Below are 57,671 nucleotides of genomic sequence, written 5' to 3' on the forward strand. Positions count from 1 at the left end.
AGCTCCTGTCCCCCTTGTCGCTTGGCAGCCGGCCAACTGGCCTCGCTATTCCGCGCAGACCTCCTGTCGGACAGGTTTGGAACAAGTCGGCCGGGAGGGGGCCTCATGGACGTTGGGGGTCCTGGCATCCGGCTTCAGGAGCGCAAGATGAACATCGGAGAACTCGCCCGGCGCACGGGCAGCAGCGCGCGGTCGATCCGCCATTACGACAAGGCGGGACTTCTCGCTTCCCACCGCAGAGACAACGGATACCGCGACTTCGACGAGGTCGCTGTCCCCCAGGTCATACAGGTCGCTCGGATGATCCGCCTGGGCTTCTCCCTGGAGGAGATCGCCACCTTTCCGCCCTGCATGCTCCGGCAGGTCACGGACGCCATCTGCCCGGACGCGCTCGCCGCCCACCGGGAGCGGCTGGCGGAGGTGGAGCGGCAGCTCTTCGACCTCGCCCGCCTGCGCGAGCGGCTCATGGCCCTGCTTCCCTCCAACGAACGAGACGTCAATGAACCGTCGTGACGTGATGAAGACCGCCCTGCTGGGCTCGGCGGTACTGCCTGTCCTGAGCCGTGCGGCGACGCCCACGAAGACGCCGCGCAAACCGAAGACGTTCCTCCTGGTTCATGGTGCGTGGCACAACGCACTGCACTGGACGCGCGTCTCCGAAGCGCTCTCCGCGAAGGGGCACCAGGTGGTGGCCATCGACCTGCCCGGCCACGGCCTCAACGCGCGCTTCCCCGCGTCCTACCTCACGGGCGACGCGGAGTGCTTCAAGGAGGAGCGCTCGCCTCTGGCCGACGTCACGCTGGACGACTGCGCGGACGCGGTGATCGCGGCACTGGAGAAGCTCCAGGGCGGTCCAAAGCCCGTGCTCGTGGGTCACAGCGCGGGCGGCACCGTCATCACCCGCGCAGCGGAGAAGGCCCCGCACCTCATTGGCCGGCTGGTGTACCTGAGCGCCTACGTCCCGCTGCGCCTCCAGAGCGCCAGCGGCTACGGCGCCCTGCCCGAGGCCCACACGCCCTACAGCGCAGCGCTCTTCATCGGCGACGCCGCGAAGTTGGGTGCGGTGCGGATCAATCCTCGCGGCGACGCGGCGTACCGGGAGGCCCTGCGCGCGGGCTTCTACCATGACGTGGACGAAGCAGCCTTCCTGCCCTTCGCGCTCACGCTCACGCCCGACATCCCGGTGTCCCTGTGGGTTGGCAAGGCCGGCGCCACGAAGGAGCGTTGGGGTCGCATCCCACGCAGCTACGTGCGCTGCGCCCAGGACCGCGCCCTGGTCCCCGCGCTCCAGGACCTGATGATCCGCGAAGCAGACGCCTTCACACCCGGCAACACCTTCACCGTGGACACGCTGGACTCGTCGCACTCGCCCTTCGCGTCCCAGCCCCAGAAGCTGGCCACGCTGCTGGACGGCCTGCGCTGAAGCCTGACTCTAGAAGATGGACAGGCCGGTCAGCGTCGTGAACCGGTCCAGCGCCTCCACTCCCGCCACCGAGTTGCCCCGGGCGTCCAACCCGGGGCTCCACACGCACAGGCCGCAGCGGTTGGGGATGACGGCGATGATGCCTCCGCCCACGCCGCTCTTGCCCGGCAGTCCCACGCGGTAGGCGAACTCCCCCGCCGCGTCGTACGTGCCGCAGGTGAGCATCACCGCGTTGACCTGCTTGGCCTGGCTGCGCGTGAGCAGCCTCGACCCGTCCGCGCGCTGCCCGTGGCGGGCGAGGAAGCCACAGGCCCGCGCCAGGTCCGCGCAGCTCATCGCCAGCGAGCACTGCCAGAAGTAGTGCTCCAGCACCTCCGGGACGGCGCTCTCCATGTTGCCGTAGCTCGCCATGAAGTGGGCCAGCGCGCGGTTGCGGTGGCCGTGATCCGCCTCCGACGCGGCGATGATCGGATCGAAGTCCACGGACGGGTTGCCGCTCTCCGCGCGCAAGAAGTCCCGCAGCGTGCCGCGCGCATCGCCGGTGAGCCGCTGCAACCGGTCCGTGATGACCAGCGCCCCCGCGTTGATGAACGGGTTGCGCGGGATGCCCTGCTCGTACTCCAACTGCACCAGCGAGTTGAACGGGTTGCCCGACGGCTCCTTGCCCACGCGCTTCCACAGCGCGTCCCCGTCCCGCGACAACGCGAGCGCCAGCGTGAACACCTTGGAGATGCTCTGGATGGAGAACGGCTCGCGCCAATCCCCCACGCCGTACACGTCCCCCTCCACCGTCGCGAGCGCCATGCCGAAACGGCGCGGGTCCACCGCCGCCAGCGCCGGGATGTACGTCGCCACGCGGCCCTGCCCCAGCACCGGCCGCACCGCATCCCAGACCTCCGCCAACACCGCCTGGTAGTCCATGCGCCACCATCCTCGTCCGGAATGGACGGGGACGCTTTCAGAAATTCCGCGCCGCGGTGTCTGCTGGGGCATGCGCTTGCTCCCGACCACGCTCCTGGCCCTCTCCCTCCTGGGCACCCTCCCCACCGCGTGCTGCAGCAACCCCAGTCCGTCCACCAACGCCTGTCAGCTCCCGGAAGAAACGCCGGCGGAGCCGAGCTCGGTCCAGGTGACGCAGCTCGGCGCAGGGGAGTACAGCGCCGCGGGCCAGACCTGGCCCTACCAGTTGCTCAAGCTGGAGGTCCCCGGCCGCGCCGCCACCTACGCGCAGTGGTTCCCGCCCCGGAAGGCGGGCGTGTCCCCCACCGTGGTGCTCACCAAGCCCTATGACGGCATCGCCTGGACCGGTGAGGCCGTGGACGCGAAGTGGGCCGCGCGCGGCGCCGGCATCCACCCGGACGACAGCGAGCCGCACTACGGGCCCGGCTCGTCGCCCATCGCGTTCACGCCCACCACTCCCGAAATCATCGCGGGTGAGGCCTTCATCCACCTGGCCCATGACTTCGGCGTGCTCGCCGTCTTCGGCCGCTTCTACGCGGGCGGAGACCTGCGGAACGACCGCGACGACATGAACGCGGGCATGCGCTTCCTGGCCCAGGCCCCCAACGTGGACACCCGCCGCATCGGCATCTTCGGCGGCTCCTGGGGCGGCTACGAGGCGCTCTACGCGGCGGCGGATGCCCCCTCCACCGTGGTGCCCGCCGTGGGCGTCGCCCTGTCCCCGCTGTCCGACTTCGCCGCGGAGGTGGACTACGTGAGCCGGTGGGTGCCCGCGCGCGTGAGCGACCCGGCGATGCGCTCGCGCTACCAGCAGTTCTTCGAGCCCTACTTCCGCCGCATCTACGCCACCACCGGTGGAGACCCGGTTACCCCTGGCACGGACTACACGCGCTGGACCGCCGCCCACCTGGCCAGCACCCTCCAGACGCCGTTCCTCATCCTCCACGACGACTGGGACACGCTCATCCCGGTGGAGCACACGCGCGCGCTCGTCGCCCAGGACCCGCGGCGCTTCACGCCCCTGTACCTCCAGAACCTCCCGGCCGTGGACTGGAACACCCTGCCGCCGGACCACGGGCCGCTGCTCACCCGGCACGGCAGCGTCGTCATCACGCTGAGCCTGGGGCACCTCTACGTGACGCTGGGCGCGGCGGAGCAGCCTCTCTACGTCCCCCATGCCCAGGGCACCGTGCGCACGTGGCTGCAAGGCGTGCGCGCCGCCCAGGAGCAGGGCCGCGACGTGAGCGACGTGGTCCCCCGCCTGCAGGAGCTCACCGACCCGCGCGTGCTGATGTTCGAGCCCTCGCAGGGCACGTTCCAGCCGGGTGCCGCCTTCATCGCCCAGGAGCTCAACGCCGTCTGGGGCACGAGCTTCACCGACGCCAACGTCCGCTCGGCGCTGGCACCCGGACTGCCCACGCCCTGAGCCAGCGCACGCCTTTCCCAAGGGTGGCACCGGTCTGAACGGGCATGTCGATCCACGCCCGGGCCATTCGTCGCCAAGATGGACGGGCGAATGAATCGCCCGGAAGGGATGGATGCGACGATGGAGCTGACGGTGACGGAGTTCGTGACGCTGGACGGAGTGGTTCAGTCCCCGGGAGGCCCGGGCGAGGACACGAGCGGCGGCTTCGCCCATGGCGGCTGGGTGCAGCCCCATTCCAGCGAGGAGCTCGGCGCGCACGTCGTCGACATCTTCAGCCGGGCGGACGCGTTCCTGCTCGGGCGTGGCACGTACGACATCTTCGCCAGCTACTGGCCGCGCGTGACGGCCCCGGACAACCCCATCGCCCGGTCGCTCAACACGCTGCCCAAGCACGTGGCGTCCACCACGCTGCGCCGCGTGGACTGGACGAACTCGACGCTGCTGGAGGGCGACACGGTGGAGGCGGTGCGCCGCATCAAGGCCTCGCCCGGCCGCGAACTTCAGGTCCATGGCAGTGGTGGCCTGCTGCAGACCCTGCTGGCGCATGACCTGGTGGACGTGCTGAACCTGCACGTCATCCCCGTGACGATTGGCAGCGGCCGGCGCCTCTTCGGAGCGGGGACGCAGCCTCACATGATGCGGCTGGAAGCGTCCCGGATCACGCCCAGGGGAGTGGCGCTGCTCACCTACCGGCTCGCCGGCCCCCTGCGGACGGGGTCCATCGGACAAGCGGACTGAGGCATCTCGCGCGTCAGCTCAGCCCCGCGAGCTTCGCCAGCTCGCGGGCCATGGCGCGCAGCTCCTCCGCGCCCGCCGCGTTCGGGCTCACGTCGAACACCACCTCGTAGCCCAGCCCCGCCTGGTTGATGGCCTCCGAACGCGGGACGCGCGCCTTCAGCACCGGCACCGTCACGTCCTTCAGCGCCTCCTCCATCGCCACGTTGGTCGCGGGCGTGCGCCGGTCCCACAGGTTCACCGCGGCCACCAACTGGCCGCCCTCCTCGCGCACGTCGCGCCACGCCGTCTCAATCTCGCCCAGCCCCTGCAACGCGAACGCGCCCGTGGGCACCGGCGCCACCACCACGTCCGCGAAGCACAGCACGGCCTCCGTGAACGCCCCGATGCTCGGCGGCGTGTCCACGACGATGACGTCCGGCGTCCACGACAGCGTCTTCATCGCGCGCGGGATCGCCTGGAGCCGGTGGCCCCAGCCGAACAGCTCGCGCTCCAGCGCCGCCATGCGCGGCGCCCCCGGCGCGATGAACAACCCCGGCCGCTTCGGCGACGCCACCACGATCTCATCCAGCTTGTGCTTCGGCCGGGGCCCGAACGCGTCCGCCACGCACGGGCCCTCCCGCGTCTCCAGGCCCAGCACCAGCGACGCGTGCGCCTGCGGATCCAGATCCAACAGCAGCACCCGGTGGCCCGCGTCCGCCAGCGCCGCCGCCACATGCGAACACAGGGTCGTCTTCCCCACGCCCCCCTTGATGGTGCAGAACGCAATCGTCGGCATGGCCCCGGGGTCTACCAGGAATCCCCCACGGCGCGGGGCCGCGCCGGTTTGGACCGCCCGCCCCATCCGGGGCGCCCCAGAATGGAGCGGCCCGCCCCGCCCTCCCCCCAAGACTCCAATGATTCCAGCCCCTTGGCGCTGGCACCGGACGTGCTCTGTCCCCTCCACGTCAGGGCGCCCCCAGCGGGTGTCGGAGCATCAGGAGACTCACCATGGAAATCCGCTTCTTTGGCGTTCGGGGCAGCATCGCGGTGTCGGGCTCGCGCATCGGCGGCAACACGGCGTGCGTGGAGGTGACGAGCCAGGGCGAGCGGCTGATCCTCGACGCGGGCACGGGCATCCGGACGCTGGGCGAGGTCATGATGCGCGAGGGCGCGCCGCAGAAGGCGACGATGTTCTTCTCCCACCTGCACTGGGATCACGTGCAGGGCTTCCCCTTCTTCACGCCCGCGTACCTGCCCACCACGTCACTGACGATGTACGGCCCCGGCGCGAACGGTGCCCAGGCGCTGGAGTCCACGCTGTCGCAGCAGATGCGCCCGCCGCAGTTCCCGGTGCCGCTGTCCACCATGCGCTCGAGGATGGCCTTCGGCGCCGCGCTGCACGGCCGCACCGTGGAGGTGGGCCCCTTCAAGGTGACGCCCATCGACGTGCCGCACCCGGACGGGTGCATGGCCTACCGCGTGGAGGCGGACGGCCACTCCTTCGTGTACGCCACGGACGTGGAGCTGCCGGAGCGCCTCACGTCCGACGTGGCCCGCCACTTCGAGGGCGCGGACGCGCTGTGCCTGGACGCGCAGTACACGCCCGACGAGTACGAGGGCAGGAAGGGCATGTCCAAGAAGGGCTGGGGCCACTCGACGATGATGGACGCGGCCAAGGTGGCCAAGGACCTGCACGCCGGGCGCCTCTTCCTCTTCCACCACGACCCGTCCCACGCGGACGAGCTGCTGGAGGACATGGCGCAGGAGGCCCGCGGCCTGTTCCCCTTCACCGAGCCCGCGCGCGAAGGCCAGCGCATGCTCCTGGGCCGCGCGGCGGGCGCATGAGCGCCGCGAGCCCGGAGCCGTGCGATAGACTGTCTCCAGCGCCCTTCTCACTTCCGCCGCTGCCCGCCGCCATGCCCTCGTCCCCGCCGGATGTGTCCCAGGTCCTGCTCCCCCTTGGCGGCCTCGTCGGGCGCGAGGTGGACCTGGACGCCTTCCTCCAGACGCTCGTGGACCGCATCGCCATCACGCTCCAGGCGGACCGGGGCACGCTGTGGCTGTTGGACCCCGTGCGCCGCGAGCTGTTCAGCCGCGCGGCCCACCTGCCGGAGGTCGCGCAGATCCGCGTGAAGCTGGGCCAGGGCGTGGCGGGCTACGTGGCGGAGGCCGGCGAGCCCGTGCACGTGCCGGATCCGCGCGGCGAGCGCCGCTTCTTCGCGGACATCGACCGGATGACGGGCTACCGCACCATCAGCCTGGCCGCGGTGCCGCTGCGCGACGCGGCGGGCGCCGTGTACGGCGTGCTCCAGGTGCTCAACCGCCTGGGCGGAGGCCCCTTCACGGAGGAGGACACCCGGAAGCTCACCGACATCGCGGCCCAGGTGAGCACCGCGCTTCAAAGCACCAGCCTCTACCAGGAGCTCCAGCGCGCGAAGGACCAGCCGCAGGCCCCGGTGGGCTACTTCTTCAACCGCATCATCGGTGAAGCCCCGCCGCTCAAGGCGCTCTACCGCCTGGTGCAGAAGGCCGCGCCCACGGACGCCACCGTGCTGCTGCGCGGAGAGAGCGGCTGCGGCAAGGAGCTCTTCGCGCGCGCCATCCACGTCAATGGCCCCCGGCGAGACAAGCCCTTCGTGAAGGTGGACTGCGCGGCCCTGCCCGCCGCCCTCATCGAGAACGAGCTCTTCGGCCACGAGAAGGGCGCCTTCACCGGCGCCGACCACCGCGTGCCCGGAAAGTTCGAGGCGGCCGACGGCGGCACCGTCTTCATCGACGAGCTGGGCGAGCTGCCCCAGGCTGTCCAGGGCAAGCTGCTGCGCGTGCTGCAGGACCGCGAGTTCGAGCGCGTGGGCGGCACACAGGCCGTCAAGGTGGACGTGCGCATCGTCGCGGCCACCCACCGCGACCTGCCGCGCATGGTGGCGGAGGGGCGGTTCCGCGAGGACCTCTACTACCGCATCAAGGTCGTGGAGCTGCTCCTGCCCCCGCTGCGCGAGCGCGGCGCGGAGGACATCGAGCGGCTCGCCCGCCACTTCGTCGCCACCGCGGCGAAGCGCCACCGCCTGCCCGTGCCCCGGCTCAGCACCGCCGCGCTCGCGCGGCTCAAGCGCTACCGCTGGCCCGGCAACGTGCGCGAGCTGGAGAACTGCATCGAGAGCGCCGTGGTGCTCTCCGAGGGCGAAATCCAGGAGGAGCACCTGCCCCTGCCCTCCCTGGACCGGGCGCTCGCTCCCGCCGGGCCCACCACCGAGCCCACCACCGAGCCCGGCACCGGGCCCACCGGGCCCCGCGCGCCGGACGCGCCGCTCCTGCTTCCGCTGGCGGAGGTGGAGCGCCGCCACATCCTGCGCGTGCTGGAGGCCGTGAAGGGCAACCGCACCGCCGCGGCGCGCACGCTGGAGATCGGCCGCAACACGCTCGCCCGCAAGCTCAAGGAGTACGGCCTGGCGGACGAGGGCTGAGCTTCGAACCGCGCTCGGAAGGCCGAACCCTGCCCCCCAGCGAGCGGCCAGCGGGGCGGCGGCCTGCCCGGGGGTGCCTTTCGGCGCCCACCAGGGGCACCTCTCCTCAGGGCCGTGGTGCGAACCGCGAGGGCCGGACACGTGCCCGTCCCAGGGGGAGGAGCACGTCATGGCGGATGTCCTGGATATCCCGGCGCGCCGGCAGCCCACCGCACGGCCAGAGACCCACACCGGCAGAATCATCGTCATCTCCGTGGTGGCCGCGCTCGGAGGCTTCCTCTTCGGCTTCGACACCTCCGTCATCAACGGCACCGTGAGCGCCCTGCGGACGGAGTTCGCCGCCAGCGAGCTCGCCCTGGGCCTCTCCGTGTCCTCCGCGCTCATCGGCTCCGCGGCGGGCGCCTTCGGCGCGGGCCACATCGCGGACCGCTACGGCCGCCGCCGCACCATGATGATCGCGGCGGCCCTGTTCACCATCAGCGCCCTGGGCTCCGGCTTCGCGTTCTCCCTGTGGGACCTGAGCTTCTGGCGGCTGGTGGGCGGCCTGGGCGTGGGCGCCGCCAGCGTGGTGGCCCCCGCGTACATCGCGGAGATCGCCCCGGCGCACCTGCGCGGCCGGCTGGCGTCCCTGCAACAGTTGGCCATCGTCGTCGGCATCTTCATGGCGCTGTTGGGGGACTTCGCCATCGCGCGCGCCGCGGGCTCGGCCTCCAACCCCGGCTGGCTGGACCTCACCGCGTGGCGGTGGATGTTCTTCAGCGGCCTGCCGCCCGCGCTCCTCTACGGCATGGGCGCGATCTTCATCCCGGAGTCCCCCCGCTTCCTCGTGGCCAGGGGCCGCGAGCAGGAGGCCCTGGGCGTGCTGCGCGACATCGAAGGGGACACCGCGCCGTCCAAGGTCGCGGAGATCCGCCGCTCGCTGCGCACCCACTACACGCCGCACCTGGCGGACCTGAAGGGCGGCCGCTTCGGGTTCCTGCCCATCGTGTGGATCGGCATCGTGCTCGCGATGCTCCAGCAGTTCGTGGGCATCAACGTCATCTTCTACTACTCCAGCGTCCTCTGGCAGGCGGTGGGCTTCTCCGAGCAGAACTCGCTGGCCATCACCGTCATCACCAGCGTCACCAACATCCTCACCACGCTCGTGGCCATCGCGTTCGTGGACAGGATTGGACGCAAGCCCCTGCTGATCATCGGCTCCGTGGGCATGGCGCTCACCCTGGGCCTGATGGCGTACCTCTTCGGCACCGCGCCGCTGGATGCCGCGGGCAAGCCGGTGCTCCAGGGCGCCGCCGGCACCACCGCGCTCATCGCCGCCAACCTCTACGTCGTCTTCTTCGGCTTCTCGTGGGGGCCCGTCGTCTGGGTGCTGCTGGGGGAGATGTTCCCCAACCACATCCGCGCGCTCGCGCTGTCCATCGCGGCCATGGCGCAATGGCTGGCCAACTTCCTGGTGTCCGCCACCTTCCCGTCGCTCCAGGCCCTCGGGCTGGGCTGGGCGTACGGCCTCTATGCCGCGGCCGCCGTGTTCTCCCTCTTCTTCGCCGCCCGGTTCATCCGCGAGACGAAGGGTCGGGAGCTGGAACAGATGTAGCCCCGCCAGACAGGGAACGCCGCAGGGAAGCCCGTCCACCCGTACGGGCTTTCTGCATTTTTACGCACCGGCTGGGTGAGAAAACACCTGATCCATTTGACACGTGGGGTCACCGGCTCTCAGCATCCCCTTCATGCTGAAACATTCCCCCCCGCTCCCCCGGCTCGCGAGCCTCGTGCTCGCTTCCCTCCTCCTCGCACTGACAGCCTGTCCCGGCAACGACGACCCGGACGAAGACGGCGGCACGAACATCACGGACGGTGGCACCGGCGACGGCGGCTCCACGGACGCCGGCAACACGCTGCCGGACGGGGGTTCGTACGATCCGGGCCCGCAGGTCTGTGGCGACGGCAAGGTCCAGAAGGGCGAGGTGTGTGACGACGCCAACACGGTGAGCGGCGACGGCTGCACGTTCGACTGCAAGGAGGTGGAGGTCGGCTTCGAGTGCCCCCAGTGGGGCCGTCCCTGCGTCATCGCGACGGCGTGCGGCAACGGCATCGTCGAGGCCGGCGAGGTGTGCGACGACCGCAACAACGAGTCCAACGACGGCTGCAAGGCGGACTGCTCCGCCGTGGAGACCGGCTGGAGCTGCCCCTTCCAGGGCCAGCGCTGCCGCGCGTCCGAGTGCGGTGACAAGATCATCGCCGGCGAGGAGGAGTGCGAGGACGGCAACACCGCCAACGGCGATGGCTGCAGCAACACCTGCCGCCTGGAGCAGGGCTACAAGTGCGACACCGTGGGCCAGCCGTGCACGAAGACGACCTGCGGCGACAACAAGAAGGAAGGCACCGAGCAGTGCGACGACGGCAACCACGACATGGGCGACGGCTGCTCGCCGCTGTGCGTGCTGGAGCCCAAGTGCGTGAACGGCACCTGCGAGGCCCGCTGCGGCGACGGCGTCATCCTCCCCGGTGACACCACCGAGCAGTGCGACGACGGCAACACCCGCTCCAACGACGGCTGCTCGTCCACGTGCCAGTTGGAGGCGGGCTTCGCCTGCGTCCGCGTCACGGAGTCCCCGCCCAACTCGGTGGAGATCCCCGTCGTCTACCGCGACTTCTGCGGCGTGAACTCGGGCTGCAAGGCCCCCGCCATCCTGCACCCGGACTTCAATGACGCGAACGGCGCGGAGCAGGGCATCGTCGGCGCGAAGTTCGCCGCGCTCGGCGCGGACGGCAAGCCCGTCTACGCGAAGGAGGGCGTGTCCTCCGGCACCACCCACGGCAAGACGGCCTTCGACCAGTGGTACCGCGACACGCCCAACGTCAACATCACCGAGGTCGGCACGCTGAAGCTCAACAAGCAGGGCAACGGCTCCTACCTGTTCGATGATCAGACCTTCTTCCCGCTCGACGCCAGCGGCTGGGTGGGCCTGGGCAAGGAGAACAAGCTCAACGACAACACCGGCACCGCGCGCAACTTCAGCTTCACCAGCGAGACGCGCTACTGGTTCGAGTTCAAGGGCAACGAGGTGCTGACGTTCCTGGGTGACGACGACGTCTGGGTGTTCATCAACCGCAAGCTCGCCCTGGACCTGGGCGGCGTGCACGGCGCCACCTCCGGCACGGTGTCCCTGGCGGACGGGCCCACCGTGGCCGGCCTGGGCCTGGTGAAGGGCAAGATCTACGAGGTCGTCGTGTTCCAGGCGGAGCGCCACACGTCCGCGTCCTCGTACAAGCTGACCCTGAACAACTTCGAGACCCAGCGCACCGAGTGCAAGTCCACCTGCGGCAACGGCACGGTCGACCCGGGCGAGACGTGCGACAACGGCAACGACAACGGCCCGGGCTACGGCAAGTGCAGCCTCACCTGCATCTGGAACGCCCGCTGCGGCGACGGCATCACCCAGTACAACTTCGGTGAGACGTGCGACGACGGCAACAACAACGATCGCGATAGCTGCCCGAACAACTGCCAGATCGACCCGGGGTAGTCGTCCCGCGGTCACCGGCCCGCCCGGACCTCACAGGGTCCGGGCGAGCATGAACACGGCGGCCAGGGACAGCGCCCCGGCCGCCGCGAAGTGCCTCCAGGCCCGGCGGGACAACACCCCGCCGGTGCCCGTGGCCTCCTCCCCCAGCACCAGCAGCGCCGGACGCCCGCCGCGCCCGCGCAGCGCGTAGGTGCCGTCGCGGGACCCGCGCTGAAGCTCCCCCACCACCAGGCACGCCTCCCCGGGGACGCCCACGCGCTCCCAGGACAGCGCCTGCGCGGGCGCCCCCAGCAGCTCCTCCCGGGTGAGCGCGGGCGGCGCCGCACACCGCCGCACCTCCACCGGCGCCAGCAGCGCGGACGGCGCGAAGCCCACCGCCGCCCGCGTGCGCTCGCCCTTCAGCAGCAGCACCGGCGAATACGCGCGCTCCCGCGACAGCAGCGGCCCCTTGCGGCCATGCGGCCCCACCGCGTGCACCGCCGCGTCGTAGAAGGCGCACGGCACTCCGCCCGGCGACGTCAGCAGATCCACCGAATCCAGTTGGCCCCGGTACACGCCGAAGCCCGGGGGCCGCCCCGCGCGCAGGGCCTCCACCGCCTCATCCAGCGGCAGGGGCGCGGCGCCGCGCAGCGCATCCGCCCGCAGGCGCACCCGGGCGCCCCGGGCGGACACCCCCGCGGCCAGCACCAGCAGCACGCCGCCCAGCGCCTTCACCAGCACGTCCGGCGACACGGGCACCAGCGGCGTCCCGCGCATCCACGGGACGAAGAGCACCAGCCCCAGGGCCAGCGCCCCGAAGCCCACGAGCATCCCGCGGGGCCTCGCGCCCGGGGGCGTCCGCCCCAGGGTGAAGGTCGCCCAGAGCAGCAGGGCCAGGCCCACGCCACAGAGCGGCAGCAGGAGCACGCGCCCCAGGTCCACGTCCACGGCCATGCCCCACCCCCGCCCGCGTGCCACCAACGGCCCCGCGCGACGCGGAAGCCCGGCGGGCGCAAGGTGGGGACGGGCGGACGGGGCGGCAAGCCCCATCCCCCGGCGGAGGGGCTCGGCGGACTACTCGCCGGCGGCCACGCGGCGCACGGGGCGCTCCTGCAGCGGCCCCACGACCTTCAGGTCATCGAAGGTGCACTCCAGGTTGCGGCAGCCCAGGGCCAGCTTGCCCACGCGGCCCTCGAAGCCCGGCAGCACCTTGGAGGCGAAGAGCTTCTTGTTGAGGAAGGCGTCCACCCGCACGCCGCTCTTCTGCCGCTTGAGCTGGAGCTTCACCAGGAAGGGGCCCTGCTTGGGCACCGGCATCTCGTCCTGGACCAGGTTCTTGGTGTCCTCCGCGCTGTTGCCCACCACCTCATGCCCGTCGTCCGGAGAGAAGTAGCGCCACGACAGGCGCATGCCGGCGTCGGGGATGGCGAAGACGGACACCTGCACGTCGCGGATGCGGAACGCCAGCTCGCCGAAGTGCTGCCCGTCCTCCTCCACCGACCACTGCTTGCCCAGCGGGTTCACGTCCATGAGCACCTCGGCCGTGAAGTCGTCGCTCGTGAAGTAGCGGTGCGCCAGGTACGCGCGCGGCACCAGCTTGCCGTCCGCCTCGCGTCCGGCCTGCACGGCGCGCAGCTCTCCCTGGTCCATGGTCCACGTGCCGCTGTGGACGTTGATCTCCTCCTCGCCCGGCTCGAAGCCCAGCTCCAGGGTGGCGTCGTCCGACCCGGGCGCGGGCGGCGTGAGCTTCAGGCCGGAGAACACCTCCCCTTCCGTGTTGGCCGGGAAGTGCATGACGGGAGGCGTCGGGTCCGAGGCGAGCGGCGTGCCGGTCAGGCTCCCGAAGCCCACGAAGGCGCGCACCGTGAAGCCCAGCACGGCCAGCCCGCCCACCACGGACAGGCCGGTGCGCACCCGGCCCCAGCCCGCGTGGAGCGCCTCCAGCACCGCGGCCTCGGGGGCCGAGATGGCCTTCGCCGACGCCACGTGCGAGGGCTGCGCGCGCGCCAGCGCCGACGCGGGCGCCACCACGTGCGGCGACGACGAGGCCGTCACCAGCGCCTCCAGGGCCTCGCACACCTCCGTGGCGGTGGCGTAGCGGGCCTCGCGGTCCGTCTCCAGCAGGCGCTCCACCACCGGGTCCAGGCGCGGGTCCAGGCCGCGCACGCGCTCGGACGGCAGCTTGAAGCGGCCCACGGGCAGCTCGCCCGTGAGCGCCTCGTACATCATTACGCCCAGGGAGAAGAGGTCCGCCCTCCCGTCCACGTTCTTCGCGTCCCGGCGCTGCTCCGGGGCCATGTAGTTGAGCGTGCCCATGGCCACCGCGGTCGCGGTGAGCTGCTTCTCCGAATCCGGCTCGCGGATGCCCGCCAGGCCGAAGTCCGCCACCTTCGCGTGCAGCCGCCCGTCCAGCAGGATGTTCTCCGGCTTCAGGTCGCGGTGGATGATGTTCTTCGCGTGCGCGCACTCCACGGCGCGCGCCACCTGGAGCAGCACCTTCAGCGACTGCGCGGGCGTGAGCGGCTCCCGGCCGCTCAGCGCGTGGCGCAGCGACTGGCCCTCCACGTACTCCATGACGAAGTAGTAGTGCTCGCCCTGCACGCCCCGGTCGATGATCTGCACGATGTTCGGGTGGCTCAGGGCCGCGAGCGCGGTCGCCTCCTTGTCGAAGCGCGACACGAACTCCTCGTCCTTCGCCAGCCGGGGCGGCAGCATCTTCACCGCCACCGTGCGGCCCAACGAACGCTGGCGCGCGAGCCACACCTCGCCCATGCCGCCGCGGCCCAGCACCTCCAGCAGCTCCAGGCCCGGCAACTGGGGCTTCTGGCCCGTCAGCACCGTCTCCGCGGTCTCGATGTCGCGGAACCCCGTGTTCACCGGCGCGCGAGGCACCTTCACCCCCAGCGACTCCGGGCGCACCAGCGTGGCCCCCACGGCCTCCGCCGCCACCCCGCCCGGCGAGGGCAAGGCCACCCCGGAGGGTGCGTCACGGCCTTCGGCGGCACCGGGCAGCCCCCCCGCGGGGAGCTCGCCCTCGTCCGCCTTCCCCACGCCATTGGCTCGCGGGATGCTCATCTCGTTTCCCCCTGGGACGGAGCCGGCCCTCATCTCCTGTCCCACCGAGTCCTCCCCGCCCGCTCCAACACCGGGAGCAGCGGGAGGTGACATCGATTCTGGCGGTCTCTCCGCCGTGCGCGGCGTGAACGTCACCGCGCTTCCTGCCTCGTCCGGGTCCCTGCCGGCCGGACGGATGCCCGACAGCTCGGCCGGGCGGTGGATGCCGGACACGTCCGCGCGCCGCACCTCGAAGCGGATGCCGCAGCGGCACGTGGCCTTCTGGCCGCTCACGTACACCCGGGTGTCGTGCACCGTGCCGCAGTTGGGGCACGACTGGGTGGTCGTCATGGCCGGGGGGCGCACCGTCAGCGCACCTTGCGGGAGGTGGAGGTGGTCAGCTCCGCGCCGTGGACGCGGAAGGTCTGCACGCCCTTCTCCTTGCCCTTCACCTGCAGCACCGGCAGCTCCTCCACGTCGAAGCCCGGCCCGGACTTGCGCACCGTGGCCTCGGACGCCAGCACCTCGCCGCTCTTGGCGATGCCGCACAGCCGCGACGCGGTGTTCACGGTGTCGCCAATGGCGGTGAACTCGTGCCGCTCCGCGCTGCCCATGTAGCCCACGACGGCCTGGCCCGTGTTCACGCCGATGCCCACTTCAATGGGCTTCTTGCCGTCCAGCACGCGCTGCCGGTTGAGCTCCGTGACGGCGTCCTGCATCTCCAGCGCGGCCCTCAGGGCCCGGGCCGGATCATCCGGGTGCGACGACGGCGGTCCCCACACCGCCATCACGCAGTCCCCGATGAACTTGTCCAGGTTGCCCTCGTAGCGGAACACCACGTCCGCCATGGCGCTGAAGAAGCTGTTGAGCATGGACACCACCTCCTGCGGCGAGTCGCTCTCCGCCAGGGTGGTGAAGCCGCGGATGTCCGCGAACAGGCAGCTCACCTCCGCGAGCCGGCTCTGGCGCAGGTCCTCCGTGCCGCCGTTGATCACCGCGTCCGCCACCGCCTTGGACAGGAAGCGCGACAGCTCCGCGCGCGTCACCGCCTCGTTGCGGATCTGCTCCGCCAGGGCCGCGTTCTCCAGCGCGATGCCCGCCTGCGCGGCGATGCCGGAGAGGATGGTCAGGTCCTTCTCCGAGAAGGCGTTGATCTGCTGGCGGCTGTCCAGGAACAGCACCGCCATGATGTCGCCGTTGACGAGCAGCGGCACCGCCATGGCGGAGCGGATGCCCTGCGCCACGATGCTCTCCGCGGCGGAGAAGCGCTCGTCGATGATGGCGTCCGCCGTGAGCACCGCCTTGCCCGTCTCCACCACGCGCTTGAGCACGGTGTCCGACAGCATGACGTTCACCTGCTTGCCCTGCCGGTGGTGCACCGCGGCCGGGATGAACTCCCCCTCCGGGCCCACCTTCAGGATGACGCCGTGGTCGGCCGCGAGCAGCTCGAAGGCGACCTTCAAAATCTGTTCGAACAGGTCGTCCTGGGTGCCCTTGAGGCTCACCTGCCGGTGGAACTCGTGGACGATGCGCAGCTTCTCGTAATCCCGGCGCAGCGCGGCCACGTCCGTCACCTGGTCGGCGGGCCGGAAGTTCTGCGGCACCTGGTCCATCTGCGCCAGGAAGGCCGGCATGGAGACGGCGTTGGCCACCACCGTCACGCCCGGCAGCGTGGGCGGGTTGGCCGCGCCGGGCACGGCCTCGCCGCTGTGGAAGACGAGCCGCGAGGAGCCCAGGGCGATCTCATCCCCGTCCTTCAGCCGCATCTCCCCCGTCACCCGGCGCCCGTTGACGAAGGTGCCGTTGGACGAGTTCAGGTCGCGCAGCACGAAGTCGCGCCCCACCTTCTCGATGGTGGCGTGCTCCTTGGAGACCTCGCGGTCCACCAGCCGCAGCGTGTTGGACGGGTGGCGGCCGAGCGACGTGGTGGGGCCCAGGGGAAACTCCCCCAACGTCCCGTCCGCGAACCGCCCCGTCAGGTGCGGCCCGCGCGGGTGCGACCCGGACCTGGGCGGGAATGGGGCGGGTGCCTGGTTCACGCGCGAATCCTCACCGGCCCGGACACTACCAGAGCCTTCCGCCCCAAAGGAACGCTCGCGAAGCCCCCCGGGTTCCGGGCCGCCAACGCCCTGCACGGCCGGTCAGTCCCCGCCCCCGCCCCATCGCTCACGTGGAGGGCGGGGCCACCGTCCCCGGGGTGGCGGGGTTCACGGACGCGGCCGGGCGGCGCTCGGGGGCGCGGAAGCCCAGGCCAATGGACGGCAGGAAGGTCATCCCGCCCAGGTCCCGCTTCTGCCCGAAGATGTGGGGGTTGCAGAAGACGTAGCCGCCGGTGAGCTCCGCGTAGAAGTGCACGTACCGGTAGCCCACCGCGAAGCCCACCGTGGAGCCCACGAAGTGGCTGTTCACCGTGGACGGCAGGCTCGCGTCGAAGCCCGTCACCGGCTTGCCCTGCTGGGAGAAGTCCACCAGTTGGGCGTCCAGCCGGGTGTGGCTGAAGACGTACTTGGGGGCGCCGTAGAGCTTGAACACGTCGCCGTACTCCGCGCTCAGGTACAGCGGCACCTCCACGTCGGTCCGGCTGAAGTCCCCCAACTGGACCACCTCCAGGACGTCCATCACCGCCCCGGAGAACAGGTACTTGGACACCCCCACCCCCAGCGCCAGGTCATAGGAGCGGCGCGGCCCCGGCCCGCCGTGGGCCAGCCGCACCTTGCCGTCGAAGCGCAGCGAGTTGCCGTTGTAGCGCCCGCCCACGTCCAGCCCGTCCAGCAGCCCCACCCGCACCATCAGCTCCGGGTTCACCCCTGGCGGCGCCACCACCAGCGCCAGGCCCGCCGTCAGCAGGCGCTGCTGGTCCTCCTCCGTGAGGGTGTAGGGCCGGTCCTCCTCGATGGCGCGCTTCGCCGCGCGCCCCTGGTCGATGCCCACGTCCACCACCGACGCCAGCGTCCCCACCGGGACGAAGACCCCCATGCTGCCCGTCACCTGGACCTGCCCGGGTGAGAGCGTCTTCGCGGTCTGCATGGTGGACAGCGGGGTCGCGCACCCCACGGCGAGCCCGGCGAGCACCAGGAGGGACAGGGCGGGAAGGTTTCTCATGGGGTTGCAGGTTATGCCCATTTGCAGCGCGAACGCTTCTATCCGCGCGTCCACGCTGGTAAGGGGGCTGTCGTGCGAATCAAGCAAAAACCCGAGGACTTCTCCGTGAAGGAGTCCTACCGCTTCGACGAAGTCGCCAGCGGAAAGCATCGCGTCTACCTGATGGACAAGCAGAAGCTGTCCACCTTCGACGCGGTGAATCGAATCCGTGACGCGTTCGGCCTGAAGCCCGGCGCCATCAGCTACTGCGGCCTGAAGGACAAGCAGGGCCGCACCGAGCAGATCATCGCCGTGGATGGCGCGGACGTGGACATGCAGGAGCCCGACCTGCGCCTGAAGTTCCTGGGCCGGACGGACAAGCCGCTGTCCGCCAGGAACATCACCTCCAACCGCTTCTCCGTCACCGTGCGCGCCCTCACGCGCGACTCGCTGGCGCCGCTGAACCTGGCCGCGGCGGAGGTGAACCGGCTGGGCGTGGTGAACTACTTCGACAGTCAGCGCTTCGGCGCGCTCAAGCACGGCCAGGGCTTCATCGCCAAGGACCTCATCCGGGGCGACTTCGAGGCCGCGCTGCACAACTACTTCGCCCGCCCCTCGGACCTGGACCGCACCGAGGACGCCAAGGTGAAGGGCTTCTGGCGCGACAACTGGGGCCGCTGGGACGCGCGCGTCCCCTTCGAGGGCGCGAAGAAGTACCACCGCATCCTGCGCAGCCTGCGCGAGCACCCGGGCGACTGGCTCCGCGCGTTCCTGCAGATCGACTCGGACTACCGGGCGATGATCCTCTTCGAGTACCAGAGCTTCCTCTGGAACGAGGGCGTCCGCCGCTACCTCCAGTTGATGCTGCCGCGCGAGGCCATGTTCCCCATGCGCTACCAGGCCGGCACGCTCCTGCACTACCGGGACGCGACCCCGGACGTGCTGCACATCCTGCGCGAGAAGACCTTCCCGCTCGTGGGGCCGGACACCACCTTCGAGGACCCGAAGGTGGCGGAGGCCATGACCTGGGTGCTGGGCCGGGAGAAGCTCAAGCTCCCCGACCTGCGCATCAAGGGCGCGGAGCGGATGCTCTACTTCAAGGAGGAGCAGCGCCCGCTGGTGATGTTCCCGCACAAGCTCGTCGTGGGCCGCACGCAGAACGACGACGTGAACCGCGGCGACATCAAGGTCAACGTGGCCTTCACGCTGCCCCCGGGCGCGTACGCCACGCTGGTCATCAAGCGCCTGTTCCACTTCGAGTACACGGAGGACTCGAAGGAGGACATCCGCACCTCGCAGCGCCCGCGGCTCGTCACCACCGAGCGCGACGAGGCCCGCGTGGAGGAGGCCCGGAGCGCCGCCCGCGCCTCCGAAGGTCCTTCGCGCCACCGCACCCTGGCGGACCGCGCCACGCCCCGCACCGCGCGTCCGGCCTCGTCCGAGCGCCCCGCCCGTCCGGCCGCCGCCAGCCGCGACGGCCGTGCCGCCACGCCGGGCAAGGAAGCACGGCCCCCCAGCCGCATCGGCCGGCCGGCCCGCGCTCCCCGTGAAGCGCTCCCGGAGCTGGATGAGGTCCGGGCCGCCCCCTCGCCTGCCCCCGAGCCGGAAATCCCGCTGGGCTTCCGGGCGAAGCAGAAGCAGCGCAAGCAGGTGAAGGCGGAAGGGCGGGCGGAAAAGGCCGAAAAGCAGCGCCTGGCCGCCGCCAAGTCCGCGAAAAAACAGAAGCGGAAGTGATGAGCGGGCACGGCGCAATGGCCTTTCGCCGTGCCCGTAGTCCAGGGCGTGAACGCTCTTGCCCTCGACTCGCTCCCCATGGCCATCGGAATGCTGATGGCTGAGGACGCCGCCCCGCTCCCCTGGAAGGCGGACGTGCAGGCCGCCCGCAAGGGGGACCCGTCCGCTTTCGAAGCGCTCGTGCGCAGCGTGCAGCGCCCGGTGTACGGCCTGGCGCTGCGCCTGCTGCAGAGCGAGGCGGAGGCCGCGGAGGTCGCGCAGGAGGCCCTGCTCCGCGCGTACCAGAACCTCCACCGCTACGACGACGCGCGCCCGTTCGACCTCTGGGTGCTCGCCATCACCCGCAACCTCTGCCTGGACCTGCTCCGCCGCCGCACCAAGGTGCGCACGGAGGAGCTGGAGCCCATGAAGGAGGTGCTCCCCAGCAACGAGGTGTCCCAGGAGGACGGGGCCATCGCGCGCGAGGAGCGGCAGTCGCTGGAGGCCGCCATGGAGACGCTCTCCGTGGACGACCGTGAGGTGCTGGCCCTCTATTACGTCCAGAAGCGCACCACGAAGGAGATCGCGCAGATCATGGGCTGCGCGCCCGGGACCATCATGGCGCGCCTGTTCCGGGCCCGTGAGAAGCTGCGCAAGAAGATGGCGCCCGCCGAGGAGGAGACGCGATGAGCCCCACCCCCTGCCCCGACCTGGAGGTCCTCTTCGCGGAGCTGGAGGCCGGTGAGGGCCCCGCCCTGGACCACGCCGCGGAGTGCGAGGCGTGCGCCGCCCTGATGGAGGACCACCGCCTGCTGGAGAACGACCTGTTCCGGCTGGCGGATCCGCTGCCGCCCCCGTCGCTGGTCGTGAATGTGATGGCCCGCGTCGCGGAGAGCCCCGTGCCCCAGCGCCGCGAGGTGTGGACGGGCCTGTGCATCCTGCTCACGTCCCTGGCAATGGGGCTGGGCGTCCTGTTCAGCAGTGACCGGGCGCTCGGCCGCATGGGCACCGCGTTCGCGGCCAGCGTGCGTGACGGCCGCGCGTTCGTGGAAGGCCTGTTCAGCGGTGCGCATGCCCTGTGGAGCACCGCGGGGCTGGCGGTGGCCTGCATCGTCGCGTTCGTCGTGTTCACGTCGCTGTTCGGCCTGAAGCGCCTGGCCGGCTCCCCTCCTCCGTCCCTCTCCGAAGCCTGAGCGTGACCATGAAGATCCTCCCCCGCCTGTTGCTTCCGACCCTCCTCCTCGGCGCCCCGGTGGCGCTCGCGGAAGGCGCCCCGGCCCCCGCCGCCGCCACCGCGCCGGCCCGCACCATCGACGTGAGCTTCCGCGGTTCGCTGCGGGACGCGCTCAAGACCATCGCGGAGAAGGGCGGCCTCAACCTGGTCGTCACCGGCGACCTGGACACCCCCGCGGAGGTGCGGCTGCGCGGCATCAGCGCCGAGCAGGCCCTGCGCACCGTGGCCCGCGCCTACTCGCTCCACCTGGAGCAGGACGGCTCCATCTTCACGCTGCGCCCGCTCACCGCGAAGGAGAAGGAGTCTGGCGGGAGCGCGGCCGTGACGGCGCCCGCCGCTCCCCCCGCCCCCGCCGCCCCGCCCGCGCCGCCGGCCCCCGCCGCGCCGCCCGACGTGGCGGTGGACGCGAACGCGACGCCCGAGGAGCGCGCCCTGGCCCGCGAAGAGGCGGAGCGCGCCCGCGAGGAGGCGCGCGAGGAGGCCCGGCAGGCCCGCGAGGAGGCCAAGCAGGCCGCGAAGGAAGAGGCCGAGGCCGCCAAGCAGCGCATCCGCGAGGAGATCCGCAGCTTCCGCGACAGCTTCAAGCACAAGAAGGGCAAGCGCGGCGCCCGGGACGTGGTGGCCCGCGGACAGAACCTGGAGGTGAAGGAGGGCGAGTCCGTGGAGAGCGCCGTCGTGTACGGCGGCAACCTCATCGTGAAGGGCACCGTGGAGGACGACGCGGTCGCCTTCGGCGGCAACCTGGAGATCCAGGGCCACGTGGAGGGAGACGCGCACGCCTTCGGCGGCAACGTCATCCTGGGGCCCAACGCGCAGGTGGAGGGTGACGTGTCCGCCTTCGGCGGCCAGGTGCAGAAGGCGGACGGCGCCAGGGTGGAGGGCAGCCTGGAGTCCTTCGGCGGCGCGGGCCTGGGCCGCATGGTGGCGGGAGAGATCAAGCGCGGCATGCAGGACGTGCAGAACCATGACGCGTCCGTGGACCACGACGACGATGACGACCGCGACAGCCGCGGCGGTGGCCTGGCGTCCTTCATCCTCCAGTTCGCGCTGCTCTTCGGCCTGGGCTTCCTGGGGCAGATGTTCTTCCCGGCGCGCATGAAGGAGCTGGGGGATGAGATCCGCGCCAACCCCGCCCGCAACTTCTGGGTGGGCCTGGTCGGCATGGCGGCCCTCATCCCGCTGACCATCGTCCTGTGCGTCACGCTCATCGGCATTCCGGTGGCGTTCGCCCTGCTGGTCGCCTCCATGCTGGGCACGGCGCTGGGCTACGCGGCCGTCGCCAGCGAGGTGGGCACGCGGCTGCCGGTGCTGCGCGGCAGGAAGACGCAGGCGGTGGTGCTCGCCCTGGGCCTGGGCCTCATCCTCCTGGTGAGCCACATCCCCGTGCTGGGCGTGGTCCTCAACCTCATCCTCACCCCGCTGGCCTTCGGCGCGGTCATCCGCACCCGGTTCGGCTACCGCGGCCGGGGCATGCCGGAGCCCATCTTCCCCCGGAGCGAGAACCCGGTTTGACGCACCCGGCCTCACGGCCACCCGGGCTTGCCACACCGCATCATGAAGCCCCGCTCCCGAGCGCACCGGGAGTGGGGCTTTTCCTTCTCAAACAAGCCCCACGCTCGCGCGCCATCACCTGCGCTGTCGTGACCGGGTGTTGGCGGTGGGCGGGCGGGCGCTGACAGGCTTTGACCGGCTCCGTCGGGTGCGCCATTTTGCGCGGCACCCATGCGACGCCTCCCAGACGCAACCCCGCGCGGCAGGGCCATCACCGTGGACCTCGAGGGCGAGAGCATCCCCGCCATCGAAGGCGAGCCGGTGGCGTGCTCCCTCATCGCCGCGGGCGAGAACGTCCTCTCCCGCTCCGTGAAGTACCACCGCCCGCGCGGCCCGTACTGCTTCGCCGCGGCCTGCTCGCACTGCCTCATGCGCGTGGACGGACTGCCCAACGTCTACACCTGCCGCACCCCCGCGAAGGAGGGCATGCGGCTGGAGCGGCAGAACGCGTACCCGTCCGCGAAGGTGGACATCTTCGAGACCATCGACTGGTTCTTCCCCAAGCGGCTGGATCACCACGAGATGTTCGCGGGCGTGCCGGTGGCGGAGGACGTGATGGCGCGCGTGGCCCGGCAGTTGGCCGGCCTGGGCCTGTTGCCCAAGGAGGCGGGCCCGGCGCCCCTGCCCCCGCGCACCTCCCACACCTCCGTCGCGGTGGTGGGCGGCGGCGCGGCGGGCCTGGAGGCGGCGCGGGTGCTCGCCGGACAGGGCGTGCCCTTCCTGCTCTTCGAGCGCGACGCGAACCTGGGCGGACGGCTGGCCCACGGCGCCCCGGAGGACGGCGCGCCCTTCGTGCCGGAGGCCACCGCGTTCCCGCAGGGCAGCGTGGTGCGCGACGCCACCGTCATCGGCCTGTATGACGACGAGCACGGCCGCTACCTGGCGGTGGCCGCGCGGGAGGCCGCGAACCTGCGGCTGCTCAAGGTCTACGCGAAGCGCTTCCTGCTCACGGTGGGCGGCCATCCCCCCACCCTCCCCTTCGAGAACAACGACCTGCCCGGCGTCCTCGCGGGCCGCGCGGCGAGCCTGCTCCTGCGCAAGCACGACGTGGCGCCCCAGGTCGCGGCGCTGGTGGGCCACGGCCCGGAGCTGCACGCGCTGGCGCACCTGTTCACCCAGCGCGGCGTGGAGGTGGCGGCGGTGGTGGACCTGAAGGGCCCGCTGCCCGCGAACGCGCACCCCAAGGCCGTCGTGGGCGACGGGCTCAAGGCCCACGGCCTGCGCGGCGTCACGGCGCTGAGCTTCACGCCCCAGGGCGGGCGCAAGCAGAAGGTGTCGTGCGACGCGGTGGTGGTGTCCGTGCCGGTGGCGCCGGGCTTCGAGCTGGCGCGCCAGGGCGGCGCGAAGGTGGAGTTCGACGCGGACGCGGGCCACTTCCGGGTGGAGGCGGACGCGGACGGGCGCACGCAGGCGGCGGACGTGTTCGTCGCGGGCGACGTGGCGAAGCCCGGCACGGCGAAGGACGCCGCGGCCATGGGCGCAAGAGCGGCCCGGGCGCTGCTGGGAGGGCTGTCATGAGCAAGGCGCTCGTCTGCACCTGCGAGGACGTCACCGTCACGGACGTGGAGCACGCCATCGAGCGCGGCTACCACGACGTGGAGTCGGTGAAGCGCTACACGGGCTTCGGCACCGGAATCTGCCAGGGCAAGAGCTGCCACGCCGCGGTGGCCGCGCTGCTCAAGCAGAAGGCCCCGGCGCTCAAGCCGGAGGGCGTGGTGCCCTTCACGCCGCGCCCGCCGCTGTACCCCACGGAGCTGCGCGTGCTCGCCAGCGCGCCGGTGGACGAGTCCGTCCCGCCCGTGGGCGGCGTGCCCCAGGAGCTGGAGCACTTCCCGTCCGCGCTGCGCCCGGAGGGGCCGGTGCCCCAGAAGGCGAAGGTGGTCATCATCGGCGGCGGCATCATGGGCCTGTCGCTGGCGTACAACCTGGCCCTGCGCGGAGAGACGGACGTCGTCGTGCTGGAGCGCGGCTACCTGTGCGCGGGCGCGTCCGGCCGCAACGGCGGCGGCGTGCGCATGCAGTGGGGCACCCCGGCGCTCATCGAGCTGGCCAAGCGCTCCATCGACCTGATGAAGGGCTTCGCGCGCGAGCTGGGCGTCAACGTCTGGCTGCGCCAGGGCGGCTACCTCTTCCTGGCCAAGCGCAAGGACACCGCGTACCGCCTGGATCGCAACGCCGCCCTGCACAACAGGTACGGCGTGCCCACGCGCATCATCACCGCGGACGAGGCGCGGCAGATCGTCCCGGACCTCACGATGAAGGACTGCGTGACGGCGGCCTACAACCCGGAGGACGGCGTCATCTTCCCCTGGGCCTTCCTGTGGGGCTACGCGCAGGGCTGCGTGAAGCGCGGCGTGAAGGTGGAGACGTACACCAACGTCACCGGCTTCGAGACGAGCAACGGCCAGGTGCGCAAGGTGAAGACGGACCGGGGCGACATCGCCTGCGACACCGTCGTGCTCGCCTCCGGCGCGTGGAGCCCCGCGGTCGCGAAGCTGGCGGACGTGAAGCTGCCCAACGAGCCGCACCGCCACGAGATCCTCAGCACCGAGCCGCTCAAGCCCTTCCTGTCGCCGCTGGTGTCGGTGCTCGACACCGGCCTGTACTTCAGCCAGTCCATGCGCGGTGAGATTGTCGGCGGCATGGGCGACCCGAAGGAGCCCGCCGGCCCCAACATGGGCAGCACCCTGCGCTTCGTGGCGCGCTTCGCCCAGGCCCTCACGGAGCAGCTCCCGCACGTGGGCCAGGTGAAGGTGCTGCGCCAGTGGGGCGGCCTCTACGACGTCACCCCGGACAACAACCCCATCCTCGGGCGCACCCCCGGCCTGGACAACCTGCTCCAGTTGTCCGGCTTCGTGGGCCACGGCTTCATGATGGCCCCCGCCGTCGCGGAGCGGATGGCCCAGTGGATGACCTCCGGCGGCTCCGACGAGCTCTTCACCCGCTTCAACCTCCGCCGCTTCGAGGAAGGCACCCTCGAGCGCGAGGACATGATCATCGGCTGAAGAATTCCGCCCTGCCCACCCCTGTCTCCGCCTGGGACAGGGGTGCGCCCCGGATGCCCGCAAAAGCGGCACTCCATGAAAATCACGCAAGTCCCCGGGATGGCTGGGGATTCGCCGGGGAACGTGACGTTTCTTTACAAACGCAACCGGGTTGCACGGAGCATCCACGCTCCACCGTCACGGGGGCGTGACGGCGGGTCTCCTCTGGCGGGCGTCCTGGCACGGGGCGTGCCTGGGGAACCCGCGCCGCGCAATGCCGCGCGGGGGGAGAGTCAGAGATGGCCGCGAAGAAGCTCGTGGGTGCGATGCTGGTGATGGGCCTGACGGCGTGTGGCTCCGTGGAGCCCCTGGACGTGCCGGACGCGGAGCCCAATGAGGCGCTGGCGTCGCAGGAGTCCAACGTCATCGTGGGCACGCTGAACTGGGTGAGCGCCACGTCCCTCACGGGCACGCAGCGCACCCGGTCCCTGGCGGTGGGCTACCTCTCCATCCCGGCGGTGGGCAGCCGCTGCACGGCGTGGCTCGTCTCCAACGACGTGGTCATCACCAACAACCACTGCGTGGGCAGCGCGTCGGAGGCGGTGGGCGCGCGCGTGTCGTTCAACTACGAGGACGGCGTCGCGTCCGCCTCGCGCGTCTGGTACTCGTGCGCCACGTTCATCAAGACGTGGAGCACGGACGACATGACGGCGCTGCGCTGCGCGGCCGTCAACGGCCAACTGCCCGGCCAGGTGTACGGCTTCCTCACCGTCTCCGGCACCAACGCGGCGACGAATGACAGCGTGTACGTCGTGAACCAGAACTGCGACTACTACACGACGCCGTCCTGCACGCCGACGAAGAAGTCCTCGCCGGGCAAGGTGCTCAACGGCAGCTACAGCACCACGGACATCTCCTACGACGCGGACACGCTGGGCGGCTCGTCCGGCTCGCCCGTCATCTCCACGGCCACGAACCAGGTGGTGGCGCTGCACCACATCGGCATCGGCGGCAACTCGCAGGGCCGCGGCACGGCCAACACCGGCGTGAAGGCCACGCGCGTGAAGGCGCGCCTGGCGGAAATCGGCCTGTAGCCGCCACGCCGCTACGTGGCGGACGAAGGCTCTCCTCCGGCCAGCAGCACCGGCCGGGGGGGCGCATCCGGGCCGGTGGGCCCGGACGGGTTCAGGAGCAGCGTCCGCTTGAGGCCGCCCAGCGCCAGCCGCCCCAGGCCGCGCTTGAAGGAGCGCGGCAGGAAGCGCAGCAGCCGCATCACCCAGCGGTGCCCCAGGCCGGGGTACACCACCGCCTCGCCCCGCTCGAAGCCCGCCAGGGCCTCGCGGGCGCACTGGCGCAGGGACAGCTCGAAGAACGGCGACACCTCGCCCTCCAGGTGCGGCTCCAGCGCCAGCGGGCCGGGGGCCACGAAGGTGACGGGGATGCCCGCGTCCTTCAGCTCCAGGCGCAGGGACTCGCTGAAGCCGTCCAGGAAGCGCTGCGTGGCGGCGAACGTCACCGCGCCCGGGAGGAACAGGCGCGCCGCGCCCGAGCCCACCGTGAGGATGCCGCCCCGCCCGCGCTCCAGCATGGGGCGCAGCAGGCGGTGGGTGATCATGGCCGGCGCCAGCACGTTCGCCTGCACCAGCTCCTCGATGCGCCTCCAGCGCTCGTCCGCGTACAGCCCGCTGGAGGCGTAGTCCGCGTTGTTGATCAGCACGTCCACGCGGACGTAGTGGCGCTCCAGGTGTTCGAAGAGCGCGTCCACGGCGCGCGGGTCATCCATCCGGCACGCGCGGACCATCACCCCCAGGGTGGGGTTCTGGACGAGCAGCTCCTCCCTCAGGCTGCCCAGGTCGTCCACGTCGCGCGCGACGAGCACCAGGGTCCTGACCCGCGGGGAGAGGAGCCGGGCGAGCTCGCGGCCGATGCCGCCAGCAGCGCCGATGATGAGCACGGTACCGTTGTCGATGGGAGGGCGCATATGGGGGCAGGACCTCGGACAGGAAGGTGCCCATGCGCGGGGCACCCTGCGTGCCCGCCCCGCTGCTCGGTCCTCCCTGGATGCCCCCTTGCCCTGGCGGCGGGCGGGCATCTACCTTCCAGCGCTCCCGCAGCAGGAGGACACCCATGCCTGGCCCTTCACGCATCCTCGTGCCGGTGGACCTGAAGGACGGTTCCCGGTCCGTCGTGGACTACGCGCTGCAGCTCGCCCGCCCCTTCGGCGCGACGGTGGACGTGCTGCACGCCTGGGAGCCGCCGCAGTACGTGGCGCCGGACCTGCTGGTGGCCTCGCCCGGCTGGGACGCCACGTCGCTGGAGGCGATGGCGCGCGACACCGCGGGCAAGGAACTGGAGGCGCTCTTGCGCAAGGTGGACGGCAGCGCGCCGGTGGCGCTGTCCCACCGCGTGGTGATCGGCGAGGCGGGCAACGTGGTGCTGGAGGAGGCCGAGCGCGGGAAGTACGACCTCATCGTGATGGGCACGCACCAGCGCAAGGGGCTCACCCGCATGCTGCTGGGCAGCGTGGCGCAGAAGGTGGTGGGCCACGCCGCCTGCCCGGTGCTCACCCTGCACGTCAGCCCCGAATAGCGGCTCCGGCGTCCGCGGCTAGGGCTCCGCCCACTGGCGCAGGAGGTTGTGGTACACGCCCGTGAGCATCACCAGCGCGGGGCTCTTGGGCACCTCGCGGGTGAGCTGCATGATGGACGTGTCCATGTCGAAGAGCAGCGCGCGCCTCCCCGCGTCGCGGATCATGCTCTGGACCCAGAAGAACGACGCCAGCCGCACCCCGCGCGTCACCGGCGTGACGTGGTGCAGGCTGGTGGACGGGTAGACGACGAGGTCCCCCGCGGGCAGCTTCGCCGAGTGGTTGCCGTAGGTGTCCTCCACCACCAGCTCCCCGCCGTCGTAGCTGTCCGGCTCGCTGAGGAAGAGCGTGGCGGACACGTCCGTGCGCAGGCGCTGGTTCGTGCCCAGGATGGGCCGGATGGCATTGTCCACGTGCGAGCCGAAGTCCATCCCCTGCTCGTAGCGGTTGAACAGCGGCGGGAAGACGCGCTGGGGCAGCACGGCGGAGATGAACAGCGGGCTCTTCTCCAGGCCGGCCAGCACCAGGTCCCCCAGCTCCCGGGCCGCGGGGCTGCCTTCGGGGAGCTGGAGGTTCTTCTTCACCTGCGCGGACTGCCGGCCCGCGGTGGTCCGGCCATCCTCCCACGCCGCCTTGTCGAAGACGGCGCGGCAGTGGGCCACCTGCTCGGGCGTGAGGACCTGCGGGATGTGCACCATCATGATGGAGGTCCTCCTACGCCCGGCGGGTGACGCGCGCGACTAGAACCGCACGTGCGCGGAGAGCAGCGCCGAAACGCCGTCCGCCGGCACGGCCTGACCGCCGTAGTACGCGTCGTAGTAGAGCTTGTCGGTCAGGTTGTAGACGTTGAGCTGCAGGTCCACCTTCTTGATGGAGTACGACGCGAACGCGTCGAAGCGCCAGGAGTTGGGCACCTTGCTGAGCACGACCGTCGCGTTGGCCGGGTTGTTCACCGTGGCCACGTCCTGGTACGTGGCGCCGCCGCCCACGGACAGCGTGTCCAGGATGGCGTACGTGGTCCACAGCGAGAAGCTGCGCTTGGGCGTGTTCACCAGGCGCTGGCCCTCCAGGAAGTCATTGGAGTGCTCCCGGATGCTCGCGTCCAGGAACGTGTAGTTGGCGAACACGTTCCAGCGGCGCACCGGCGAGCCGGCGATGCCGAGCGCGTAGCCCTGCACCCGCTGCTTGCCCTCCAGCACCGTGGGCGGGCCGTCCGGATCCGAGTTGGGCACGCGCGCGTTCAGCTTGTTCGTGCGGAACAGGGCGGCGTTGACGCTCAGGCGCTCCTGGATGAGGTCGGACTTGGCGCCGATCTCGAAGGTCTCGTTCTTCTCCGGATCCAGCGTGACGGTGTCGTTGGCCAGCGTGGCCAGCTCCGCGCTCGGGTTCTGGGACGTGCCGTACATGCCGTAGACGCTGGTGTTCTCCGCCGGGTGGAGCACCAGGCCCACGCGCCAGTTGAACAGGCTGTTCTCCTGCTCGAAGGCCGCCACGTCACCCGTCGCGGCATGGGTCTCGTAGTCGCTGTGGAGGTTGTCCAGGCGCACGGTGCCCAGGACCTCCACGTACTTGCCCACCTGGATCTGATCCGACGCGTACGCGCCCAGGTTCCACTGGCGGCTGTAGTTGGTGGCGCCCGGGACGCGGTTCACGCCGGACAGGTCCGGGGTGGGGTCCGGATCGAACAGGTCCGCCGGCAGGTTTCCGCTGGCCGTGGTGAGGTTGACGCGGCCCAGCTCCCGCTGCTCGCGCGACACGTCCAGACCGAAGTTGGCGGTGTGCTTGAGGAAGCCCGTGTTGAACACGCCGCGCACGTCCAACTGGTCCGCGAAGTACATGTTCTCCATGGACGTCTCGAAGCGCTGACGGCCGATGGTGGTGGGGTTGGTGGCCGGCGTCAGGCCGCGCGGCGCGGTGGGCCGGGCGAAGCGGTCCACGCCGCCGTAGCGCAGCGTGTTCGTCAGGCGGAAGGTGTCGCCCAGGTCCGCCAGGAGGCGCGCCGTGCCGATGTGCACGTTCACGAGCTCCGCGTCGCTGTCCTTCACGCCGTAGAAGTTCCCACGGGGCACGTCCAGGGTGACGCTCACGGGGTAGCCGTTGAAGTACGGCTGGCCGTAGTCCGGCACGCTGTCCTCGTGCTGGTAGAAGTAGTCCACTTCCAGGGCGACCTTGTCCGCCAACTGGAAGCGCGCGGACGGCGCGATGCCCGCCCGGTTCTCCTTCACGACGTCACGGCCCGCGACGCCCGCCAACTGGCCCACGGCGCTCACGCGGAACTGGATGCCGTCGGAGAGCTCCTGGTTGACGTCCGCCTCGATGCGGCCGATTGGCGCCGTGCCGCCGGACAGGCGCAGGTCCGTGAAGGAGCCCTTGCGCGCCTTCTTCGTCACCAGGTTGATGGCGCCGCCCGTGGAGCCGCGGCCGAACAGCACCGACGACGGGCCGAAGTAGACCTCCACGCCCTCCAGGTTGAACGTGTCGCGGGTGAACCAGCCCAGGTCACGCACGCCGTCGCGCAGCGTGTCCGTCTGGGCGGAGAAGCCGCGCAGCGAGAAGGAGTCACCCTGGCGGCCACCCTCGCCCGCCGTCACCGTGATGCCGGACACGTTGCGCAGGGCATCGCGCAGCGTCGTCGCCTGCTGCTCCTCCATCACGCGCTCGGGGACCACCGTGATGGTCTGCGGCGTGTCCACCAGCGGCCGGGGCAGGCGCGTCAGGCTGGGCTCCGTGACGTTGTACTTCTGCGTCTCGCCTTCCACGGACACTTCCGGCAGCACGTACGCGTCGTCCGCGCCGGCCTCCTCCGCCGTCGCGTCCGCCGTGGGCGCGGACTCCGGGGTGCGCTCGGGGGCCGGGGCCTCCTGGCCCACGGGGGCGGGCTCCACCGGCCGGGACTCCTGCACCGGCGCCGCCGCCTCACCCGTCACCGGCGTCTCCTGCGCCACGGCGCCACCCGCCGCCAGGGCGGAGGCGAGGCCTACGGCCGCGGGCCCCCAGGGCCAGAGCGCGCCACGCACGCCGCCAGGGTTGCCATGCGTGGAGCGGATACCAGTACGACCGGGCTTTGCTGTGGACACGAATCCCCTCGGGAGGAAGCACTGCCTAGATGAGAATGATTCTCATATGCAGGACCCCGTTGCTCGATACAAGAAATTTCTTCCCGTCGACACAACAAGGAGCAAAGGCAGACAAATGGCCCTGCACTGCTTTGCATCAGACGGACGAATGCCACATGCCGCCGGGTGAAGACGACGAAGCCCGGATCCGCGCTCGCGGTCCGGGCCTCGGGGATGCGTGGACTTGCCGAGCCGCGGCTTCAGGCGGCGTTCGTCTTCGACTCCGCGGGCGGCGCCACCGGGCTCTCGGGGGCCACGGGCTGCGTCTTGCGGCGCGGGACGAAGCGGCGCCAGGAGAGCGCGTAGCCGGTGTAGACGAGGAACACCGCACCGAAGGACGCGAGCGCCGCGATGAGCTGGCCCATCCACCCCAGCGCCTCGCCGGTGTGCAGGAAGCGCAGCCAGGTGCGCAGCTTCCGGCCGCTGTTGAAGTCCGCGTACGTCTCCGTCTTCAGGGACTGGGCCGTGTACGGATCCAGCGACACCGTGTTGGTGGCGAAGAGCGGCCAGCGCTCCTGCTCGCGGACGGTGAAGACGCTGGCCTGCGGGCCCTTCGGACCGCCGCGCCCCTCCGCGCGCCCTTCTCCACGCGGGCCACCCTCGCCTCGCGGAGCACCTTCGGGACGGCCACCGGGGCCTCCGGCGCCCTGGGGCGTGGCCAGGCGCAGGGTGATGGCCTCCCAGGCGTTGGACTGCTTCATCACGGCCGCGAACTGCGCATCCAGCGGCTGGGGCTGCGTCCCCGGCGCGGGCGTGGGCACGGCCACGGGCGCCGAGGCGGTGGGCCCCTGCGCCGCGGGTGGCTCGTTGCCGGTGAGCGTGAAGACCAGGTTCGACGCCCACTTGTAGGAGATCACCGCGCCGGACGCGGTCAGCACCACCAGCACGGGCAGCGCCCAGAAGCCGATGACGTTGTGCCAGTTGAAGTCGCGCGCCTTGCCCTTGAGCCCGGGGCGGAACCACAGGATGGGCCGCAGGGCGCGCGGGTTCCATTTGCGCGGCCACCACAGGAAGATGCCGGTGAGGCCCAGGAACAGGAACGCCAGGTTGGCCACGCCGGTGACGGCCTTGCCCACGGCGCGGCTGTCACCCGACGCCGCGAGCCAGCGGTGCAGCTCCTCCATCGTGTGGAAGAACGAGCGCCAGCCCCGCGCGCCCTGCTCGCGCACCTCGCCGGTGTAGGGGTGGACGTAGACGGCGGCGCCGCGGCCCAGGGCCACCGTCACCATGCTGTCCGGCTCCGAGGACACCGTCACGCCGGAGGGCGGCACGGCGGGCTTCGCCTCCTTCACCTTCGCGATCATCTGCTCCAGCGTCAGGCGCGCGGCCCCCTCCGCGGGAGGCGCAGCGTGGCGGGCGTCACGGTCCGCCCAGTCGACGATCTGCGACTCGAACGCGATCGCCGCGCCCGTGAACGACATGACCGCGACCACGAGCCCCACGACGAGGCCGCAGACCAGGTGGATCCAGAAGAGAATCGAGCGGAGCTTGGGGTTCATGAAGGCTTCTACGGGACCGCGAAAGGGACTACCTCAGGGCGAACTTCACCGGGATGACGACCTTCACGCGCACCGGCGCGCCGTCGTGCCCCAGGGCGGGCGAGAAGCGCCAGCCCGCCACGGACTCGAGCGCGGCCTCGTCCAGCCCCGGCACCGAGCGATGGATGCGCGGCGAGCCCGGCTCCACCGCGCCGTTCGTTCCAATGACCACCATCACCATCACCACGCCGGTGATTCCGTCCTCGCGCGCGCGGCGCGGATACTCCGGCTTGCCGGACAGCAGCACCGGCAGCTTCATCACGTCGCGCGGCGTGTAGATGGGCGGCGCGGTGCCCTGCCCGCCGACCTTGCCGCCCACGACTCCGCCCACCACGCCCCCGACGACGCCGCCCACCGCGCCGTCCGGCACGCCCGGACCCGCGGGCGCCTGCGACGCGACCGCGGCCACCTCCGTCGCGGCCGGGGTCTCCACCTGCTCCACCACCGGCTCCGGCTCCTTCACCGGCTCCGGGACCTTCGCGGGCACCACCAGCTCCTGCCGCTTCGGGCGAGGCTTCTGCACCACCGGCTTCACCGGCTCCGCGGCCGCCTTCTTCAGCGCGCCGCCACCCAACGGCGGCGGAGGCGGCGCGTAGGCCATCAGCACCAGAACCGGCTCCGCCTTCTTGATTTCGGGCACGGGGCGGCCCGGCATCATCAACCCCACCGCCACCGCCAGCACGTGCGCCACGGTCGCGGTCAGCAACGCCCCGCTCCAGCGCCCCCATCCCCCCTCCGCCGCAGCCGTGGCGGACTGGAAGAGTCCCGCCGGGCTCCGCACCGGATCCGCACGGACCGTCACAGCCTGCGGCAGTGTCGGGGCAGCACCCAATCCGTCGTCGAAGTTGAGAATGGTTCGCATTTTCGGTTGCCGAAAGGGGATATCCCCGATGGGGTGGCAACGTCAATCTGGCGCGATGCTGAAATCGTCCCGGGACGCCATCACCTGACGTTTTCGTCGCCAAGGGCGCGATTTTCCGAGGTGCGTCCGCACCCTGCTGCGTATAAAGGCCATCCGCCGACCTGTTTTCTGTCGTTGCCCGACTGTCGCATCGGGTGCGACACGCTTAGCCCCCCCATCCATGACGCCGGTCCCTTCCCACACCGGGCGTGAAGCCCCCCGCGAGGCCAGGTTCGCCCTGGCGGCGGTCGTGTGCGCGGCGGTGCTGGCCTGGTTCCTGGGGATGGTGGGGCTGCCGTCCGCGCCCCGTCACGGCGCCCCCCCGGAGGCCGCGGCGTCACGGACGCATGCGCTGTCGCGCGCGCCTTCCACCCCGAAGCTGGGGTGGGAGGAGGCGGGGCTGCTGCATGGCTCGCACGTGGCCGCGCCACGGACGGGCACGCGCGATCAGGTGGACGGCGATGGCACCGGCCTCCGCCCCTCGACGCCGTTCACGCCCCGGCTGGACACGCTGCGCGCGATCCTCGCGCGCCATGACGCGCGGATGCTGGCGCGGGCCGAGGGCCTGCTTGCCCGGGCGCTCCCCTCCCGGCTCACGCCGCTGGCGGACCGTCCCCGGACGGTGAACTGCCCGGCGCAGGGCCCGCCCGTTTGGGGCTGAGCGGTTCTTCCGCGTCCCGCTTCCCCTGTTCACGGGAGCGCGCCCGTCTCCGCCCTGGTGTGACCCCTGGGGCTCGGGCGGGCAGGCCCTTCCCACGACACGAACCTTCCAACACGCGGTGCGCCCTTCGCGGCCGCGCGAGGCCCTTTTTCCCCATGTCTTCCTCCCCTTCCCCCGAACCCACCCCCTCCTCCCCGCCGCAGGCCCAGCAGGGCGGCGCCACCCACGATCAGTGGCAGGGCGCGCGCCTGTTGTGGAGCGGACTGCTGTGCCTGCTCATCATCGCCGGGGCCATTGCCCTCGAGCGATGCGGTTGAGTCCGCCCTAACTTCCTGAGGATCCGGCCCCGCGCAGCGCGGGCGGGGCCGGTCATCGAGAGCCCATCACCTCCAGAGGCGCCCCCATGCACGACGCCCACGCGTTCCTCCAAGCCCTCGCCACCGTCCTATGTGTCGCGGCGGTCACCACGGTCCTCTTCCAGCGCCTGCGCCAGCCGGTGGTGCTGGGCTACATCCTCGCGGGCTTCATCATCGGGCCGCACGTCCCCATCCCATTGGTGGCGGACCCTGGCATCGTGCAGACGCTGTCGGAGCTGGGCGTCATCCTGCTGATGTTCTCCCTGGGGCTGGAGTTCAGCCTGCGGCGGCTGTTCCAGGTGGGGCCCACCGCGGGGCTCACCGCCGTCATCCAGTGCAGCGTGATGGTGTGGCTGGGCTTCATCATCGGCCGCGCCTTCGGCTGGACGATGCTGGAGAGCCTGTTCACCGGCTGCTGCATCGCCATCTCCAGCACCACCATCATCGCCAAGGCGTTCGACGAGCAGAACATCCGGGGCGCGCTGCGCGGCATCGTGGTGGGCATCCTCATCGTGGAGGACCTCATCGGCATCCTGCTGATGGCCATGCTCACGGCGGTGTCCAGCGGCACCGGCCTGTCCGCCGGGGACCTGGCGTACACCGTGGGCCGGCTGGCCGCGTTCCTCGTGGGCCTGGTCGCCATTGGCCTGTTCGTCGTGCCCCGGTTGATGCGCTACATCACGAAGCTCCAGCGGCCGGAGACGACGCTCGTCACCAGCGTGGGCATCTGCTTCGCGGGCGCGCTGCTGGCGCAGACGTTCGGCTACTCGGTGGCGCTGGGTGCGTTCCTCGCGGGCTCGCTGGTGGCGGAGTCCGGCGAGGGCAAGGAGATCGAGCACCTGGTGCAGCCGGTGCGCGACCTGTTCGGCGCGGTGTTCTTCGTGTCGGTGGGCATGCTGATCGACCCGGCGCTCATCCGCGAGCACTGGCTGGCCATCGCGGTGCTCACCGGCGTGGTCATCGGGGGGAAGATCCTCAGCGTGTCGCTGGGCGCGTTCTTCACGGGCAACGGCACGCGCACGTCCGTGCAGGCGGGCCTGAGCCTGTCCCAGATTGGCGAGTTCTCCTTCATCATCGCGGGCCTGGGCCTGTCCCTGAAGGCGACGGGCACGTTCCTCTACCCGGTGGCGGTGGCCGTGTCCGCCATCACCACGCTGACGACGCCGTGGCTCATCCGCGCGTCGGGGCCCATCGCCAACTGGGTGGACCGCAAGCTGCCGGCGCCGCTCCAGACGTTCGCGTCGCTGTACGGGAGCTGGGTGGAGAACCTGCGCACGTCGCCGCGCCAGAAGACGGTGGGCGCGCGCGTGCGGCGCATGGGGCTCCTGATGCTGCTGGACGCGGCGTTCATCACCATCATCGTCATCGGCACGTCGGTGCTGCTGCCCCAGGTGACGGAGTTCATCGACGAGCGCATGGGCTGGGGCAAGACGCTGACGCCGTGGATCGTCATCGGCCTGTCCACGGCGCTGGCCCTGCCCTTCTGCGTGGGCATCGTGCGCATGGGGCGGCGGCTGGGCGTGGTGCTCGCGGAGGGCGCGCTCCCGGCCGCGGCCAACGGCAAGGTGGACCTGGCGGCGGCGCCCCGGCGGGTGCTGGTGGTGGCGCTCCAGTTGGCCAGCGTCTTCATGGTGGGTGTGCCGGTGCTGGCCATCACCCAGCCGTTCCTGCCCGGCGTGCCCGGCGCGGTGATCCTGCTGGTGTCCCTGGGGGTGATGGGCTTCGCCTTCTGGAAGAGCGCCACGAACCTGCAGGGCCACATGCGCGCGGGCGCGCAGGTCATCGTGGAGGCGCTCGCGGCCCAGTCCCACGCCAAGGGCGACGAGGACGAGCCGTCACCGGACGTGCTGCACGGCGTGCGTCAGATGCTGCCCGGCATCGGCGAACCGGAGTCGGTGGCGCTCGGCGAGTCCAGCGCGGCGGTGGGCCGGACGCTGGCGGAGCTCAACCTGCGCGGGATGACGGGGGCCACGGTGCTGGCCATCCGGCGGGGCGACGCGGGCGTGCTGGTGCCCACCGCGCAGGAGGTGCTGCGCGCGGGTGACATCCTCGCGCTCGCGGGGACGCACGAGGCCATCGACGCGGCGAAGGACGTGCTCGGCTGACGCGGGGCACCGGACGCAATGGGGGACGCGGCCGTCCGTAGCAAGGGCATGCCGCTCCCCTTCCGCCTTCCGGAGGTCTCCGCCATGCGTCGCCCGCTCCTGCCCACCCTGCTGCTCGCCTGCACGCTGGCCGTTCCCGCCCTGGCGGCGGAGCCGGCGAAGAAGCCGGCCAAGGCCCCCGCCAAGGCCATCTGCGTCAACGTCAAGGACGGGAGCAAGGCGGTCCAGGGGACGAACCTGGTCATCGAGCCCGGGGAGAAGATCAAGGACGCGGTCGCCGTGGACGGCGACGTCATCGTGAAGAAGGGCGCGGTGGTGGACAACGACGTGGCCGCCATCCGGGGCCGCGTCATCCTGGAGCCCGGCGCGAAGGTGAAGGGCGACGTGGTGTCCATTGGCGGCGAAGTGCGGGTGTCCGCGGGCGCGCACGTCGACGGGAACGCGACGGCGCTGGGCGGCAAGCTCCAGGTGGGCAGGAAGGAGGACGTGGGCGGGGAGCAGACCTCCTTGTCCCTGGTCTTCAACGGCGACGAGCTGGTGAAGGAGTTCATCGGCAAGGCGCTCGACGAGGACGCGGGCAAGTGCCACATCCTCGACGACGACGATGACGACGGCGACAAGGACGTCTGAGCCGTCCTCCCGCGTGTCAGGGGGCCCCCGTCACTTCCATTCTGGCGGGGGCTTGCGCGTGGCGCGGCGGCGCGAGCGGGGTTGCAGGTGCACCTCGTCCCCCCGGCACACGCGCACGCGCAGGAAGCGCTGGAGCTGATCCAGGGCCAGGTCGTGGTCCTTGTCGCTCTCGGCGCAGCAGCAGTCGCTGAGCACGGTGATCTTGTATTCGTGCATGTGCGCGTCGTGGGCGCTGAAGAAGACGCACAGGTTGGTGGCGATGCCCGCGAGCAGCAGCTTCTTCGTGCCCAGGTGCTCCAGGAGGGGCACCAGCGACGTGGCGAAGAAGGCCGAGTGCTTGGGCTTGAGGATGAAGTAGTCGTCCGGCCGGGGCTTGAGCGCGCGGGCGACCCGCTGGCCCCGGCTGTCCCGCCGGGTGCAGTGCTTGTAGACGTCCGTGAAGTTGCTGCGCCACAAGTCGAAGTTGTCGTTGACGTAGATGACCGGGACGCCCGCCGTGCGCATCCTCTGCGCGAAGGGGCCCAGGCGCTCCACCATGCGCAGCGCCCAGGGCAGGACGTTCTCCCCGCCGGGGAACTCCAGGTCGTTGATGACGTCGATGATGAGCAGCGCGGTGTCATGCCGCCGCTCGTGCGGCGTGCGCGTCTGCTTCCGGACCGCCTGGCGCGGCTTCGCCACGTCCACCTCCTCGTGGCGGAAGACTAATCATCGGCGGGCGGGAGGCGGAGCCCCTGGGTGGCACTGTTCGTTTTGACGAATTGCCAACCCCGCGCTCGACGCCCAGTTTCGATCCAGGGGGAAGCACGCACGACACCGCCCGCGGCCACGACCTCGGCCCGTCGTCCGCGGCATGCCCTTGCTTCCCAGGTGGCGTGGGAGCAGGCGCCCGGGCTCTACGGCGCGGGAGGAGGGCTTGTGAGCACTGAGAGCACGCCCTCCCCCGAGGAGGGGCTGAACCGGGTCATCAAGAAGTTCGAGCGCTTCGTCGTCGTCTCGATCGTCGTGATGATATGATGGGGGTCATCGCGCTCTCCACGCTTGAGCTGGCGTGGATCATCGCCAAGGACATCGTCACGCCGCCCATCCTCCTTCTGGAAGTGGATGAGCTGCTGGAGATCTTCGGTTTCGTCCTCCTCATCCTGATTGGCGTGGAGTTGCTGGAGACCATCAAGGCGTACCTGCGAGACAACGTCGTTCACGTTGAGATCGTCCTGGAGGTCGCGCTGATCGCCATCGCCCGGAAGGTCATCGTGCTCGACCTGTCGAAGTACGATGGCGTCAGCGTGCTCGCCATGGCGGCGCTCATCATCGCGCTCGCGGGGGCCTTCTCCCTGAGGGTGCTGCGCCGCCGCTCCCGCCGCCGTTGAGAGACCTTCTATCGCCGGGTGCGGCGGGGCCTCCACACGAGTCCCGCGAGCAGCCACCAGGCCAGGACACCCGGAAGCGCGGCGGCGCCGGCGCTGCAACCGCCGTAATCGTCCTCCAGGAGCACGGGCACCGTGCCGCCGTCCTGAACGGGCCCCGCGTCCGCGCCACTTCCCCCGTCCGGCCTGGCTCCGGCATCCGGCTGGGAGCCCGCGTCCACGGCACTGCCCGCGTCCGCCTGGGTGCCAGCGTCAGGGATTGATGACGCCTGGACCCGGACCTGGAACGTCTGGACCGCATCCGGCGATTGTCCATTGCTGGCGCGCACGGAGACGGTCGCGGTCGCTTCGGTCGCGGGCGTCCAGGACAGACGCCCACTCACAGGGTCCAACGTCATGCCTTGCGGCCCCTGCACCAGCGTCAGCGACGGCGCGGGCTTCCCGATCGCCGTGACCGTGTACGCATAGGGCTTTCCCACGGTCGCCTGCGTCACGGGCGCGGAGGTGATGGCAGGCGCGCCGGCCACGTCCCTGGCGATGACGGTGACCACCCGCGAGGTGAGGCCCGGCGAGGACACCGTCAGCAAGGCCACGTCGTCCTCGCTGTCCGTGTCGCGCACGGTCGCCACGGTGACCGTCTTCGTGGACGTGCCGTCCTCGGGCGTGAAGGTCAGGGAGGCGCCGCCGGTGACCGTCACGTCCGTGCTCCCCGACGTGCGGGCCACGGTGACCGTCACGGAGGAGGTCGGCACGTAGGTCAGGCCGACGGTGAAGGTTCCGCCCATCCCCTCATCCAGGTCGAACGAGGTGGTGGAGAGCTTGAGCGCCTGGACTTCATCCTCCTCGGTGCGCGCGTGGATCTCCACGCCGGGCACGCCCTCCGGGAAACCCTGGTCCATGGTGACGAAGAACGTGGCGTGATCGACCTGCGAGTCCGCGTCCTGGTCCGCGCTCAGGGTGATGAACTGCGGGACGCTCCAGTTGGTCGCGTTGAACAGGACCGGCTGCCCGGCGCTCACCCGGATGTCCGAGTCCTCTTCACGCCGCTCGAGCGCCACGTACGTCGGGGCCGTGGGAGGCATGGCCAGGGAGACCGTGAGCGTCTTCGACCCTCCTTCGGGGATGACCAGGTCCTGGGTGGAGACGATCACGCCCTGGCCCACGGGCAGCGGCGTGACGCGGTAGATCGTGTTGCCGAAGGACAGCACATACAGCGCGCCGTCCGGCCCCACCGCGACGTCGGTGAACGACTCCCAGTCGGAGTAGTTCACCACCAGGTCCACCTTGTTCACGGAGCCGTCCGTTCCCAGGTCGACCCGGAACACGCTCCCGTCGAAGTCCGCGAAGAAGTAATCGCCCTCGTAGTCGGAAGGAAAGCGAGTGCCGGCGTAGAACGCGCCTCCGACCACGGCATCCCCCATCGGGTCTGTCTTCAGCCCACCGCCGCCGCTCACCGCATCCGGGCCGGGCTGCGCCACGGTGAAGGACAAGGGTGTGGGAAAGCCCGTGATGAAGCCAACGCCGTTGAAGCTGGGGTCCCGCACATCGCGCAGATGCACCTTCTTGCCCTTGCGCAGAGAGGAGACCGGATAGGTGCCGTCCACGGTGAAGGTCGCGACGCCGTTCTTGCGCACGGCACCTGTCGACGTGAAGGTGAACTCCTCCCACTGGCCTGGCGTGTACGCGACCAGCGGCGACAGGAAGCCGGCGGGCTGGTTGTTCTCGTACTGCCACCAGCCCGCATGGTCGCCCCGGCCCACGCTGAAGATCTGCTCGGCGGCCTCGCCAGCGACGTTGGCCCAGAGCTTCCCGGTCGCAGGCTGGAAGCGGATCCGGAAGGGATTGCGGAAGCCCCGCGCCCAGATGAGGTCGTTGTTCGGCCCCCAGTCGTCGTAGAACGGGTTGTCCGTGGGGATGGTCCCGTCCTTGTTGACGCGAAGGATCTTCGACGCCATCTGGCTCAGGTCATCATTGCCACCCTCGGACGAGCCCAGGTCCCCTACCCCAAAATACAAGCGGCCATCTGGACCGAAGGCCAGCCCTCCGCCGTTGTGGCTCGAGCCCGAGGGGATGTTGTCGACGATGACGGTCCGCTCGACACCGACGCCCGCCGAGTCCCTGAACCGGAGGATCTGCGTGATGAACCGGGTGACACCTCCCACGTCGACGTTCGGCTGGTTCGCGAACACGTAGACGTAGCGGTTGGTCGCGAAGGCCGGATCGAAGACCAGGCTCTGAAGACCCTGCTCACCCCCCGTCGCCACCGCTTCATCGATGAACGGCGTGGGCAGGAGCGCCCCGTTCTGGATGACCCGGACCTTGCCGCCCTTGAGCACCACGAAGAGGCGGTTGGAGCCGTCCGGTGCCCAGGTCAGCCCGGACGCTTCCTGGAGCGCGTCCGCCTCGATGAACTTCGAGACCTCGACGCCATAGGCGCCCGAAGGCGGAGGAGGAATGCGGGTCTGGGCTTGGGCGGTGAAGGCCGCAAGGAAGGCCAGAACAAACAAGGACGGGACTGGGCGCATGGCAGACACGCTACCATCCATTCCTCACGCCCCAGATGCCCACCTTGCCGTCATCCAGGCCCCAGCTCACGAAGCGCCCGTCGGGCGAGAAGTTCGCGGTGCTGCCCTGCTGGTCATCCAGATCGGAGTACGCGAAGACGTGCTGCCCGTCGCGGACGTCGATGATCACGAACGCGCTCGTGTCGGGGCTGGCCGCCAGCAGGGAACCCGCGGGGTTGAACTCCAGGTGGATGGCCAGCGATGCGGGGGCCCTGAGGCTCCGGACGATCTCCAGGGCGGGCAGCGTCAGGAACAAGAGCTCCCCCGAGGAGGTCGCGGCGACCAGGTGCTCACCGGACGGCGTGAAGGCCACGGCCCAGGTCCGCCGTGCGTCGAAGGCGCGGGTCGTGACGCGCCTGCCAGTCCGCGCGTCCCAGAGGCGCAGGGACGCATGGGTGTCGGCGTCTTGAAGTTCTTCGCCGGCCCCCGCCGCGGCGAAAGCGCCATCCGGAGAGAGCGCGCAGCCGTGGAACTGCCAGGGATCCTCCTTCCGCCAGACGAGCCAGCGCCGCTCCAGGTCCCAGAGCATCACACGGCCCACGCTCGCCACGAGCAGCAGGCGCGTGCCATCCGCGGACAGGGATGCGTGGGAGACGGAGCCGCCCGTCTCTACGGAGGACAGCAACTGGCCGTCAGCCACGGACCATGTCTGCAGGGTGCCACGCACGGTCACCGACAACAGCCGCTGGGCGTCAGGCAGGAACCACGCGGCGATACAGCCGGGGACGGACCTCGCGAAGGACGGCTGATGGGTCTGCGCATGCAGGTCCCACCAGCGCAGCGAGACGCCCCCCTGCTTCTGGACGGACAGCAGATAGCGCGACGACGCATCCCACCCCAGCCACTGCCACCGCGAGCACTGCGACAGCTCCGGCTCCCCCAGCGTGCGCAGCAGGGACAGGTGTTTCGCGGTGTCAGGGGTCAGCATCAAGGCGCTCCAAGCGGCTCCAGCAGCCCGGCCCGTTGCAACTGAACCCTCACCTCTTCCGCGAGCGCGACATGCTCCGGCCTGCTCAGCGTGAATCGCTCCGGGGTCAGGATGACGAGGGTGCCCCGGTCCTGCACGGGCTCCACTCGAACCAGGTCGGGAAGCGGCGGCACAGGACCGCGGTCCCGGGAGAAGTACGTCATCCAACCGATGAACGTGCCAACGTCGCCGGCCTCGGACACCGCGTCCCGATGCTCGTCGGAAATGACGACACCCCACTCCGGCTCCCAGACCATCACCATCGCCTTGAGCACCTGGGATGCGCTCCGCTCGGAAAGGAGCCCTCGTGCGGCGGGAGTCCAAACGCAGAGGTCCACCGCGTCCGGCACCGGAGAGCCACAGGAGAAGTTGATGACACTGCTGTCGTCAGCGCTCCCGTTCCATGCGGAGAAGGAGAGCTCGCCTTCGCCCGGCTGGTACTTCGTCTTCGCGAACAACTGCTGAAGTGAAAGGGCATCCGGGCTGAACCGGCTCTGGAGCGCAGCCTCCCGGGAACGGGCCTGTTCGTACCAGGTCGCGAGGCTCGGGTCCGTGGAAGCCAATCGCTGGAATAAGGCCTCGGCCCGCCGGGCATAGGTCTCCAGCGGCTCGGGCCTTCCGGGCCAGTACACCCCTGCGTAGTAGGTTTCGGTCATCGGCCGTGAAGACGTTCAGCGCGGAGGAGTGAAGTGGACGGGAATCCGTCCCAGACCGTTTCTCTTGAAGAGCGCTCGTACGTAGTCCGCGACCTTGCGCTCCGCGAAGTGCCATTCCAGGGGAACTCCACGGGCGACCCGCTGCTGCCGTTTGGCTTGCCGGACCATGTCCGTGAATCCCTCGAACCACCCGCCCTGCTCCACGGCCAGCTCGAGGAACTTCTCATAGCCCGGCCCTTTGGCCTCCAGCAACACGCCATGGGTGAACCCATCGAACTTGACGCTGTCGACGTCGTAGACCTGTCCCTCCGGGGCGTTGGTGATCTGGGACTGATACTTCCGGGCCGCATCCTCCATGTGCTCGGTCGCGGGCCGCCACTTCCCCGGTCCTCCGGATGAAGAAGCCCCACCGCCTGGGGCATTCGACTTCAACAGGATGACGGCCGCCCCGGGCACTCCGCCCAAGACCGTCGTCGCACGCCCGACGGGGACCGAGACGAGTTCCAGCACCAGCGCCCCCTCCGCGGACAATGAGAGCATCGGAGCCGTGGCCTCCGCGCCCACGGCCAGTCCCCTCAGCGAGCGCGTCGTGGCGGAGGCCGTTCCCCATAGCGCGACGACATTCGTGGTCAGGCGTGCGGTCTCGCGGATCTGCTCGCCACGCGTCATGTACTGGAAGCGCTCCCAATATGCGGGCGAGTTCGTGATGAGGGCTACGAGTCCCTCCGGCAGGTGTCGCAGCCCAGCGATGCTGTCCGCCGGACGCGACAGCAGTTGCCCCACCGCGTGGTACAGCTCAACGAAGGCGTCCTCGGCGCCGTCCAGTGAGCGGTTGATGACGTCAGCGTCGTCGTAAACTTCGGCGAGAGGCCTCGGGTCCGCGGCACGCAACTGCGCATCCACCTGACGGAAGACTCCGCCACGTCCGCTGTAGAAGCGGCCCAGTTCGAAGTTCCCCGCACGGAAGGCTCCATCCCTCCACTTCACCTCCGAAACCTTTTGCTGCGTGCGGCCATCCAGCGCCCAGGCGAGATAGCCGTCTGGCCGAAGCACCGCCACCTGCTCGCGGGCGAAGCGTTCCACCCGTTGCTCCAGTTGCTCACGCGACACGTCGCCGTCCGCCAGCACCTCGCGCATCAGGAAGCCCGCGACCATGCGTGGAGGGAACGACCCCAACGTCACGGGCGTCTCCGTCAGCCGTTCGAGCACTCCCACCGCGTCCTCGGGTGTGAATGGATTGCGGCGAGGGGGCAGCTCGTCCTCATCCTGCAACCCGGCATGGAACAGCACCTCCTCGAACGCGTCCGGCTGGAGAAACCGCGTGCTTCCTCTCCCGGAGGCAGCTTCCACACCCGCACAGCCACTGCAGACCAGAGCCGCGAATACCGCCAGGACAGCGAAGCGCATGAGCGCACTCTAGAGCGCCGGTCCAATGGGGGCCCGCGCTCCCCGCTCCGCACACCGCGTCACGGTGGGCCGCGCGCTGGGGGGCTTGAGCCGGACTGAACGGGCGGCCTATGACGCGGCCTCCCCGCCCAGGGGAACCCTTTCGAGGACCTTCATGTTCAAGAAGATTGCCATTGGCGCCGTCGCAGGGCTCGCGCTGTTCGCCGGCTTCGTCGCCACGCGCCCCGATACCTTCACCGTCACGCGCTCCGCCACCGTGCCGGGCTCGCCCGACATCGCGTTCGGCCTGGTCAATGACTTCCACCAGTGGAACCAGTGGTCTCCCTGGGAGGGCCTCGACCCGGACATGAAGCGGACCTTTGGCGGCGCGGAGTCGGGCGTGGGCGCCACCTATGCGTGGACCGGCAACGACGACGTGGGCCAGGGCCAGATGACCATTGAAGAGGCCTCGGTCAACGCGTCCATCCGCGTGAAGCTGGAGTTCATCAAGCCCTTCGCCTCCACCAGCATCACCACCTTCGCGTTCAAGCCCGCTGACACTGGCACCACCGTCAACTGGACCATGACCGGCGACCACAACTTCATCAGCAAGGCGATGTGCCTGTTCATGGACATGGACCAGGTCGTGGGCAAGGACTTCGAGAAGGGCCTCGCCAGCCTGAAGACCGCCGCCCAGGCCGAGGCCACGAAGCGCGCGGAGGCCGAAGCCAAGGCCGCCGTCGCCGCGCCCACACCGTAGTCCCCAAAAGAAGGGGCGGCCCGTGACTCCGGCCTCCCCTCCCCTCCCCTCACCTCAAGCCCTCACCCTGGAGCGGGTCTTGAAATTGAGCGAGCAGGCATGGTGGAGCAAGCGGGGGGAGTCCTTCGAGAGCGCCGGCAACGCCTGCACTCGGCAATCGGTTGCGCTGCGCCAGCCGAGTTCGAACGGGCAGCGGCATGGTCCACCTGTCCACGAGAGCGGACCACGCCCACCCACGTGGGAGGGGCTGGCGTGTGCTCCTGAAGCCCGCGTGGCCTTGACGGACAGTTGCCGCATCCGGCGTTGCGGCTGACGTTCCGCTGTCCTTTCAAGAGGGGGGAATGAATGAGCCGGCGAAGCGGTGCCAGGTTGCCTGGAGCGGTGTGGAGTGCGGTGCTGGCGGGACTCCTCCTCGCCTGTGATTCGATGCCGGAAGACACGTTGCTCCTGGAGCCGGAGGAGACGGCGGAAGCGGCAGCCGCGGGGCTGAGCGTGTCTCCTCCCTTCGATGTCACCGCGCCCCGGCTGAGGCCCCAACGATTGGCGGAGAGCGGGCCCGCGATTGCTTTTGGTGGCGGGCGATTCCTCGTCGTGTGGCGGGACACGCGCGTGGGCGGCGTGTTCGCCTCGCGCATGGACCCGGACGGCACGTTGAAAGATCCGTCCGGCATCGCGCTCAACCCGGAGCCCTCGCTGCCCTCCGGAGACCCGAGCGTGGCCTATGACGGGACGAACTTCGTCGTCGTGTGGAGGAACTCGAGCGACGGCATCTTCGGCACGCGCGTGAGCCCGGGCGGCGCAGTGGTGGGGCCGCGTTTCACGGTGTCCAACTCGGATGAGATTGGCGGTGGGCCGCCGGGGCTCGCCTGTGCGCCCACGGTGTGCATGGTGGCTTTCGAGAGCATCGGCGACCTTGCCACCACCATCACCGCGCGGCGGGTGCTGCCCGACGGGACGGTGCTCCAGAACGAGGCGTCGCTGTCGCCCGACCTCCCCGGCATCATGAGCGACACCACGGTGGCGTGGAATGGTGAGCGCTTCCTCGTCGTCTGGGCGGACGCGCGTGGCGGCGAGTCCACGCCGGACATTTATGGCAACCGCGTGCTGCCGGACGGTACCGTCCTGGACGGGGCCCGGTCGGGCTTCCCCATTGCCCGCGCGCCGGGCGTGCAGCGCAACCCCTCCGTCGTCTGGACGGGCACGCGCTTTCTCGTCGTGTGGGACGACACCCGGCGCGGAGGAGCGCCGGACATCTTCGCCGCGCGTGTGCGCGACAGCGGAGAGGTGTCCGAGCCGGGCGGCATCCGCATCTCCACCGCCAGCGGCGCGCAGCGCTTCCCCCGCGTGGCCCCGCAGGGCGGCAAGTCGCTCATCGTCTGGGAGGACCTGCGCTCCGGACACCGCCGCGCCTGGGGCGCGCGCATCACCGAGGCCGGCGAGCTGGTAGACACGTCCGGCATCCCCATCTCCGAGGGAGAGGAGCCCGAGGAGCGCCTGCCCTTCGTGGCCGGCGGTGGTGACAGGTACCTCGTCGCGTGGGCGGGCGCGGTGGACGCCACGGACGAGGGGCCCATGTACATCCGGGGCAAGCGGGTGAGCCGGCCGGGCGAGGTGCTGGACGATACGTCGAAGCTTTTCACGCGCGCGGCGAACCGGCAGGAGGTGCCCGCGGTGGCGGCCAACGCGGACGGGTACCTCGTGGCATGGCGAGAGACGCGCTCCCCGGACGGGCCGACGGTGTACGCAGCGCGGATGCGGCCGGATGGGAGCGTCCTGGACGTCAATGGCATCCGCCTGCCGAGCGGCATGGACCCGCAATACATCCAGGTGGCGTCGGACGGCCGCGACTTCCTGGTGGTGTGGGCGGAGCGCGAGCCGGGCGGCTACGACAAGAACATCCGCGGCGCACGGGTGAGCCGCTCCGGCGCGGTGCTGGATGCCACGGGCATCTCCCTCGTCACGGTGACGGGCGACCAGGAGCGGCCCGCGGTGGACTTCTTCGGTGGCGTGTACCTGGTGGTGTGGGAGGACGACCGGGGGAGGGAAACGGGCATGGACGCGTTCTCAATCTACGGCGCGCGGGTAAGCACCTCGGGCGTGGTGCTGGAGTCGGACGGCCGGCGCTTCAGCTCGGGGCTGGCCTTCACGTCGTCGCCCGGGGTGACGCATGCCGGGAGCAACTTCCTGGTGACGTGGTCGGAGGATGGGACGCCGATTCGCGGCGCGCGGATGACGCCCGGGGGAGCGATGCTGGACCCTGGCGGCTTCCCCCTCCTGACGACGGGGCCCGTCGCATCCGTCCCGTCGCTGTCCACGGATGGAACGGTGGTGCTGGTGGTATGGGAGCAGTGGCAGGGCCCGAACACCAACCTCAGCGACGTGTATGGGATGCGAGTGACGTCCGGAGGCACGGTGCCGGGCACGCCTTTCCTCATCGCCTCCGGCCCGCTGAGCGAGGGCAACCCGCGCGCCACCTTCGACGGGAATGTCCACCTCGTGGTGTGGGAGCGGGATGACGAGCCGCTGAGCTTCCGCTCGGTGTCGGATGTGTTTGCCACACGGGTGACGCAAGCGGGCGCGGTGCTGGACGTGGCGGGCATCCCGCTTGCCACCACCCCCGACGTGGCGGAGCGCGGCCCGGTGGTGGCGTCCGTGGGAGGCGCACGCTCGGTCGTGCTCTTCGAGCGCTGGGTGCCGGCCCCGGAAGTCAACGAGACGCGGGTGCGGGCGCGGCTGCTGGACAGTGACTGAACCCGCTCTACTTCGTGAAGGTGATCGGCCCCGAGGACAGCGTGGTGTTGTTCGCGCCGTCCACCGCGCGCACGCGCCACGTGTGCGTTCCCGTGGACAGGCCGCCCAGCGTCGTCTGCTCCGTGCCCACGCCGTACACCTCGAACTCCCACAGCGAGTAGCCGTACGCCGTCGCGCGCTGCACGCCGCGCATGCGCACGTAGCGGCCCACGCCGGCCACCGTCCAGTCGTCGATGCCGCCGTCGCCGGTGTCCACCGTCTTCAGCGCCGTCCAGGTGGCGTTGTCCAGCGACGCCTCCAGGACGTAACGGCGGCCGTACGCGGCCTCCCAGTTCAGCACGATGCGCTTGAGCGAGTAGATGGCCCCCAGGTCGAGGGTGATGGACTCCGTGTCCCCCGTGGTCGCCGTGCCCACGCTCGACCAGCGCGTCGCCAGGCTGCCGTCCACCGCGTCGTTCGCGCTGCCGAACTCCACGGACGTGGCGTAGGCGTTCTTCCCCCGCGCCAGGTTCGTGCCCGCCGGCACCGGCGTGCTGCGCAGGATGGAGGGGCTCCGGTCCGCGCCGTCCACGATGAGGACGTACTCCGCCACGCCCGCGCCCACGTCCGTCGTCTGCTCCCAGATGAAGCGCGTGGACGTGCCCGGCACCGACTGCCCGGCCGACGGAGACAGCGCCGCGAAGGCCGCCGGAGGCGTCGTGTCGTTCAGCGTGAAGGTGAACGTCGCGGACTGCGTGACGCCGTTCGCCCAGTTGAACGCCTTCACGAACCAGGTGTGCACCCCGTTCGCCAGCTTCAGCCCGTCCAGCGCCGCCGCCGGCGTCTGGGTGATGGCCACCGGCATCGCGCCACCGTCCAGATACACCTCGTACCGCTGGATGCCCGTCTGCGGGTCGCTGCTCGCCGCCCAGGTGAACGCCGGACGCGTGCCGGTGATCACCAGGTTGTTCGCGGGCGTCAGCAGGCTGAACGCCGCGGGCGGCGTCGCGTCCGTCAGACCAAAGCCCTGGATGCCCGAGCCGTACTGGTACAGCGGGTTGCCGTACGTGGGCGGCACCGGCAGGCCCGCCGCGATCTTCTGGCGGATGGCCGCGCGCTCCGCGTCCGTCGCGCCCAGGTCGAACGGCAGGTCCCACTTCTCCAACTGGTTGCTCTCCACGTCCGTGCCGATCTGGCTCATGCTCCGCGGGAGCTGCCAGGGCGTCTTGCCGCGCGGCAGCACGTCACCGAACAGCACGTCCGCCACCGCGTAGCCGCCCATGTCGCCGGGGCGGTACGCCAGCATCAGCGCGTTGGAGAGCGGCACCACGTTCGTCAGCACATAGGGACGCGGGCTGATGACGACCACCGTCGTGGGGATGCCCCGCGACTTGAAGCCGTTGATGATGCCGTACTGGTCGCCCCACTTCGCGTCGTGGGCGGGGCCAATCGGGTCGCCCGGCAGGTACGGCTTCTCCTTGTCCCACTCCGTGCCGTGGGTGAAGTAGCTCTCGCCCACCACCACGATGGCCGCGTCCGGCGTCACGCCCGCGGGCGCGTTGTCCTTGTAGACCGTGAGCCCCGCCGCCTCCGCGCGCGCCCTCACCGCCGCGTAGATGGTCGGGTCGCCGAACTCGTTGCCGTGGAAGTCCGAGCGCCAGGTCACCATGCAGGACATGTCGTCCGCGCGCGGGCCCGCGATGACCAGCTTGCCGCCCGCCGGCAGTCGGATGGGCAGCGCGCCGTCGTTCTTGAGCAGCGTCATGGCCTCCTGCGACGCCCGGCGCACCGCCGCCTTGCTGTCCGCGGTGTGCCACTGGGACGTGCCCGCCGGGCCCTGCTTGTACGGGTCCTCGAAGATGCCCAGGCGGAACTTCAGGTCCAGGATGCGGCGCACGGAGTCGTTGATGCGCGCGAGGGGGACCTCGTTCTCGAAGTTGGCCATGGCCTGCGGCGTCGCGCCGCCCATCACGTCCGAGCCCGCCGTGGCGGAGCGCACCCACGAACCCGACGGCAGCCAGTCCGAGCAGATGACGCCGTCGTACTTCAACTGGTTGCGCAGGTAGTTGAGGATGCCCGGGTTGTCACCCGCGCCGTAGCCCTCCGGACCCAGGAGCCAACTGCCCGCGTAGCCCGGCATGATGCCGCTGGTGCCCGCCTCGATGGCCGCGTGCCACGGACGCATGTGGTAGTGGATGGTCGTGCCGTCGTAGGTGATGCCCGCCTCACCGCCAGCGCCCTGCCCCGGCCAGTGCTTCGTCGTCACCCAGATGGAGCTCGGGTTCACCTCCGGACCGCCCTGGAGGCCCGCGATGAGCGCGCGGGTGATGCCCGCCGCCAGGTCCGCGTCCTCGCCGTTGCCTTCCTGCGTGCGCGGATACAGGACCTTGGTGTTCACCTCCGCCAGCGGCGACAGCGTGCCGCGGCTGCCAATGGCCAACTGCTCACGGCGCTGGATGTCACCCATCTCGTGGATCGTGTCCAGGTCGCGCGTGGCCGCGAGCGCCGGCTGCGTGGGCCAGCTCGTCTTGTACCCGTGGATGGTGTCACCCGCATCGATGTGCGGGATGCCCAGGCGCGTGGCCGCGGACGCCTTCTGGAACAGGGGGATGTCCGTGGGCGACAGGGGCCCCATCTGGAAGCCCGCCTCCGGGTACGTCTTGGCGTCGTAGAACATCTGCAGCGCCTTCTCGCGCAGCGTCATGCGGCCCAGCAGGTCATTCACGCGCACGGAGATGGGGTTGTGCCAGTCCTCGTACGGTTCAATCGTCCCGTTCTTGTTCAGGTCGCGAATGCCGTTGATGAGGTTGACGCCGTCCGCCTGCGTCTCCACCACCGGCAGGTACACGCTGAAGTTGCCGATGTCCGAGCGCGACGTGCCGCCACCCGACAGCGTGGCCACCACGTACCACTTGTACGTCCAGCGGTCCGGCAGGTCCTCCGTGAAGGTGAACGACGTGCCCGTCTGCGACGCCACCTGCGTGTACCGGTCCAGCAGGTTACCCGCCGCCATCCAGTCGTAGTCGTCGCGCGTGAGGTTGACGTAGAGCTTGTAGTTCGTCGCGCCCGTCACCGGGGCCCACGACAGCGTGGGACGGCGGGCCGCGGTGATCATCGCGTTGTTGGCCGGCGAGACCAGGCGGAACGCCCCGGCCACCGGCAGCGGCGCGGGCGCCACGTACGGGTCCGGGATGAGGGTGGGGTCGCGCGGGTCCGTGGGGCCGTTGCCCGTGGAGAAGATTTCGACGTTCCAGTCCGCGCCCTGCACCGCGAGCGCCGTGACGGACTGCGCGCGCTGCTGCACGCCGTTCACGTCCACCACCGCCAGGCGGATGTCCGTGTTGGGCTGCGTGGGAGAGAACTGGTTCTTCGACAGCGTCACCGTCGTGTTGGGCGGGAACGTGAGCTGGTACGTGAAGGGCCCGGGCGGGTTGCGCACGGACGGCGTGGTGTTGCCCTCCTCCGGCACCGGCGTCACCGACAGCGGCGCGGGCGACACGTTGATCTTCGCGTACGCCAGCTCCGGGAAGTTCAGCTTGAGGGTCTGGTTGGTGGTCTGCGTGGGCGGCGGCGTCGTGCCCCCGCTCTGGTAGACCTCGAAGGACCACAGCGAGTAGCCGTAGCCCGTGCCGCGCTCCGTGCCGCGCATGCGGAGGTAGCGCCAGGTGCCGGACACGGGAATCTCCCGGCGGCCGATGGCGCCGTTGGTCACCGTGTTGAGCGGGGTCCAGGTGCTGTCGTTGTTGGAGCCTTCAATCGTGTACGTCTTGCCGTAGGCCCCCTCCCAGTCCAGCACCACCTTGCCCACCACCTGGGACGACCCCAGGTCCACGCGGATCCACTGCGGGTCCACGCCCTGCGCGGAGGCCCAGCGCGTGTTGACGTCGCCGTCGAACGCGAAGCCCGGCTGGAGCCCCGCGGCGTCCGCCTCCACGCTGGACGCGGTGGCCGGGCGGTTGCGCGCCAGGTCCGTGTTGGCGGGAGGCGGCGTCGTGCCGCCCGTCTCATAGACGGCGAACTCCCACAGCGAATAGCCATACGCGGGCAGCGCGCGCGTGACGCCCTGCATGCGCACGTAGCGGCCCGTGATGCCGGACGGCAGCGACAGGTCGTCCAACGCGCCGTCACCGGTGTTCACCGTCAGCGCGTCCGTGAAGGTGGTGTTGTCGTTGGAGACCTGGATTTTGTAGGCCGTGGCGTAGGCCGCCTCCCAGGTGAGCACCACGCGCGAAATCGTGCGCGTCTGGCCCAGGTCCACGGTGATCCACTCGTTCGCCGTGAAGCCGCTGGCCCAGCGGGTGCCCCCGTCGCCGTCCACCGCGTACTGGCCCAGGAAGGGCCCCTCCGCGGAGGAGGTCAAGGTGGTCTTGTTCAGCGCGACGTTCGTCTGCGCGCGGGCGTCGGACGCGCCCAGGAGCGACACCAGCATGAGCACCGCGGCGATGGCCTGTAACAACCAGACACGCGGTGCTTCACGGAGACATGGGCTTGCGCCTCTGCTTGACAATTGCGGCAAGGATCCAGACATTGGGGGATGACTCCTTGAGTAGGAACAGCAACCGCATCCCTGCCCTGAGCGACACCGCACGCGGGGGCGTGACGGCGGCGTCAAGACATGGCACGGGCGTTCCGGCTGTCACACGGCGACAGCCGGCCCGCCCTTCCTGGCACTGCGTTCCTGCCTAATCCGCGGTGAAGTACAGGTTGTCCAGCAGGAGGGATTGTCCGGCCGTGCCACCCTCGGCCGCGAAGGTGAACGGGGACGAGACGTCGTTGAGCTTCAGGCCCGCCGCGACGAAGTCCGCCACGGGGATGGCCAGGTGGTGCCACTCACCATCGTTCGCCCAGCCATACGGGCCGACGGCGAGCGGAGCGCCCTTCTCCGCGGTGCCCGTGCCGCTGCTCATGCCAATCTTCACGTTGGCGAAGGCGGCGTCGGACGACTTCATGCTGACGTGGAGCGTCTTCCAGGTGTCGAAGTTGTGCGTCTGCTTCCAGTGCACGCCAAAGCCCATCCACGGCTTGCCGTTCTGCACGATGCGGTCCGCGGACTTTCCCTCGACGTGGTCCGGATCCGACTCCACGTAGACGGTGTTCTCGTAGAGGTAGAAGTTGGAGTCGACGTTGTCGAGGATGATCTCCTGCGAGCGGCCCGTCTCGTAGAAGATGCCCACCATCAGGCGGGCCTTGCCGGCCTCGTAGGGGAACGGCCCGGGCAGCATCTGCGGGTCCGGCTCCGTCCCTCCGTCGGGGTTCGGGTTACCCGGCAGCTCCTGGCCGGAGTAGTCCGCCGGGCCCGGATCCGGGCGGCAGGCGGCGAGCAGCAGCAACAGGCCCCACGCTGGCTTCTTCATGGCTTCACCGCCCGGTCCGCACCACTGGAGGTCTTCACCATCACCCAGCCGCCCGCCACGGTGCCGCCCAGCTCGACGACGCCCTTGTACGCGGGCGTTACCAGCTCGTAGGCCACCGTGCCGGAGGCGTCGTACGTCACCGCGTCCGGGAAGTTGTCGAGCACGGACTGGTAGGCCTTCACCGCCATCTCGCGCGTCTGCGCCAGGCTGCCCTGGTCCGCCAGGCCCCGCTGGTAGATGGCCGCCAGGTTGAGGGCCACGTAGTACTGCGCTTCGCCATAGGGCCCGTTCGCGAGCACCGTGGCCCACGCGTAGTAGGCCGCCACGGGGTCCGCCCCGGACTGGATCCGCCACTTCGTCTCCGTGCCCACCCCCGACATCGCGAAGGGGTTGTTCGGATCCTCCAGCACGGAGGTGTTCGGGTAGATGCCCATGGCCGGGTCGGTGACCGTGAAGGTCATCCCGTCCAGCGGCTTGCCGTAGATGATGGTCGGGTCGTCGTAGCAGCCGGACAGCGCGGCCACGGCGGCCAGCAGGAGACCAGTCCTCATGATGCGTGTTCCCTCAGAGAGAAAGGATGGCATACGCGCCCACCTCGTACTCGCGACCCTTCAGGCCCTCGGTGATGCCCCGCTCGTTGAGGCCCTCCGAGTACTCGTTCAGCATTCGCACCAGTCCGCGCAGACCGAAGCGCGTGGTCACCGCGCCCAGCACCGGCTTCTTCAAGCCGTAGGACAGGTCCCCGCCCAACTGCACCGGGTAGGTGAGGTTGAAGACGCGGTGGTAGTCGTACGGCCCCCAGTCGTTGAAGCGCAGTTGGGCCGCCAGCAGCAGCGTGTCGTAGAGCGCGGAGCCGTCCAGGCCGAAGCGGTGGATCTGCCGGCTGTCCTCGCCGGAGGACTGCTGGCTGCCCACGTACGCCGTGCCGTACAGGCGCAGGCGCTGGGTGGGGTTGCCCACCAGGCGCAGGGACGTCTCCCACTCGTCGCGGGCCACCGGCGCGCTGCCGAAGGCGACGGTGCTGCCGTCCGCGAGGATGGCGATGCCCGCGTCGCGGGACGTGGGCTGGTGCCGGTAGACGATGTCCAGGCCCGCGGCGAACGGCGCGTCCTCGCGCATGTCGCGGTCCCATGACCAGAACCAGGTGCCCGGCGTCGGGTCGAAGGTGATGAGCAGCTCACCACCCAGCGTCTCGCGGTTGTCCAGCACGCTGAACGCGTCCACCAGGACGCTGCGCGGCCGCACGCCGGCGTAGTACATGCCCGAGCCCGGATCGTACGCGTCCGGGATGGTGGGGTTCGGCCCGATGAGGGGCTTCTGGTACAGCACGTTGGGCGACACCTGGAGCGAGCCGAACTGCACCGCCGCGCCCAGTTGGCCCGAGTAGTGGTTGCCTCGGCCGCTCTCGCGCAGGCTCCAGCCGGTGATGATGTTGCCCTGCTCCGGTCCGCTGTCCGCGACGAGTCCGCGGAAGGAGGACTGCACCAGCCAGCGCACCGGCCCCATGTCGTAGGTGAGCCGCGCCTTGGCGCCCAGCGTGTCCAGGAACTGCACCTTGTCCTGGAGCACGTCGTAGCCGCTGTTGAGGTAGCTGGGGCCGCCCTCCGGAGCGGCGCGCGTATAGGTGAACGTCTCGCCAATGCGCTGGGGCGCGGAGAGCAGGCCGCCCACGTCCAGCACCAGCTTGCCGGTGGCGTACTGGAAGTTGAGCGCCGTCCTGCGCGCGATGCGCTCGCGCACCACGGAGGCCGTGGACGACGACGAGCCCTGGGCCAGGTCCTCCTGGTGCACCAGCGTCACGTTCACCGGGCCCACGGTGTTGCGGTACTTCGCCACCACGGAGGGGTTGGCGCCCCAGTACAGCTCCGGCCCCACGGCGACCTTCAGCCCGTCGATGGCCTTCTTGCCGCTGAACACCACGCCGAAGGGCGCGTTGCCATGGTAGATGTCCAGGTTCGGCCCGTAGTTCGCCTCGCGGTAGAGATTGAAGAAGTCACCCTCCTCGCCCCAGTGGTAGTGGCCGGTGCGGTAGTAGCCTTCCAGCGCGAAGTCCGAGCGGTCGAACTTGAACTCCGCCTGGTACAGCGCGAAGCGATCCAACGGCGACTGCTCGCGCGCCGGGGCGCCGGGGCCCACGGGGACCTGTCCCGCGCCGGGCGTGGCGGGCGTGCCGCGGTTCTCATAGAACAGGTTGTTGAGCCGGTTCTGCGCCACGTTGCCCACGACGTTGAACGACGCGCGGCCGTAGACGCCGCTGGCCGGCTGCAACGCCAGGTCGAAGAAGATGGATTCGGTGTGGTCCGCGGAGTTCTGGTTGGGCCGCACCGTCGCGATGCTCCCGCGTGACAGCGAGCTGTCCAGCAGCAGCCGCAGGTTGGACACCCGCACCGCGCTGAGCTCCTCCGTGCGGGCCAGCGCCACCGACGAGGTGTAGCCGCTGGTGAGCGCGGACGGGCGGATGCCCGCGAAGTAGTCGCGGATGACGTCCGGGTTGGTGGTGGGCGCGTACGGGTCCAGGCGGAACACGGCCTGGAGGACGTAGTAGGCGGTGCGCGGCTGGATGCCGCTGATGCCGTTGGAGTCCGGCGGGCCCAGGGCCGCGATGCCGAACCACTCCTCGTTCATGTTGTTCTGGCCGGGGACGAAGTCGGCCGCGTAACCGCCGTTGGGCCACGTCGCGGTGGTGTCGTGGATGGACAGGTTGGACTCCTGGCCGTGCTTCCACCAGCCGTCCACCCACTGGAACACGAAGCCGCCCAGGGCCGTGCCGGACAGGCCCTGGCCGTAGCCCTCCAGGTAGATCTGCTCCCACTGCGTGCGCAGGTACTCCGCCTGCGCCACGTGGTCCTCGCGGCCCGCGCGGGCGTCGTAGGCGTCCGCGCCGAACTCGCTGAAGAACACCGGCTTGTTGAGCTTGGCCTTCACCTCCGCGAACAGGTCGCGCGCGGTGGGGCCGCGGTAGACGTTCGTGCCCAGCACGTCCAGGTCCTGGCAGTGCTTGGCGATGAGGTCGATGTACTGGAGGTCGCCGTTGGCGATGGACACCGGGTGGTTCGTGTCCCGCTTCTTCACCGTGCGGGCCGCCTCGCCATAGAGCGTGTAGAGCGACTCCGCGCGCGCGGCGTCCTCCTGGCCCGGCAGGGCTTCGATCTCGAACGACGTCCAGTGCAGGCCGTAGTTGTTCTCGTTGCCCAACAGCCACATGAGCACGCCGGGCACGTCCCGGTAGAGCTCCACCTTCTCGGCCAGAGCGCCGAGGATGGCCTTGCGGTGCTCCGGGTTCGAGTAGTCGATGTTGGCGACCATGACCCCGTTCACCGGGTGGCCATAGCGCCCCATCAGCGGGTTGAGCAGCGTGTGGATGCCGTAGTTCCGGTAGATGTATTCGACCCAGACGGGCGGGATGTCGTCGAACTGGCGGATGGCGTTGAAGCCCGCGTCGCGGAGCATCCCCATCTCCTTCGCCAGCACCTGCTTGATGAAGTCCTCCGGCTGCGTCCAGAGCGAGTACCGGTAGTTCTCACCGATGGGCGTGTAGCCCCAGTTCACGCCGTGGACGGGGAAGTCCTTGCCGTCCACCTGGAGCTTGAAGCCGCGCTCGTCCTGGATGACCCGCGTCACCGTCGTGCGCTTCGCGTCCGAAGGCGCGGCGGCGTCCACGGGGCCCGCGGAGGGAGGCTGCGCGGCGGGCGGCGACTGGAGGGGGGAGCCCGCTCCGGACACCTGGGCCCACGCCTGGGTGCCGCCGCACAACGCCAGACACGTCGTCAGGAAGAGCTTCTTCAAGCGGCCTGCTCCACGTCCAGGCCGTTCTGGGCCACGACGTCGCGATAGAGATGGGCGCTGTCCTTCGGGATGCGCTGCTGGGTGGCGTAGTCCACCCACACCAGGCCGAAGCGCTTGGTGTACCCGTAGGCCCACTCGAAGTTGTCCAGCAGCGACCACGCGAAATAGCCCGCCAGGTTCACGCCCTGCGCGATGGCGTCACCGCACGCCTCCAGGTGCCCGCGCAGGTACTCCACGCGTTGCACGTCGTGCACGCGGCCGTCCGCGCCGGGGGCGGTGGAGTACGCGCAGCCGTTCTCCGTGATGTAGATGGGGCCCGGCTTGTATTCCTTCTCCAGATGCACCAGCAGGCGCGTGAGGGAGGCCGGGCATACCTCCCAGTCCATGTCCGTCTTGTCCGGGCGCACGAACACGGTGCGGGGCGCGTTCTGCTCCTCCGGGATGCGGTTGCTGCGCAGGACGGCGCGCGAATAGAAGTTCACGCCCAGGAAGTCGGTGGGCGTGGCGATGGTCTCCAGGTCGCCCGGCTGGATGAAGTCCAGGTGCGGGGACGCGACGCGGCCCGCCTTCACGTGGTCCTCCATCACGTCCTTCGGGTAGCCCCGGCCGTAGAGCGGCTCCAGGAACCAGCGGTTGAAGCCACCGTCGAAGTCGCGGGTCGCGTCCGCGTCCTCCGGGCTGGGCGACGCGGGCTCGCCGGGCGTGAGGTTGAGGGTGATGCCCACCTCCGCGTGCTTCACGTTGGCGCGCAGCACCTTCACCGCGTTGCCGTGCGACACCAGCAGCGTGTGCGCCGCGGCCAGCATCTTGTTCCAGTCCTTGTGGCCCGGGGCGTGCTCGCCGTTGCCATAGCCCAGGTAGCTGATGCACCAGGGCTCGTTGTGGGTGATCCACCGCTTCACGCGGTCGCCCAGGGCGCGGCTGATGACGTCCGCGTACTCCACGAAGGCGTCGCCGGTGGCGCGCGCGGGCCAGCCGCCCTGGTCCTCCAGCACCTGCGGCAGGTCCCAGTGGTAGAGCGTGACGAAGGGCTCGATGCCCGCGCCCAGCAGCGAGTCCACCAGGCGCGAGTAGAAGTCCACGCCCGGGGCGTTCAC

At 70.4% G+C, this 57,671-nt stretch carries 44 protein-coding genes (1 of these 44 running past the window's edge); 23 read left to right on the top strand and 21 right to left on the bottom strand.

The window, feature by feature from the left end:
* Positions 1-147 precede the first annotated feature (147 nt).
* Both K8612_RS35580 and K8612_RS35585 read left to right on the top strand, forming a co-directional pair.
* Entirely contained in the window at positions 148-513 is a 366-nt protein-coding gene (locus tag K8612_RS35580; protein ID WP_223765515.1) for a MerR family transcriptional regulator, read from the top strand.
* Positions 500-1,423 (top strand): alpha/beta fold hydrolase, encoded by a 924-nt coding sequence (locus K8612_RS35585; RefSeq protein ID WP_223765516.1) that lies wholly within the window; start codon positions 500-502, stop codon positions 1,421-1,423. The genes K8612_RS35580 and K8612_RS35585 overlap by 14 nt, the downstream gene beginning before the upstream one ends.
* Before the next feature lie 9 nt (positions 1,424-1,432).
* Here K8612_RS35585 and K8612_RS35590 read toward each other — a convergent pair whose 3' ends face one another.
* A complete protein-coding gene (locus K8612_RS35590) occupies positions 1,433-2,344 on the bottom strand; it encodes a glutaminase (RefSeq protein WP_223740165.1) in 912 nt (303 codons plus the stop codon).
* Between the two features lie 70 nt (positions 2,345-2,414).
* Here K8612_RS35590 and K8612_RS35595 point away from each other — a divergent pair, with 70 nt between their 5' ends.
* A complete protein-coding gene (locus K8612_RS35595; protein WP_223765517.1) occupies positions 2,415-3,809 on the top strand; it encodes a S9 family peptidase in 1,395 nt (464 codons plus the stop codon).
* Between the two features lie 90 nt (positions 3,810-3,899).
* Entirely contained in the window at positions 3,900-4,547 is a 648-nt protein-coding gene (locus K8612_RS35600; protein WP_223765518.1) for a dihydrofolate reductase family protein, read from the top strand.
* A gap of 13 nt (positions 4,548-4,560) precedes the next feature.
* On the opposite strand, the gene K8612_RS35610 is transcribed toward K8612_RS35600, so the two are convergent.
* On the bottom strand, positions 4,561-5,322 hold the full coding sequence (locus tag K8612_RS35610) for a ParA family protein (RefSeq protein WP_306799782.1): 762 nt from the start codon (positions 5,320-5,322) through the stop codon (positions 4,561-4,563).
* Positions 5,323-5,534: 212 nt separating this feature from the next.
* Here K8612_RS35610 and K8612_RS35615 point away from each other — a divergent pair, with 212 nt between their 5' ends.
* From K8612_RS35615 to K8612_RS35630, 4 genes are all read left to right on the top strand, one after another.
* Positions 5,535-6,371 carry an MBL fold metallo-hydrolase gene (locus K8612_RS35615; protein ID WP_223765519.1) on the top strand — a complete coding sequence of 279 codons (837 nt, stop codon included), beginning with the start codon at positions 5,535-5,537 and terminating at the stop codon, positions 6,369-6,371.
* Complete coding sequence (locus K8612_RS35620) at positions 6,368-7,990, top strand: sigma 54-interacting transcriptional regulator (protein ID WP_223765520.1); 1,623 nt, start codon at positions 6,368-6,370, stop codon at positions 7,988-7,990. Before K8612_RS35615 ends, K8612_RS35620 begins: the two co-directional genes overlap by 4 nt.
* A gap of 169 nt (positions 7,991-8,159) precedes the next feature.
* Entirely contained in the window at positions 8,160-9,584 is a 1,425-nt protein-coding gene (locus K8612_RS35625) for a sugar porter family MFS transporter (RefSeq protein ID WP_223740172.1), read from the top strand.
* Between the two features lie 133 nt (positions 9,585-9,717).
* Entirely contained in the window at positions 9,718-11,517 is a 1,800-nt protein-coding gene (locus K8612_RS35630; RefSeq protein WP_223765521.1) for a DUF4215 domain-containing protein, read from the top strand.
* 30 nt (positions 11,518-11,547) lie between these two features.
* Here K8612_RS35630 and K8612_RS35635 read toward each other — a convergent pair whose 3' ends face one another.
* The 4 genes from K8612_RS35635 to K8612_RS35650 all read right to left on the bottom strand — a co-directional run bounded on the left by K8612_RS35635 (position 11,548) and on the right by K8612_RS35650 (position 17,652).
* Positions 11,548-12,450, bottom strand: coding sequence for a hypothetical protein (locus tag K8612_RS35635; protein ID WP_223765522.1), 903 nt, complete (start codon positions 12,448-12,450; stop codon positions 11,548-11,550).
* Positions 12,451-12,570: 120 nt separating this feature from the next.
* Entirely contained in the window at positions 12,571-14,901 is a 2,331-nt protein-coding gene (locus tag K8612_RS35640) for a serine/threonine-protein kinase (protein WP_223765523.1), read from the bottom strand.
* A gap of 17 nt (positions 14,902-14,918) precedes the next feature.
* Entirely contained in the window at positions 14,919-16,589 is a 1,671-nt protein-coding gene (locus K8612_RS35645; RefSeq protein WP_223765524.1) for an adenylate/guanylate cyclase domain-containing protein, read from the bottom strand.
* A gap of 127 nt (positions 16,590-16,716) precedes the next feature.
* On the bottom strand, positions 16,717-17,652 hold the full coding sequence (locus K8612_RS35650) for a DUF1778 domain-containing protein (protein ID WP_223765525.1): 936 nt from the start codon (positions 17,650-17,652) through the stop codon (positions 16,717-16,719).
* Positions 17,653-17,724: 72 nt separating this feature from the next.
* Here K8612_RS35650 and truD point away from each other — a divergent pair, with 72 nt between their 5' ends.
* From truD to K8612_RS35685, 7 genes are all read left to right on the top strand, one after another.
* On the top strand, positions 17,725-19,365 hold the full coding sequence (gene truD, locus K8612_RS35655; protein WP_223765526.1) for a tRNA pseudouridine(13) synthase TruD: 1,641 nt from the start codon (positions 17,725-17,727) through the stop codon (positions 19,363-19,365).
* A gap of 96 nt (positions 19,366-19,461) precedes the next feature.
* On the top strand, positions 19,462-20,034 hold the full coding sequence (locus K8612_RS35660; RefSeq protein WP_223740179.1) for an RNA polymerase sigma factor: 573 nt from the start codon (positions 19,462-19,464) through the stop codon (positions 20,032-20,034).
* Positions 20,031-20,537, top strand: a complete 507-nt coding sequence (locus tag K8612_RS35665) for a hypothetical protein (protein WP_223740180.1) — start codon at positions 20,031-20,033, stop codon at positions 20,535-20,537. Before K8612_RS35660 ends, K8612_RS35665 begins: the two co-directional genes overlap by 4 nt.
* An 8-nt stretch (positions 20,538-20,545) precedes the next feature.
* Positions 20,546-22,090 (top strand): polymer-forming cytoskeletal protein, encoded by a 1,545-nt coding sequence (locus K8612_RS35670; RefSeq protein WP_223765527.1) that lies wholly within the window; start codon positions 20,546-20,548, stop codon positions 22,088-22,090.
* A gap of 210 nt (positions 22,091-22,300) precedes the next feature.
* Entirely contained in the window at positions 22,301-23,647 is a 1,347-nt protein-coding gene (locus tag K8612_RS35675) for a 2Fe-2S iron-sulfur cluster-binding protein (RefSeq protein ID WP_223765528.1), read from the top strand.
* Positions 23,644-25,134, top strand: a complete 1,491-nt coding sequence (locus tag K8612_RS35680) for an FAD-dependent oxidoreductase (protein ID WP_223740183.1) — start codon at positions 23,644-23,646, stop codon at positions 25,132-25,134. Before K8612_RS35675 ends, K8612_RS35680 begins: the two co-directional genes overlap by 4 nt.
* A 278-nt stretch (positions 25,135-25,412) precedes the next feature.
* A complete protein-coding gene (locus K8612_RS35685) occupies positions 25,413-26,207 on the top strand; it encodes a serine protease (protein ID WP_223740184.1) in 795 nt (264 codons plus the stop codon).
* An 11-nt stretch (positions 26,208-26,218) separates the two neighbouring features.
* On the opposite strand, the gene K8612_RS35690 is transcribed toward K8612_RS35685, so the two are convergent.
* Positions 26,219-27,094 (bottom strand): SDR family oxidoreductase, encoded by an 876-nt coding sequence (locus tag K8612_RS35690; RefSeq protein WP_223740185.1) that lies wholly within the window; start codon positions 27,092-27,094, stop codon positions 26,219-26,221.
* Between the two features lie 146 nt (positions 27,095-27,240).
* Here K8612_RS35690 and K8612_RS35695 point away from each other — a divergent pair, with 146 nt between their 5' ends.
* Positions 27,241-27,702, top strand: a complete 462-nt coding sequence (locus tag K8612_RS35695; RefSeq protein ID WP_223740186.1) for a universal stress protein — start codon at positions 27,241-27,243, stop codon at positions 27,700-27,702.
* Between the two features lie 18 nt (positions 27,703-27,720).
* Here the strand turns inward: K8612_RS35695 and K8612_RS35700 are convergent, their stop codons facing one another.
* The 4 genes from K8612_RS35700 to K8612_RS35715 form a co-directional block, all read right to left on the bottom strand.
* A complete protein-coding gene (locus K8612_RS35700) occupies positions 27,721-28,401 on the bottom strand; it encodes a Fe2+-dependent dioxygenase (RefSeq protein WP_223765529.1) in 681 nt (226 codons plus the stop codon).
* A 39-nt stretch (positions 28,402-28,440) separates the two neighbouring features.
* Positions 28,441-30,717 carry a TonB-dependent siderophore receptor gene (locus tag K8612_RS35705; protein ID WP_223765530.1) on the bottom strand — a complete coding sequence of 759 codons (2,277 nt, stop codon included), beginning with the start codon at positions 30,715-30,717 and terminating at the stop codon, positions 28,441-28,443.
* Between the two features lie 299 nt (positions 30,718-31,016).
* Positions 31,017-32,315 (bottom strand): PepSY domain-containing protein, encoded by a 1,299-nt coding sequence (locus K8612_RS35710; protein ID WP_223765531.1) that lies wholly within the window; start codon positions 32,313-32,315, stop codon positions 31,017-31,019.
* Positions 32,316-32,343: 28 nt separating this feature from the next.
* Entirely contained in the window at positions 32,344-33,060 is a 717-nt protein-coding gene (locus K8612_RS35715; protein ID WP_223765532.1) for a TonB family protein, read from the bottom strand.
* 376 nt (positions 33,061-33,436) lie between these two features.
* Between K8612_RS35715 and K8612_RS35720 the strand changes: the two genes are divergently transcribed.
* The 4 genes from K8612_RS35720 to K8612_RS35735 all read left to right on the top strand — a co-directional run bounded on the left by K8612_RS35720 (position 33,437) and on the right by K8612_RS35735 (position 37,007).
* Positions 33,437-33,916 (top strand): hypothetical protein, encoded by a 480-nt coding sequence (locus K8612_RS35720; protein ID WP_223765533.1) that lies wholly within the window; start codon positions 33,437-33,439, stop codon positions 33,914-33,916.
* Between the two features lie 155 nt (positions 33,917-34,071).
* Positions 34,072-34,233, top strand: coding sequence for a hypothetical protein (locus tag K8612_RS35725; RefSeq protein WP_223740192.1), 162 nt, complete (start codon positions 34,072-34,074; stop codon positions 34,231-34,233).
* A gap of 86 nt (positions 34,234-34,319) precedes the next feature.
* Complete coding sequence (locus K8612_RS35730) at positions 34,320-36,377, top strand: cation:proton antiporter (RefSeq protein WP_223740193.1); 2,058 nt, start codon at positions 34,320-34,322, stop codon at positions 36,375-36,377.
* Positions 36,378-36,461: 84 nt separating this feature from the next.
* Positions 36,462-37,007, top strand: coding sequence for a hypothetical protein (locus K8612_RS35735; protein WP_223740194.1), 546 nt, complete (start codon positions 36,462-36,464; stop codon positions 37,005-37,007).
* A gap of 30 nt (positions 37,008-37,037) precedes the next feature.
* Here the strand turns inward: K8612_RS35735 and K8612_RS35740 are convergent, their stop codons facing one another.
* Entirely contained in the window at positions 37,038-37,685 is a 648-nt protein-coding gene (locus tag K8612_RS35740; protein ID WP_223765534.1) for an isochorismatase family cysteine hydrolase, read from the bottom strand.
* Positions 37,686-38,017: 332 nt separating this feature from the next.
* Here K8612_RS35740 and K8612_RS35745 point away from each other — a divergent pair, with 332 nt between their 5' ends.
* Positions 38,018-38,374 carry a phosphate-starvation-inducible PsiE family protein gene (locus K8612_RS35745; RefSeq protein WP_223765535.1) on the top strand — a complete coding sequence of 119 codons (357 nt, stop codon included), beginning with the start codon at positions 38,018-38,020 and terminating at the stop codon, positions 38,372-38,374.
* 8 nt (positions 38,375-38,382) lie between these two features.
* Here K8612_RS35745 and K8612_RS35750 read toward each other — a convergent pair whose 3' ends face one another.
* From K8612_RS35750 to K8612_RS35765, 4 genes are read right to left on the bottom strand one after another with little or no spacing between them, the layout of a single operon-like run.
* A complete protein-coding gene (locus tag K8612_RS35750; RefSeq protein ID WP_223765536.1) occupies positions 38,383-40,896 on the bottom strand; it encodes a PQQ-dependent sugar dehydrogenase in 2,514 nt (837 codons plus the stop codon).
* 10 nt (positions 40,897-40,906) lie between these two features.
* Positions 40,907-41,863: a WD40 repeat domain-containing protein gene (locus tag K8612_RS35755; RefSeq protein ID WP_223765537.1), complete on the bottom strand. Its 957-nt coding sequence runs from the start codon at positions 41,861-41,863 to the stop codon at positions 40,907-40,909.
* Positions 41,863-42,558, bottom strand: a complete 696-nt coding sequence (locus tag K8612_RS35760; protein ID WP_223765538.1) for an immunity 52 family protein — start codon at positions 42,556-42,558, stop codon at positions 41,863-41,865. Before K8612_RS35760 ends, K8612_RS35755 begins: the two co-directional genes overlap by 1 nt.
* A gap of 15 nt (positions 42,559-42,573) precedes the next feature.
* On the bottom strand, positions 42,574-43,965 hold the full coding sequence (locus K8612_RS35765; protein WP_223765539.1) for a Tox-REase-5 domain-containing protein: 1,392 nt from the start codon (positions 43,963-43,965) through the stop codon (positions 42,574-42,576).
* A gap of 154 nt (positions 43,966-44,119) precedes the next feature.
* On the opposite strand from K8612_RS35765, the gene K8612_RS35770 reads away from it, so the two are divergent.
* Together K8612_RS35770 and K8612_RS35775 are read left to right on the top strand one after the other, a co-directional pair.
* Positions 44,120-44,704 carry an SRPBCC family protein gene (locus K8612_RS35770; protein ID WP_223765540.1) on the top strand — a complete coding sequence of 195 codons (585 nt, stop codon included), beginning with the start codon at positions 44,120-44,122 and terminating at the stop codon, positions 44,702-44,704.
* 393 nt (positions 44,705-45,097) lie between these two features.
* Positions 45,098-47,455: a hypothetical protein gene (locus K8612_RS35775; protein WP_223765541.1), complete on the top strand. Its 2,358-nt coding sequence runs from the start codon at positions 45,098-45,100 to the stop codon at positions 47,453-47,455.
* A 7-nt stretch (positions 47,456-47,462) separates the two neighbouring features.
* On the opposite strand, the gene K8612_RS35780 is transcribed toward K8612_RS35775, so the two are convergent.
* From K8612_RS35780 to K8612_RS35800, 5 genes are all read right to left on the bottom strand, one after another.
* Positions 47,463-51,962, bottom strand: coding sequence for a discoidin domain-containing protein (locus tag K8612_RS35780; RefSeq protein ID WP_223765542.1), 4,500 nt, complete (start codon positions 51,960-51,962; stop codon positions 47,463-47,465).
* A 154-nt stretch (positions 51,963-52,116) separates the two neighbouring features.
* Positions 52,117-52,788, bottom strand: a complete 672-nt coding sequence (locus tag K8612_RS35785; protein WP_223765543.1) for a putative glycoside hydrolase — start codon at positions 52,786-52,788, stop codon at positions 52,117-52,119.
* The gene (locus K8612_RS35790; protein WP_223740202.1) at positions 52,785-53,339 is read right to left on the bottom strand and encodes a hypothetical protein; all 555 of its coding nucleotides are present in this window, start codon (positions 53,337-53,339) and stop codon (positions 52,785-52,787) included. The genes K8612_RS35785 and K8612_RS35790 overlap by 4 nt, the downstream gene beginning before the upstream one ends.
* Before the next feature lie 13 nt (positions 53,340-53,352).
* A complete protein-coding gene (locus K8612_RS35795) occupies positions 53,353-56,574 on the bottom strand; it encodes a glycoside hydrolase family 2 TIM barrel-domain containing protein (protein ID WP_223765544.1) in 3,222 nt (1,073 codons plus the stop codon).
* A protein-coding gene (locus tag K8612_RS35800; protein WP_223740204.1) for a GH1 family beta-glucosidase crosses the window boundary here: on the bottom strand, positions 56,571-57,671 show its 3' portion. Its footprint extends 270 nt past the window's final position; the window shows 1,101 of its 1,371 coding nt (coding positions 271-1,371); the start codon falls outside the window, past its right edge; the stop codon is at positions 56,571-56,573. The genes K8612_RS35795 and K8612_RS35800 overlap by 4 nt, the downstream gene beginning before the upstream one ends.

The organism is Corallococcus sp. AS-1-6 (assembly GCF_020037015.1).
Taxonomy (GTDB): Bacteria; Myxococcota; Myxococcia; order Myxococcales; family Myxococcaceae; genus Corallococcus.

Coding starts and splice junctions, on each gene's coding strand:
- K8612_RS35750 (WP_223765536.1), bottom strand. CDS start 40,896: ATGCGCCCAGTCCCGTCCTTGTTTGTTCTGGCCTTCCTTGCGGCCTTC.
- K8612_RS35595 (WP_223765517.1), top strand. CDS start 2,415: ATGCGCTTGCTCCCGACCACGCTCCTGGCCCTCTCCCTCCTGGGCACC.
- K8612_RS35665 (WP_223740180.1), top strand. CDS start 20,031: ATGAGCCCCACCCCCTGCCCCGACCTGGAGGTCCTCTTCGCGGAGCTG.
- K8612_RS35700 (WP_223765529.1), bottom strand. CDS start 28,401: ATGATGGTGCACATCCCGCAGGTCCTCACGCCCGAGCAGGTGGCCCAC.
- K8612_RS35670 (WP_223765527.1), top strand. CDS start 20,546: ATGAAGATCCTCCCCCGCCTGTTGCTTCCGACCCTCCTCCTCGGCGCC.
- K8612_RS35630 (WP_223765521.1), top strand. CDS start 9,718: ATGCTGAAACATTCCCCCCCGCTCCCCCGGCTCGCGAGCCTCGTGCTC.
- K8612_RS35690 (WP_223740185.1), bottom strand. CDS start 27,094: ATGCGCCCTCCCATCGACAACGGTACCGTGCTCATCATCGGCGCTGCT.
- K8612_RS35675 (WP_223765528.1), top strand. CDS start 22,301: ATGCGACGCCTCCCAGACGCAACCCCGCGCGGCAGGGCCATCACCGTG.
- K8612_RS35765 (WP_223765539.1), bottom strand. CDS start 43,965: ATGCGCTTCGCTGTCCTGGCGGTATTCGCGGCTCTGGTCTGCAGTGGC.
- K8612_RS35780 (WP_223765542.1), bottom strand. CDS start 51,962: ATGTCTGGATCCTTGCCGCAATTGTCAAGCAGAGGCGCAAGCCCATGT.
- K8612_RS35650 (WP_223765525.1), bottom strand. CDS start 17,652: ATGAGAAACCTTCCCGCCCTGTCCCTCCTGGTGCTCGCCGGGCTCGCC.
- K8612_RS35725 (WP_223740192.1), top strand. CDS start 34,072: ATGTCTTCCTCCCCTTCCCCCGAACCCACCCCCTCCTCCCCGCCGCAG.
- K8612_RS35610 (WP_306799782.1), bottom strand. CDS start 5,322: ATGCCGACGATTGCGTTCTGCACCATCAAGGGGGGCGTGGGGAAGACG.
- K8612_RS35730 (WP_223740193.1), top strand. CDS start 34,320: ATGCACGACGCCCACGCGTTCCTCCAAGCCCTCGCCACCGTCCTATGT.
- K8612_RS35635 (WP_223765522.1), bottom strand. CDS start 12,450: ATGGCCGTGGACGTGGACCTGGGGCGCGTGCTCCTGCTGCCGCTCTGT.
- K8612_RS35755 (WP_223765537.1), bottom strand. CDS start 41,863: ATGCTGACCCCTGACACCGCGAAACACCTGTCCCTGCTGCGCACGCTG.
- K8612_RS35615 (WP_223765519.1), top strand. CDS start 5,535: ATGGAAATCCGCTTCTTTGGCGTTCGGGGCAGCATCGCGGTGTCGGGC.
- K8612_RS35585 (WP_223765516.1), top strand. CDS start 500: ATGAACCGTCGTGACGTGATGAAGACCGCCCTGCTGGGCTCGGCGGTA.
- K8612_RS35720 (WP_223765533.1), top strand. CDS start 33,437: ATGACGCCGGTCCCTTCCCACACCGGGCGTGAAGCCCCCCGCGAGGCC.
- K8612_RS35790 (WP_223740202.1), bottom strand. CDS start 53,339: ATGAGGACTGGTCTCCTGCTGGCCGCCGTGGCCGCGCTGTCCGGCTGC.
- K8612_RS35590 (WP_223740165.1), bottom strand. CDS start 2,344: ATGGACTACCAGGCGGTGTTGGCGGAGGTCTGGGATGCGGTGCGGCCG.
- K8612_RS35620 (WP_223765520.1), top strand. CDS start 6,368: ATGAGCGCCGCGAGCCCGGAGCCGTGCGATAGACTGTCTCCAGCGCCC.
- K8612_RS35695 (WP_223740186.1), top strand. CDS start 27,241: ATGCCTGGCCCTTCACGCATCCTCGTGCCGGTGGACCTGAAGGACGGT.
- K8612_RS35685 (WP_223740184.1), top strand. CDS start 25,413: ATGGCCGCGAAGAAGCTCGTGGGTGCGATGCTGGTGATGGGCCTGACG.
- K8612_RS35625 (WP_223740172.1), top strand. CDS start 8,160: ATGGCGGATGTCCTGGATATCCCGGCGCGCCGGCAGCCCACCGCACGG.
- K8612_RS35580 (WP_223765515.1), top strand. CDS start 148: ATGAACATCGGAGAACTCGCCCGGCGCACGGGCAGCAGCGCGCGGTCG.
- K8612_RS35660 (WP_223740179.1), top strand. CDS start 19,462: ATGGCTGAGGACGCCGCCCCGCTCCCCTGGAAGGCGGACGTGCAGGCC.
- K8612_RS35745 (WP_223765535.1), top strand. CDS start 38,018: ATGATGGGGGTCATCGCGCTCTCCACGCTTGAGCTGGCGTGGATCATC.
- K8612_RS35640 (WP_223765523.1), bottom strand. CDS start 14,901: ATGACGACCACCCAGTCGTGCCCCAACTGCGGCACGGTGCACGACACC.
- K8612_RS35770 (WP_223765540.1), top strand. CDS start 44,120: ATGTTCAAGAAGATTGCCATTGGCGCCGTCGCAGGGCTCGCGCTGTTC.
- K8612_RS35785 (WP_223765543.1), bottom strand. CDS start 52,788: ATGAAGAAGCCAGCGTGGGGCCTGTTGCTGCTGCTCGCCGCCTGCCGC.
- K8612_RS35600 (WP_223765518.1), top strand. CDS start 3,900: ATGAATCGCCCGGAAGGGATGGATGCGACGATGGAGCTGACGGTGACG.
- K8612_RS35760 (WP_223765538.1), bottom strand. CDS start 42,558: ATGACCGAAACCTACTACGCAGGGGTGTACTGGCCCGGAAGGCCCGAG.
- K8612_RS35735 (WP_223740194.1), top strand. CDS start 36,462: ATGCGTCGCCCGCTCCTGCCCACCCTGCTGCTCGCCTGCACGCTGGCC.
- K8612_RS35680 (WP_223740183.1), top strand. CDS start 23,644: ATGAGCAAGGCGCTCGTCTGCACCTGCGAGGACGTCACCGTCACGGAC.
- K8612_RS35710 (WP_223765531.1), bottom strand. CDS start 32,315: ATGAACCCCAAGCTCCGCTCGATTCTCTTCTGGATCCACCTGGTCTGC.